The 56,685-nt window shown below is 57.2% G+C and carries 54 protein-coding genes and 1 tRNA gene (2 of these 55 running past the window's edge); 25 read left to right on the plus strand and 30 right to left on the minus strand.

What is annotated here, in order from left to right:
- From ET418_RS09230 to ET418_RS09240, 3 genes are all read left to right on the plus strand, one after another.
- On the plus strand, positions 1 to 194 hold the final stretch of the coding sequence (locus tag ET418_RS09230) for a LysR family transcriptional regulator (RefSeq protein ID WP_149307322.1). 697 nt of this gene lie to the left of the window's left edge; 194 of the gene's 891 nt are visible here — the last part of the coding sequence; its start codon lies off the left edge, out of view; it ends in the stop codon at positions 192 to 194.
- 109 nt (positions 195 to 303) lie between these two features.
- Positions 304 to 1,587, plus strand: a complete 1,284-nt coding sequence (locus ET418_RS09235; protein WP_149307323.1) for a 3-isopropylmalate dehydratase large subunit — start codon at positions 304 to 306, stop codon at positions 1,585 to 1,587.
- Between the two features lie 165 nt (positions 1,588 to 1,752).
- Positions 1,753 to 2,280, plus strand: coding sequence for a 3-isopropylmalate dehydratase small subunit (locus ET418_RS09240; protein ID WP_149307324.1), 528 nt, complete (start codon positions 1,753 to 1,755; stop codon positions 2,278 to 2,280).
- Between the two features lie 226 nt (positions 2,281 to 2,506).
- Here ET418_RS09240 and ET418_RS09245 read toward each other — a convergent pair whose 3' ends face one another.
- Complete coding sequence (locus ET418_RS09245; protein WP_149307325.1) at positions 2,507 to 3,514, minus strand: DUF3187 family protein; 1,008 nt, start codon at positions 3,512 to 3,514, stop codon at positions 2,507 to 2,509.
- Entirely contained in the window at positions 3,507 to 5,210 is a 1,704-nt protein-coding gene (locus tag ET418_RS09250) for a methyl-accepting chemotaxis protein (RefSeq protein WP_188055451.1), read from the minus strand. Before ET418_RS09250 ends, ET418_RS09245 begins: the two co-directional genes overlap by 8 nt.
- A gap of 235 nt (positions 5,211 to 5,445) precedes the next feature.
- Here ET418_RS09250 and ET418_RS09255 point away from each other — a divergent pair, with 235 nt between their 5' ends.
- On the plus strand, positions 5,446 to 5,637 hold the full coding sequence (locus ET418_RS09255) for a twin-arginine translocase TatA/TatE family subunit (RefSeq protein WP_149307327.1): 192 nt from the start codon (positions 5,446 to 5,448) through the stop codon (positions 5,635 to 5,637).
- Positions 5,638 to 5,725: 88 nt separating this feature from the next.
- Here the strand turns inward: ET418_RS09255 and ET418_RS09260 are convergent, their stop codons facing one another.
- From ET418_RS09260 to ET418_RS09305, 10 genes are all read right to left on the minus strand, one after another.
- Positions 5,726 to 7,030: a pyridoxal phosphate-dependent aminotransferase gene (locus ET418_RS09260; protein ID WP_149307328.1), complete on the minus strand. Its 1,305-nt coding sequence runs from the start codon at positions 7,028 to 7,030 to the stop codon at positions 5,726 to 5,728.
- A 278-nt stretch (positions 7,031 to 7,308) separates the two neighbouring features.
- Positions 7,309 to 7,926, minus strand: a complete 618-nt coding sequence (locus ET418_RS09265) for a hypothetical protein (protein WP_149307329.1) — start codon at positions 7,924 to 7,926, stop codon at positions 7,309 to 7,311.
- Between the two features lie 7 nt (positions 7,927 to 7,933).
- The gene (locus ET418_RS09270; protein ID WP_149307330.1) at positions 7,934 to 8,404 is read right to left on the minus strand and encodes a WbuC family cupin fold metalloprotein; all 471 of its coding nucleotides are present in this window, start codon (positions 8,402 to 8,404) and stop codon (positions 7,934 to 7,936) included.
- 184 nt (positions 8,405 to 8,588) lie between these two features.
- A complete protein-coding gene (locus ET418_RS09275) occupies positions 8,589 to 8,942 on the minus strand; it encodes a VOC family protein (RefSeq protein ID WP_149307331.1) in 354 nt (117 codons plus the stop codon).
- Positions 8,943 to 9,113: 171 nt separating this feature from the next.
- A complete protein-coding gene (hemE, locus tag ET418_RS09280) occupies positions 9,114 to 10,142 on the minus strand; it encodes a uroporphyrinogen decarboxylase (RefSeq protein WP_149307332.1) in 1,029 nt (342 codons plus the stop codon).
- 127 nt (positions 10,143 to 10,269) lie between these two features.
- Positions 10,270 to 10,473, minus strand: a complete 204-nt coding sequence (locus ET418_RS09285) for an RNA-binding S4 domain-containing protein (RefSeq protein ID WP_149307333.1) — start codon at positions 10,471 to 10,473, stop codon at positions 10,270 to 10,272.
- A gap of 267 nt (positions 10,474 to 10,740) precedes the next feature.
- Positions 10,741 to 11,064 carry a hypothetical protein gene (locus tag ET418_RS09290; protein ID WP_149307334.1) on the minus strand — a complete coding sequence of 108 codons (324 nt, stop codon included), beginning with the start codon at positions 11,062 to 11,064 and terminating at the stop codon, positions 10,741 to 10,743.
- 549 nt (positions 11,065 to 11,613) lie between these two features.
- Entirely contained in the window at positions 11,614 to 11,850 is a 237-nt protein-coding gene (locus ET418_RS09295) for a hypothetical protein (protein WP_149307335.1), read from the minus strand.
- 349 nt (positions 11,851 to 12,199) lie between these two features.
- On the minus strand, positions 12,200 to 12,523 hold the full coding sequence (locus ET418_RS09300) for a hypothetical protein (RefSeq protein WP_149307336.1): 324 nt from the start codon (positions 12,521 to 12,523) through the stop codon (positions 12,200 to 12,202).
- A 157-nt stretch (positions 12,524 to 12,680) separates the two neighbouring features.
- Positions 12,681 to 14,363 carry a DUF3373 domain-containing protein gene (locus ET418_RS09305; RefSeq protein WP_149307577.1) on the minus strand — a complete coding sequence of 561 codons (1,683 nt, stop codon included), beginning with the start codon at positions 14,361 to 14,363 and terminating at the stop codon, positions 12,681 to 12,683.
- A gap of 413 nt (positions 14,364 to 14,776) precedes the next feature.
- On the opposite strand from ET418_RS09305, the gene ET418_RS09310 reads away from it, so the two are divergent.
- The 5 genes from ET418_RS09310 (at position 14,777) to ET418_RS09325 (ending at position 21,632) form a co-directional block, all read left to right on the plus strand.
- Complete coding sequence (locus ET418_RS09310) at positions 14,777 to 16,531, plus strand: cytochrome c3 family protein (protein ID WP_149307337.1); 1,755 nt, start codon at positions 14,777 to 14,779, stop codon at positions 16,529 to 16,531.
- A 77-nt stretch (positions 16,532 to 16,608) separates the two neighbouring features.
- Complete coding sequence (locus ET418_RS09315; protein ID WP_149307338.1) at positions 16,609 to 17,982, plus strand: cytochrome C; 1,374 nt, start codon at positions 16,609 to 16,611, stop codon at positions 17,980 to 17,982.
- A 419-nt stretch (positions 17,983 to 18,401) separates the two neighbouring features.
- A complete protein-coding gene (locus tag ET418_RS18135; protein WP_218043385.1) occupies positions 18,402 to 18,662 on the plus strand; it encodes a hypothetical protein in 261 nt (86 codons plus the stop codon).
- A gap of 662 nt (positions 18,663 to 19,324) precedes the next feature.
- Positions 19,325 to 20,887 carry an acetyl-CoA hydrolase/transferase C-terminal domain-containing protein gene (locus tag ET418_RS09320; RefSeq protein ID WP_149307339.1) on the plus strand — a complete coding sequence of 521 codons (1,563 nt, stop codon included), beginning with the start codon at positions 19,325 to 19,327 and terminating at the stop codon, positions 20,885 to 20,887.
- Between the two features lie 148 nt (positions 20,888 to 21,035).
- Positions 21,036 to 21,632 (plus strand): TetR/AcrR family transcriptional regulator, encoded by a 597-nt coding sequence (locus tag ET418_RS09325; protein ID WP_149307340.1) that lies wholly within the window; start codon positions 21,036 to 21,038, stop codon positions 21,630 to 21,632.
- Between the two features lie 575 nt (positions 21,633 to 22,207).
- Here the strand turns inward: ET418_RS09325 and ET418_RS09330 are convergent.
- Positions 22,208 to 22,483 (minus strand): hypothetical protein, encoded by a 276-nt coding sequence (locus ET418_RS09330; protein ID WP_149307341.1) that lies wholly within the window; start codon positions 22,481 to 22,483, stop codon positions 22,208 to 22,210.
- Positions 22,484 to 22,840: 357 nt separating this feature from the next.
- Here ET418_RS09330 and ET418_RS09335 point away from each other — a divergent pair, with 357 nt between their 5' ends.
- From ET418_RS09335 to ET418_RS09345, 3 genes are all read left to right on the plus strand, one after another.
- Positions 22,841 to 23,110 carry a hypothetical protein gene (locus tag ET418_RS09335; protein WP_149307342.1) on the plus strand — a complete coding sequence of 90 codons (270 nt, stop codon included), beginning with the start codon at positions 22,841 to 22,843 and terminating at the stop codon, positions 23,108 to 23,110.
- A 14-nt stretch (positions 23,111 to 23,124) separates the two neighbouring features.
- The gene (locus ET418_RS09340; protein WP_188055456.1) at positions 23,125 to 23,499 is read left to right on the plus strand and encodes a DUF1376 domain-containing protein; all 375 of its coding nucleotides are present in this window, start codon (positions 23,125 to 23,127) and stop codon (positions 23,497 to 23,499) included.
- Between the two features lie 179 nt (positions 23,500 to 23,678).
- Positions 23,679 to 24,161, plus strand: coding sequence for a hypothetical protein (locus tag ET418_RS09345; protein WP_149307344.1), 483 nt, complete (start codon positions 23,679 to 23,681; stop codon positions 24,159 to 24,161).
- Between the two features lie 320 nt (positions 24,162 to 24,481).
- On the opposite strand, the gene ET418_RS09350 is transcribed toward ET418_RS09345, so the two are convergent.
- The 4 genes from ET418_RS09350 to serS all read right to left on the minus strand — a co-directional run bounded on the left by ET418_RS09350 (position 24,482) and on the right by serS (position 28,097).
- Entirely contained in the window at positions 24,482 to 25,324 is an 843-nt protein-coding gene (locus tag ET418_RS09350) for a hypothetical protein (RefSeq protein ID WP_149307345.1), read from the minus strand.
- Between the two features lie 20 nt (positions 25,325 to 25,344).
- Positions 25,345 to 26,601, minus strand: a complete 1,257-nt coding sequence (locus tag ET418_RS09355; RefSeq protein WP_149307346.1) for a site-specific integrase — start codon at positions 26,599 to 26,601, stop codon at positions 25,345 to 25,347.
- Positions 26,602 to 26,687: 86 nt separating this feature from the next.
- A tRNA-Ser gene (locus tag ET418_RS09360) sits at positions 26,688 to 26,775 on the minus strand.
- Between the two features lie 53 nt (positions 26,776 to 26,828).
- Positions 26,829 to 28,097: a serine--tRNA ligase gene (serS, locus tag ET418_RS09365; RefSeq protein ID WP_149307347.1), complete on the minus strand. Its 1,269-nt coding sequence runs from the start codon at positions 28,095 to 28,097 to the stop codon at positions 26,829 to 26,831.
- Positions 28,098 to 28,176: 79 nt separating this feature from the next.
- Here serS and ET418_RS09370 point away from each other — a divergent pair, with 79 nt between their 5' ends.
- The 4 genes from ET418_RS09370 to ET418_RS09385 all read left to right on the plus strand — a co-directional run bounded on the left by ET418_RS09370 (position 28,177) and on the right by ET418_RS09385 (position 32,711).
- Complete coding sequence (locus tag ET418_RS09370) at positions 28,177 to 29,199, plus strand: CapA family protein (protein ID WP_149307348.1); 1,023 nt, start codon at positions 28,177 to 28,179, stop codon at positions 29,197 to 29,199.
- A 1-nt stretch (position 29,200) separates the two neighbouring features.
- Positions 29,201 to 30,907, plus strand: a complete 1,707-nt coding sequence (locus tag ET418_RS09375) for a B12-binding domain-containing radical SAM protein (RefSeq protein ID WP_149307349.1) — start codon at positions 29,201 to 29,203, stop codon at positions 30,905 to 30,907.
- A gap of 138 nt (positions 30,908 to 31,045) precedes the next feature.
- Positions 31,046 to 32,014 (plus strand): HipA domain-containing protein, encoded by a 969-nt coding sequence (locus ET418_RS09380; RefSeq protein ID WP_149307350.1) that lies wholly within the window; start codon positions 31,046 to 31,048, stop codon positions 32,012 to 32,014.
- Between the two features lies 1 nt (position 32,015).
- Complete coding sequence (locus ET418_RS09385; protein ID WP_149307351.1) at positions 32,016 to 32,711, plus strand: HIRAN domain-containing protein; 696 nt, start codon at positions 32,016 to 32,018, stop codon at positions 32,709 to 32,711.
- A gap of 131 nt (positions 32,712 to 32,842) precedes the next feature.
- Here ET418_RS09385 and ET418_RS09390 read toward each other — a convergent pair whose 3' ends face one another.
- From ET418_RS09390 to ET418_RS09400, 3 genes are read right to left on the minus strand one after another with little or no spacing between them, the layout of a single operon-like run.
- On the minus strand, positions 32,843 to 34,087 hold the full coding sequence (locus ET418_RS09390) for an exo-beta-N-acetylmuramidase NamZ family protein (protein ID WP_246153020.1): 1,245 nt from the start codon (positions 34,085 to 34,087) through the stop codon (positions 32,843 to 32,845).
- A 1-nt stretch (position 34,088) separates the two neighbouring features.
- Entirely contained in the window at positions 34,089 to 34,373 is a 285-nt protein-coding gene (locus ET418_RS09395) for a DUF4911 domain-containing protein (RefSeq protein WP_246153022.1), read from the minus strand.
- Positions 34,373 to 35,275, minus strand: coding sequence for a 4-deoxy-4-formamido-L-arabinose-phosphoundecaprenol deformylase (locus tag ET418_RS09400; RefSeq protein ID WP_149307354.1), 903 nt, complete (start codon positions 35,273 to 35,275; stop codon positions 34,373 to 34,375). The genes ET418_RS09395 and ET418_RS09400 overlap by 1 nt, the downstream gene beginning before the upstream one ends.
- A gap of 254 nt (positions 35,276 to 35,529) precedes the next feature.
- Between ET418_RS09400 and ET418_RS09405 the strand changes: the two genes are divergently transcribed.
- The 6 genes from ET418_RS09405 (at position 35,530) to ET418_RS09430 (ending at position 44,493) form a co-directional block, all read left to right on the plus strand.
- Positions 35,530 to 37,512 (plus strand): APC family permease, encoded by a 1,983-nt coding sequence (locus ET418_RS09405; protein WP_149307355.1) that lies wholly within the window; start codon positions 35,530 to 35,532, stop codon positions 37,510 to 37,512.
- Between the two features lie 107 nt (positions 37,513 to 37,619).
- Positions 37,620 to 37,868 (plus strand): hypothetical protein, encoded by a 249-nt coding sequence (locus ET418_RS09410; protein ID WP_149307356.1) that lies wholly within the window; start codon positions 37,620 to 37,622, stop codon positions 37,866 to 37,868.
- 37 nt (positions 37,869 to 37,905) lie between these two features.
- Positions 37,906 to 40,602, plus strand: a complete 2,697-nt coding sequence (locus ET418_RS09415) for a sensor histidine kinase (RefSeq protein WP_149307357.1) — start codon at positions 37,906 to 37,908, stop codon at positions 40,600 to 40,602.
- 106 nt (positions 40,603 to 40,708) lie between these two features.
- Positions 40,709 to 41,413 carry a response regulator gene (locus ET418_RS09420; RefSeq protein WP_149307358.1) on the plus strand — a complete coding sequence of 235 codons (705 nt, stop codon included), beginning with the start codon at positions 40,709 to 40,711 and terminating at the stop codon, positions 41,411 to 41,413.
- A 240-nt stretch (positions 41,414 to 41,653) separates the two neighbouring features.
- Positions 41,654 to 43,423: a KUP/HAK/KT family potassium transporter gene (locus tag ET418_RS09425; RefSeq protein WP_149307578.1), complete on the plus strand. Its 1,770-nt coding sequence runs from the start codon at positions 41,654 to 41,656 to the stop codon at positions 43,421 to 43,423.
- A gap of 59 nt (positions 43,424 to 43,482) precedes the next feature.
- Entirely contained in the window at positions 43,483 to 44,493 is a 1,011-nt protein-coding gene (locus ET418_RS09430) for a sodium:calcium antiporter (RefSeq protein WP_149307359.1), read from the plus strand.
- On the opposite strand, the gene mnmL is transcribed toward ET418_RS09430, so the two are convergent.
- The 9 genes from mnmL to ET418_RS09475 all read right to left on the minus strand — a co-directional run bounded on the left by mnmL (position 44,462) and on the right by ET418_RS09475 (position 50,407).
- Positions 44,462 to 45,397 carry a tRNA modification radical SAM protein MnmL/YtqA gene (gene mnmL, locus ET418_RS09435; protein ID WP_149307360.1) on the minus strand — a complete coding sequence of 312 codons (936 nt, stop codon included), beginning with the start codon at positions 45,395 to 45,397 and terminating at the stop codon, positions 44,462 to 44,464. The two genes, ET418_RS09430 and mnmL, sit on opposite strands and share 32 nt — an antisense overlap.
- A gap of 205 nt (positions 45,398 to 45,602) precedes the next feature.
- Positions 45,603 to 46,109, minus strand: coding sequence for a hypothetical protein (locus ET418_RS09440; protein WP_149307361.1), 507 nt, complete (start codon positions 46,107 to 46,109; stop codon positions 45,603 to 45,605).
- A 21-nt stretch (positions 46,110 to 46,130) separates the two neighbouring features.
- Positions 46,131 to 46,661: a nitroreductase family protein gene (locus tag ET418_RS09445; RefSeq protein WP_275937949.1), complete on the minus strand. Its 531-nt coding sequence runs from the start codon at positions 46,659 to 46,661 to the stop codon at positions 46,131 to 46,133.
- Positions 46,662 to 46,905: 244 nt separating this feature from the next.
- Positions 46,906 to 47,298 carry an FxsA family protein gene (locus tag ET418_RS09450; RefSeq protein WP_149307362.1) on the minus strand — a complete coding sequence of 131 codons (393 nt, stop codon included), beginning with the start codon at positions 47,296 to 47,298 and terminating at the stop codon, positions 46,906 to 46,908.
- Positions 47,299 to 47,422: 124 nt separating this feature from the next.
- Positions 47,423 to 47,671 (minus strand): YheU family protein, encoded by a 249-nt coding sequence (locus ET418_RS09455; RefSeq protein ID WP_149307363.1) that lies wholly within the window; start codon positions 47,669 to 47,671, stop codon positions 47,423 to 47,425.
- 21 nt (positions 47,672 to 47,692) lie between these two features.
- Positions 47,693 to 48,349 (minus strand): methyltransferase, encoded by a 657-nt coding sequence (locus ET418_RS09460; RefSeq protein ID WP_149307364.1) that lies wholly within the window; start codon positions 48,347 to 48,349, stop codon positions 47,693 to 47,695.
- A gap of 77 nt (positions 48,350 to 48,426) precedes the next feature.
- A complete protein-coding gene (locus ET418_RS09465; RefSeq protein ID WP_149307365.1) occupies positions 48,427 to 48,762 on the minus strand; it encodes a type II toxin-antitoxin system RelE family toxin in 336 nt (111 codons plus the stop codon).
- Between the two features lie 71 nt (positions 48,763 to 48,833).
- Positions 48,834 to 49,178, minus strand: coding sequence for an HIT domain-containing protein (locus ET418_RS09470; protein ID WP_149307366.1), 345 nt, complete (start codon positions 49,176 to 49,178; stop codon positions 48,834 to 48,836).
- Positions 49,179 to 49,696: 518 nt separating this feature from the next.
- Positions 49,697 to 50,407, minus strand: coding sequence for an RluA family pseudouridine synthase (locus ET418_RS09475; RefSeq protein WP_149307367.1), 711 nt, complete (start codon positions 50,405 to 50,407; stop codon positions 49,697 to 49,699).
- A 220-nt stretch (positions 50,408 to 50,627) separates the two neighbouring features.
- Between ET418_RS09475 and ET418_RS09480 the strand changes: the two genes are divergently transcribed.
- Entirely contained in the window at positions 50,628 to 51,053 is a 426-nt protein-coding gene (locus ET418_RS09480; protein WP_149307368.1) for a hotdog fold thioesterase, read from the plus strand.
- Positions 51,054 to 51,276: 223 nt separating this feature from the next.
- Here the strand turns inward: ET418_RS09480 and ET418_RS09485 are convergent, their stop codons facing one another.
- Complete coding sequence (locus ET418_RS09485; RefSeq protein WP_149307369.1) at positions 51,277 to 52,305, minus strand: transglutaminase family protein; 1,029 nt, start codon at positions 52,303 to 52,305, stop codon at positions 51,277 to 51,279.
- A 345-nt stretch (positions 52,306 to 52,650) separates the two neighbouring features.
- On the opposite strand from ET418_RS09485, the gene ET418_RS09490 reads away from it, so the two are divergent.
- Positions 52,651 to 53,280, plus strand: a complete 630-nt coding sequence (locus ET418_RS09490) for a nitroreductase family protein (protein WP_149307370.1) — start codon at positions 52,651 to 52,653, stop codon at positions 53,278 to 53,280.
- Positions 53,281 to 53,732: 452 nt separating this feature from the next.
- A protein-coding gene (fdnG, locus tag ET418_RS09495) for a formate dehydrogenase-N subunit alpha (RefSeq protein ID WP_149307371.1) crosses the window boundary here: on the plus strand, positions 53,733 to 56,685 show its 5' portion. The gene runs 80 nt beyond the window's last position; 2,953 of the gene's 3,033 nt are visible here — the first part of the coding sequence; the start codon lies at positions 53,733 to 53,735; the stop codon falls past the right edge of the window.

Genomic DNA, 56,685 nt, shown 5'->3' on the forward strand with positions numbered 1-56,685 from the left:
TGGAGGCCGGCTTGGGCATCGGGATCGTCCCCAAGGGTGCCGCCAAGCCCTATTTCAAAGGACTGCGCATCCGCCCGGTGGCCCTGGACGAACCCTGGGCCCGCCGGGAGTTGAAGCTCTGCGTCCGCTCCTGCGATGCCCTGCACGCCGCCGCCCGGCTCCTCGTCGATCATCTCAGACAACCGGAAACATAGGGGGTTGCCATCGCCGTTCACGATGGCAACGTCACCATATACTGCTTTTATTGGCGAAAAGAATAAGGTATACAGGGAACCATTACAGATTGAAGCGAGGTATGAACCCATGGGTAAAACCACAGCGGAAAAGATCTTTGAGGCGCACCTGGTCGAGGAGCCCTTCCCCGGCACCAAGGTGCTGAAACTGGACGTGGTGCTGTGCCACGAAATCACCACCCCCATCGCCATCGACGACCTGATACGGCGCGGCAAGGACCGGGTCTTCGACCCGTCCAGGATCAAGGCCGTCATCGACCACGTCACCCCCAGCAAGGACAGCAAGACCGCCACCCAGGCCAAGATCCTGCGCGACTGGGCCCGTCGCCACGCTATCCGCGACTTCTTCGATATCGGCGCAAACGGCGTCTGCCATGCCCTGTTCCCGGAAAAAGGCTTTATCCGCCCCGGCAACACGGTCATCATGGGCGACTCCCATACCTGCACCCACGGCGCGTTCGGCGCCTTTGCCGCGGGCATCGGCACCACCGACCTGGAGGTCGGCATCCTGAAAGGGGTCTGCGCCTTCCGCCAGCCCAAGACCATCAAGTTCAACGTCACCGGCACCCTGCCCAAGGGGGTCTACGCCAAGGACGTCATCCTGCACATCATCGGGAAGATCGGCGTCAACGGCGCCACGGACCGGGTGATGGAATTCCACGGCGACACCATCAGTGCCATGACCATGGAGTCCCGCATGACCCTGTGCAACATGGCCATCGAGGCGGGCGGCACCTCCGGCATCTGCCAGCCCGATGCGACCACCGTGGAGTTCCTCTGGCCCTTCATTCAGGAAGAATTCGCCTCCAAGGAGGCCGCGCTGGCCGAATATTCCAAGTGGGCCGCCGATGCCGACGCAGAGTACGACCAGGTGATCGAAATCGACGTCGCCACGCTCCAGCCGATCTCCACCTTCGGCTATAAACCGGATCAGGTCAAGTTCGTGGCCGACCTGCCGGACACGCCGCTCGACCAGGTCTACCTCGGTTCCTGCACCAACGGCCGCCTGGAAGACCTGCGCATCGCGGCACACGTGCTGAAGGGGAAACGGATCGCCCCCACGGTGCGCGGCATCCTCTCCCCCGCCACGCCGAAGATCTATCAGGAGGCCCTGCACGAAGGGCTGATCGACATCTTCATGGAGGCCGGGTTCTGCATCACCAACCCCACCTGCGGCGCCTGCCTCGGGATGAGCAACGGCGTCCTGGCCGAGGGCGAGGTCTGCGCCTCCACCACCAACCGTAACTTCATGGGGCGCATGGGCAAGGGGGGCATGGTGCACCTCATGTCGCCGGCCACCGCGGCGGCCTCGGCCATCGAAGGCAAGATCGCCGACCCGAGGAAGTACCTGTAAGGGCACAGAAGAAAACCTGCCACAGAGACACGAAGAAAAAAGAAACCGTGAATAGGTGAAAGGTGAATAGTGAAAGGTACAAACCACGAAGCCGCCAACTGCTCACTTTTCACTGCTCACTATTCACTATTCACCTTTCACGTTATGTTAAAAGGAGTTGACCATATGAAGACATTCGGAGGCCCGGCCCTCTTCCTCGACCGTTCCGACATCAATACCGACGAGATCATCCCGGCCAAGTACCTGACCGAGATCACCAAGGAAGACCTGAAACCCTACATACTTGAAGACCTGAAGCTGCCCGGCTTCGACCCCAAGGGGCCGCGAACGAAATCGGCCCGGGTGGTCGTCTCCCGCGCCAATTTCGGCTGCGGCTCGTCCCGGGAGCATGCCCCCTGGGTGTTCGAGGTCAACGGCATCACCGCCGTGATCGCCGAGTCCTTTGCCCGCATCTTCCGCCAAAACATGTTCAATTGCGGCATGGCCGCCATCGAGCTGCCCAAGGCGGAACTGGACCAGGTCTTCTCCCACGCCAACGACGCTGACGCCGCCATCAGCATCGACATCGAGGCCCAGAGCCTGACCATGAGCGGCGGCGGCAAGCAGAAGACCTTCAGTTTCAGCCTGTCACCGTTCGACAAGGCCCTGGTGCTGGCCGGCGGCTGGGTCGATTACGCCGACAAGAACTACTGATCCAGCGCCACAATGTTCCCCACAACGCAAAAAGCCCCGCCGAAAGCGGGGCTTTTTTACGACAGAAACGCAGAACGCCCTGTTAACAGGCTGTTGAAAAACTCAGGTTGTTCAAAAATAGTCAGATCGCCGCACCCGCAGAAAGCCCCGCGGAGGCGTAGCAGCGCTACGCCGCACAAAAGGGCTTTCGAGGACGGCGGCGAGATGGCTGTTTTTCAACAACCTCTTAGAACTGCTTGCTCACCCCCAGGTGAAAGGCCACATCCGGTGCGGTGGCAACCGCCACATCCTCGGAAACGCCGATGTCGAGCCGGTAATCGCCGGGGAGCTTGATCGCCCCGCCCGAAACCAGCATCAAAGACGGCTTGGAGAGTTCGTCCAGGGAACTTCCCCGGTAGAAGGCCGTATGGGCGTTGAGCTGGAACTTGAAGGATACCCGCGACCATGGTCCCCACCCCAGGCCGACGGTGCCAAAGCCGACCAGGTGCTGCTGCTGGTCGCGCAGCACATCCCCATCGCTCATGGCCATCCCCCCCAGGGAGCCGAAGACGCCCAGGGCCCCCCATTCGGTGAAGTTGTTCATGCTGCCGCACAGGGCCAGGGTGGCATCGGTGCTGCCGCTGCCCCGCAGGGAATTGCTGTCGCCGCTGGGCAGCTTGAGGGAGGCCCGCAGGGCCAGGCTGTCGTGGGACTCGCCATCCCGGGCCTCGTAGAGTTGCATCCCACCCGTCAGGCTGATATCGCCGAGGCCGGAATCGGCGTGGTCCATCTTGAGCTTCTGTACGCCGTCCTTGGTATAGCTGAAGAGCAGGCGGCCCTTCGGGGCGCTGTCCCGCCCCCCCTGGGGCAGGCCGAAAAACTTGTGCCATTCGACGATGAAGCTGTCCAGAAAGCCGCCGCCGTAGAGCACATAGGGGATCTCAAGGCCCGCATCGAAACGTCCGCCGAAACCATGGCGGGCCGCCAGGGTCCACCGGTAGGATTCGCCGTCCAGATGGATCTGCTCCCGGGACGTGGAACTGACGGTGTAGTCGCTGGCGACATCCTGCACAAGGCTGACAACGGTCTTCCCGGAAGGGGCGACCGTAGCCTCCGACTGTGCGGGAAGTCCGAAGATCTGTACCAGCGGGCTCTGGTTGACGGTGCGGAAGGGGGTGATCTCCATATCTTCTGCCGCCGCCGGACCGGCCATGGCGAGCAGGAGGAGCAGGGATACCGGCAGCATCCTATTCATAGCGGACCGCCTCCTCAGCTTCACCTGCTTCGGCGCCCGCCTCGCCGCGGTGCAGGTCGATCACGCGCGTCAAAACAGTGACAGCCCCCAGGATCTTCCGGGTTTCTACGGTATTGGCCGAGATCATGTCGTCCACCTTGCACACGGCTTCTACCGCCTTTTCCGCGACGACCAACTGGCGGTAAACGTTTTCCTTCAGCCCCTTGGTCCGCTCGTTGTGCTCGATGACGCCCTGCAGATACAGGCGGTTCTCCTTGGCCTGCTCCTGGGCCGTCATATTGATGCGATGGGCCAGATCCCGCATGTGCTCCAGATTTCTGACGATCAGGTTGGCCCCATCCTGTTGGTTCTCCGTGCTCAGGGTGATCTGCTGGACCCGTTCGAGGTTCTTCTCGGCCTCTTCGGTGATGCGCTGGATGCCGACCGTCTGCTCCGCCGCTTCGGCGGCAATCCGTGCCACCATGTGGGAGGCCTCGTCGGCGCTCTTCTCGATCTTCACCAGTGCTTCGTTGGCCAGAGAGGATATCTTCACCCCCTCCTTGACCTTGTCTTTTCCCTGGGTCACCGATCGCTGCACCGCGGCGGTTTCCTTCTGGATATTGCGCACCAACTCCTCGATTTCGCGCGTGGAGGCCGATGTGCGGGAGGCAAGGGAACGGACCTCCTCGGCGACAACGGCAAACGCCCGCCCCCGCACGCCGGCCTGGGCGGCAATGATCGAGGCGTTCAGGGAGAGGAGCTTGGTCTGCTCCACCACCTCCTGGATGACGTTGAGGAACTCGCCCACACGGGCCGAATGCCGTGAGAGTCGGTTGATGGCATCGAAGGACTCCACGTTGCTCTTTTCAATCTCCTGCATTGCCCGCAGCGTGGCGGCCATGTTCCGCAAGCCGCTCTGGGCCTGCTCGCGGACGTTTTCGGACGCCAGGGCGCCGCGCTCGGCATTGTTGCGCACCTTGGCCTGGGAAACGCTGATCTGGTTGATGGAGGACACGGTTTCTTCGGTCGAGGCGGACAGGCCACGGATGTTGTCGGCGATCTCCCTGATGGCGCGGACCATCTGCTCGATGGAGCTGGAGGTTTCGATGACAAAACTGGAGTACTGATTGATATTGTCGGCAATACCGTCGGTGGTCGTACTCATCTTGGTTGACAGGGTTTCCTGCTCGGCGCTGCGCCCCGACAGTTCGTCGATATCGCCGATAACCGTGGCAAAGGCGCCGTCCATGCTCTCCATGGCGGCCACGGCATCGCGCACCTGGACAAGCTCCTTCTCGTCGCTGATCGACAGGCTATGCATGACGACCTTGAGGTTTTCCTCCGCCGCAACGATCTGGGCCAGAAGCTGCCGATGCTCGCGCAGCCGTGCGTCCAGCACCTCCATGATAAAGCCGCTACGGGACAGAAGGGATCTCAGGTCGTCGTTTTCTTCCACATAGCCGGATAACTCACCGGACAAACCGAGCTTTTCCACCATGGCGAGTTGTTCGAGACGGGCGGCGGCAACGCCCCTGACAAAGATCCTGGCACACGCCAGCGAACTAAAGAGCGCCGTCACAACGACAGCGGCACTGGCCGGGATACCGCCGCCTCCGGCCACCATCAGGCCGCCCGCCGCCACGATCGCTATAACCAGCGAAACGGCCACCATCTTGCTGTTGAGTGCCGACAAGCTTGCCTGCCGTTCGTTTGCCATACATGACCACCCTTGCGAAACGATGTGAAGTTCACCGTTTTTATCATGCCGACCACGGGCTGTCAACGAATGAGGGGCAAACAATATCTTTAATTTCAAAGACATGGAATAAAATCAACTCCGTGCGCCCGCACTGCCGGACAAGCCGGCGGGGAGACATCAGCAATGCTTGATTTTTTTGCTCGCCAGTGCGATACTGACAAAATTATTTACCGAAATGTTTTAGGAGGATCACATGTTTGGATTTGGCATGCCCGAACTGATAATCATATTAGTCATCGTTCTGGTCGTATTCGGTGCAGGGAAACTTCCTGAAATCGGGGGCGCACTGGGCAAGAGCATCCGCAATTTCAAAAAAGCGTCCGAAGGGAAGGACGAGATCGAGATCAAGCCCAAGAAGGACGGCGAGGACGACAAAAAAGCCTGATTGGGTTTTGTCAATCCAGGATGAATTACCAAGGGGGAAAGGCGCGATGCCTTTCCCCCTTTTTTTCACTCCCCATGGGGAGACAGGGCTACGACGCCAGGTATTCGCTGATCTTCTCCGCCAGCGTGCTGTAGATCCGGCGGCACTCGTTCTCGTCCTTCTCCAGCAGTGTGACGCGGAAGCCCTGCAACGGGGTGGAGAACGAGGAGAGCGGCACGACGCAGATACCGGTTGCCGCGAGGATGTGGTAGACGAAACGCTTGTCCGGGGAGACGCCGGGCTGGTTGACCAGGCCGTTCACCAAGTCGCGCACCTCGCTGTTGGCGATGGGGATCGACTGGCGGTTGGTCAAGAGCCCCGCCTTGAACGCCACGGCCATGTAGAATGCGCCGTTGGTGCGGTTGACCTGGAGTTGAGGTACCTCTTTGAGAAAATCGTAGGTGATGTTGCTCATCTTCTCGTAGCTGGCGATGCGCTCCGCCAGGTATCCGGCGTAGCCGGGATGCTGCATGATGGCGGGAATGACGGTCTGGGGCAGGGTCGTGGAGCAGACCTCGTTCATCTTGCTGGTCAGGATCAGGTTGACGTACTTCTGGAACTGCGGGTCGTCGTGACCGTTATACACCTCGATCCAGCCGCAACGCGAACCTGGCCAGGGGAATTCCTTGGAGATTCCCCGCAACGAGATGGCCGGGACGTCGCCGATCACATCGCTGATGGGAACGGCGGTTTCGCCGTTATACACGATGTTCGTGTAGACCTCGTCGGCAATGATGAACAGGTTGTGCTCTTTGGCCACCGCCACGATCTCGCGCAGCGTCTTCTCGGTATAGACCATGCCGGTGGGATTGTCGGGGTTGATGATCATGATGGCGCAGATATTGGGATTATACTTGATATGGTTGCGCAGGTCATCCAGGTCGGGGTACCAATTCTCCTCGGGTTTGAGTCGGAAAAGGGCCGGGGCGGCATGGGCATGGCCGATCTCCCCCAGGGTATGGGTCGTGTAGGAGGGGGACGGCATCAGCACGCGGGCCTCGGGGCGCAGACAGCCATAGATCTTGGCAATGGCATCCCCCAGGCCGTTGAAGAAGATGATGTCCTCCGGGGTGATCTGGGCCCCCCCGCGACGGTTGGTCATGTCGCAGATGAACTCGCGGGTTTCCAGTACGCCGCGGGTGTGGCAATACCCCCAGGTGGCGTCGTCCGCGGCCGCATTGGCCACGATCTCCTTCATCCAGCCAGGGATGACCTCCCCTTTGACGATCGGATCGCCGATATTCTCCCAGTTGATCTTCACGCCGTACTTTTGCAGTTTTTCAGCCACGTTGACAATATTGCGGATCTCGTAGGTCAACTCCCCCGTTCCGGGGCTTACCAGATCGATACGCATAGCCGTCTCCTCTCACTATATAGATGCATGCACCCTATCTTTTCCGCTATTCCCCCGCCGGACCGGAAACGGAGCGGCGAGAGCGGCGTAAAAACAAAAAAGCCGCGGGCTTCTCTGCCCACGGCTGGTAAAGGTATTCTGATCATACAATGATCACCGGGCAGAACTCACTCCAGCGGCGTCGTTCGCCGCGGCGCTGATAGCTCGTGCTGCTGCAATGGCGGTAATCATCGTAGTAAACATAGGTTTTTTTCTATACCACATCCGGCATGTCGGCGTCAATGTTTTTGTGAGCCGGGGTCCATCCCCACGGAGATCAGCAGCCGGCCATCCTCGTCTCGCCAGCGCAGCCAGCCGAGCGTACTCTGGTCCGGCATGGCCAGCGCCCAGTCGCCGTCCAGCTTGACAACCCTGAACGACTGCTTCGCCAATGCCGGCAGCGCCAAGGGCATCTTGCCCGGCTGCCGGAATATCTGGTAATACTGCTTACGCAGGCCGGGCAGCAACCGGCACGGCTTCCCTTTCAGCAAGGTGTTCCACGGCTGAACCTCACCCCGGTGCCGCGGTTCCAGCCACCCCAGGCGGCCCGCATCGTCATAGGCCACCCGCAGCCACTCCCCCTTACGGGCCGTCACGATCAGCGGCACCCCGGAAGTGTTTCCCGTGAAGAGCCACTCGTAGGGGGGCGTCCGGCCGCTGTCCAGGACCCCGATACGCTGGACGGCCGGTTCCTCGTACAGGTAAAGCGGCTCCTGCTGAACGCTGCTCTCGCCATGTTCCACCGTCAGGAGCAGAACGCCGATGCCGCTGTACGGGCGCATCGGCTGCTGGGAAACCGCCGGTGCGGCCATCAGGAACAGCAGGGTGATCGCCAGTGCGTAAATCTTCATCGCCATGACCGCCTCACCCCTGAAAGAGTTCTCTCAGCCGCTCCAGGTACGCCGTTGCTCCGGGCTCATCATCGCCAGGCGCCCACGCCGCCTTCTCGCCATCGCCGAGCGGCAGGTAGGGCCCTGCCTTGGCCTCGTAGAAGACCGTTCCCGGCTCGAGGCTCACCGCCGTATGATAGGTGCCGGAGGGGATGTCGGCGGCAAGGTTGCCCTGTTCCCGCGAGAGCAGAACCGTTTCCGCAACAGCCCCGTCGTCGGCAAACGTGACAATGCCCAGCTTGCCGTTCATCAGGATGAAGGCCTCATCCTTTTCCGGGTCCAGGTGACGGTGGGGGCGAATGTACGAGGCCGGTTCAACGGCATTCAGGAGGCGATGGCAACGAGATTCGTCGCAGTGATGGATGTTGTGATTCTTGCGCAGACGGGGGGAGGTGCAGGCTTGTTCGGAAAGCTGGCGCAACAGGTCGGTGGTTACTATCTTCATCTATCCCATTCTCCATGATTTACAAGGCGGGCAATCCGCCGCAGCGACGGGGGCGACGAAGAAGCCGGTCAACAGGAATGAAGGGGATAAACGGGATAAAGAAATCACCCGGCTTATCCCCTCAACCTTGTTGCATGCCGCGTTTTTTATCTTGCGCCTCAGCGACGGTTTTAAGAACGATGGATCAGCGATCCACCAGGGCCAACTGGTTTCCGTCAAAATCGGCGACCACCGCCATCTTGCCCCACGGGCTCGACTCCAGCGGTTCCACGAAGGTAACGCCGCCGACCCGCAGGGATTCGCACAGCGCCTCGATCCCCTCAACCCGCAGGGTGATGCCGGTATGGCGTCCCACCAGCCTGCGGGCATCTTCGTGAAGCGCCAACGATACGCCGAGGGTGGTCGGCGTGCCGGGAAAGAACTCCATCACCATCTCGCTCTGCCCGGCAACCGGCAGGCCGAGCAGTTCGGCATAGAACCTCTTGGCCTTGGCCAGGTCGGTGACGAAGATAACCACGTTTTTCATCGATACGGTCATGAAAACTCCTGAAGAAGATCGTGAATGGTGAATAGTGAAATGTTAAATATGAAAAGCGAATAGTGAGGGGTTGGCGGCTTCGGGGTTTTCACTATTCACTATTCACTATTCACTTTTTTCTTCGTGTCTCTGTGGCTCAGTGGCACACGCTTTTTCCGGGATGAATGGCAACTAAGCCGCCTTTTGCGACAGCCGGTGTACGCACTCGACCATATGGATGGCGTTCTCGGGGGGGACCGTCGGCAGAATGCCGTGTCCCAGGTTGAAGATATGCCCCGACCGGCCGGCGTTTTCGTCCAGAACCCGCTTGACCTCCGCCTCGATGACCTCCTTCGGCGCGTAGAGCACGGTGGGGTCCAGGTTTCCCTGCACCGCCATCCCCTGGCCGAGCAGATCGCGCGCCGTGCCCAGATTGACGTGCCAATCCAGCCCCATCACGTCGCCGCCGGCCTTCTTGACCGAGTCCAGCATGGCGCCGGCACCCTTGACGAAGTGGATCACCGGCGTCTCCATCCGGTTGAGGCCGTTAATCAGCTTGGTGGTATAGGGGAGGACATAGGTCTCGTAATCCGACGGCGCCAGGATCCCGCCCCAGGTGTCGAAGATCTGGATGGCCTGGGCTCCGGCCTTGATCTGGGCGTTGAGATATTCCATGTCCATCATGGTGATCTTTTCCATGAGAGCGGCATAGACATCGGGCGCAGAGTACATCATGCGCTTGATCTGGGCGAAATCCTTGGAGCCTTTGCCTTCCACCATGTAGCAGGCCAGGGTAAAGGGAGCGCCGCCGAAACCGATCAACGGCACCTTGTTGGCCAGTTCACGACGGAGGATCTTGATGGTCTCCAGAACATAGGGCACGTCCTGCTCCATCTCCGGGATGCGGAGCTGGTCCACGTCGGCCATGCTTCTGATGGGGTGTTCGAAAACCGGTCCCGGCACGAAATCCAGCTTCATCCCCATCGGTTCCACAGGTGTGAGAATATCGGAAAACATGATGGCGGCGTCAACGCCCAGGATATCCACCGGTTGAATGCTCACCTCGGCCGCAAGCTCCGGGGTTTTGCACAACTCAAGGAAGGTGCATTTCGAGCGCACCGCCATGTATTCCGGCAGGTAGCGGCCCGCTTGGCGCATCAGCCAGACCGGCGTACGGTCCACCGGTTTACCCCAACAAGCATCGAGAAAACGTGTGTTCATATCATCTCCCAGGACGTGATAGCTGCATGTAAAATAGCAAAATAGAGGGGGATTTTAGTTCGACACCACCGGAAAAGTCAAATCAATTTGAGGTCCGGCCAACGCCGGGGCTCACCAAACGACGCCGTCACTCCACCAGAAAGGCATGGCCATCCAGTTCCACCCGGTCGCCGGGACGGAGCTTACGGCCCCGGCGCAATTCCACGGCACCGTTTACCCGCACATGCCCCTCCCCAATGATCAGCTTTGCCTCTCCGCCGGAACCTACGACATTGACCGCCTTGAGAAAACTGTCCAGCTTGATATGCTCGCTCGTAATCTGAAACGACATGTATCCCTTTCTTTCGCTTCGGGCCGGGCGCCCGGCAGACCCTCCGGCGAGAAACAGCCGAAACCCTCTTGGAGCACTTTCACGAAAACCTGCCGACAGGTATAATGTATCGGCGTTGTCGGCGCACGACATACCATACCGTGGTTTTTGCAAAGAGTACAGTATCAATCGCCCTGCCCGGGACGTAAAAAGGCTGCGCGGCATTTCGCCGCACAGCCTTTCTTTTCGCGCTACATCCGGGTTGCAGACATCCTGCCACTACCCCTTTTAACCGCCGCTGTTTTCAATGATCAGTTCGAATTGCCTGTTGTAATCATTTACCTGATCTTGAAGCTTTTTCAACTCTTCCGGCGTGTACACATCCGTTCCCCGGCCGATTTCAGCATTCAGTCGATCAATCCGTTCCTGAATAGAGTCAACGTCTTTCCCACAGTTCATTGCGACCAGCAGACATTCATCCTTCGTCCCTTCCTGCGCCTGCGGAACCTGCGACTCCATTGATCCCATATTTCCTTCATCGGCAAGGATCGGCACAGCCGAAAAGAGCATAGATGCCGCGATTACCGTCATCGTTCTTGCTATGCTGTTCATGGCTTACCTCCTCTGAATTTTTGGTACTACTTTATGGTTGTATAGTACCCAATCCAATTTTAAATGTAAATGATTTTGATTATTATTTTCAATTAACCCAATCAAAACCACCTACTGACTAACGTGCCGCCCCTCCCCTACCGCTTGCTGCCATTGCAGTAGAAGCATTGACGCCCCACGAACATCCGCCAGTGGAGCCCTCGCCAATTATTCAGTATACTCTTACTAATTATTTAAAAATAGACTATTATTTAAACTTATTAATGTTATAGTAATATTAGCAGCAAAGCAGTACAAACCAGGCAAAGGAGGCTTACTAATCTATGAAAGACACTCCGCCGTGCTGGTTCCCGAAATAGAAGGCGCACGTGGCCCGATGGCAGTACGCATCGGGAAACCGCTTGAAAAGCAAACAAAGAGACACAAAAGAAAAGAAGCCCACCGAACGACTTGGTGGGCTTTTCATATGCACGAGAACTGCCCGCGCAAAAACAGAGAGAGCCACGTCACGTGACATGGCTCTCTCTATTTGAACTGCTGAAAAGTGAATTACTTGGCAGCAGGAGCAGCTTCAACAGCAGGAGCGGCTTCTTTCTTTTCGGCTTTCTTTGCTTTTTTGGCTTTCTTTGCTTTTTTGGCTTTTTTCACTTCTTTTTTGGCAGCAGGAGCGGCTTTTTCAGCAGGAGCAGCAGGAGCGGCCGGAGCAGCAGCGTCAGCAGCGAAAACAACAGCAGAGAAAGACAGGGCAACGATTGCGGCTACGATAGTGGAAAGAACTTTTTTCATTTTGAATCTCCTTGGTCGAAGGTGTGTTGATGCGATGCCAAGTACAATGCAGAACTGGTGCCAATATAAATATTTTTACATATTGCTGTAATTACATGGTATTTCCATTGAGCCACCAAACGCTCGACACAAATGCACCTCGTATAAGCCCGCCACTACCTTGAATGAGGTACTGGAAGGATGTGGTGGCTTCAGCCGTGTGGCACTTGGTGCAGATCTTTGCGATATGCCGGGGGACTTGTTGGCAACGGCAGGCGCCGAGGCCGCCAGGCTGATACCGACAGCCGTGGCGGCGACGAACGCACTGGGGAGAAGAGGCTTTGCAGTCATGTGACGCGAGGTGGTTAGTCTAACATCCTGCCGTTTTCTTGAAGATCTTGCTGCTATTCTTGCCGCCTGCCTTCTCGAACTTGCAGCGGATCTCATCACCCTCGACGATGCGTTTGTCCTTGAACTTGTCGAGGGTCAGGTCGTCGGTAATGATGATGGTCACGCTTTCCCCGCTTTTGCCGTCCTTGAGGGTTGCCGTAGCTGACTTGCCGTCTGCTGCCATTTCGATCTTGGAGATGACGCCGACCATCTTGACCTCTTCCGCGCTGGCGGTTGTAACGACTGCCAGGGAGGTGAACACCAACAAGGCCGCCATAACGACGGCAGAGAGAATCTTTTTCATGTGCTTGCTCCTTTTTTACGGTGTAAGTGTATTTTTTCTCCGCCCCCCGGCGGGAGGCGGAGAGGATTCAAACCGGTAAAAAACCGGAGGAGCGGGAGGCACGGTTCCACTCCCCCGGCGTACTGCCCGCATCACGAAAGCGGACACTTGAAACCTGCTAGAAATGCACCTCGAAGGTCGCATACACGTTGTGCGCGTATTCCAGCGGGGTGGTGGTCATCATCTGCCCCTTTACCTCGGAGATCTTGACCGGTGCGCCGACCCAGTTGTTGCTGCCAGTGTATTCGAAGTCATAGAACTGGTAGCCGAGGCGGAAGAAGGTCTTGCTGAAGTAGGAAGAGATCGGTTTCAGGTTCAACTCCTGGATGACGTACCCTTCATACACGTTGCCGCGGGTTCCGACCTTTGAGGTCCACATGTCGTCGGCGGCAGGGGCAAAGGTAATCCAGTCCTTGGAGCCGTGGTTGTACTCGAAGCCCAGCTTGGTCTTGGACGGCAGGTCGTACCGGACGCCGGCGGATACGGCCCAGCCGGTCTTGCTGGTCGGAGCTTCCGGATTGAAGAAAGCGCCGGTCATGAGGCCCTGGAAGCCGAATTGAGAGGAAACATTGCTGTTGGGATGGGTTACGCTCAGGGCCGCGTCGGTGAAGAAGTTCAGATCGCCCGGGCCGACCTTCTTGAGCGTGCTCATGGCACCGGCGCCCCACCAGTCGATATCGCCCAGGTTGGTTTTCGGAGCGGTGTTACCGAAGTAGGTGTTGCTCATGCTCGGGGCGTCGAAAATATTGAAACCGCGGTTCCACTGCAGCCAGACGCGCAGCGGGTCGGTGTCGACCGGGATCACGGCGATGCCGAGCATATCGGTATCGGCGACGGAGTTGGTGGGGGTCGAACGGAAGCCGCTTTCAAAGCCGCGGCCATAGCACACCTTGGCATAGGCGCCGGGAAGCATTTCGATGTCCGGGGCATAGCCGAGGGTCATACCGTCAAAGGCGTAATCCACCAGGAGCGACGGGGTGCCGCCATTGCCGGGGCGTTCGTTGTTGAGGCGCAGGTTGCTGGGGGCGCCATTGGTGGAGGGACGACGGCCAACCGAAAACCAAAGCGGCTGATCGGCGATATTGCTCCAGGTGGCGTAGGCCCGGTCCACATCCAGGTAGCTGCTGGAGGGAACATGGCCGAGGGTGCCGTCGAACACGCCGACGCGGTCGGCAAAATAGGGGGCAGAGTTACCGTTGGTGATGGCTTGATCATCCTGGGCGCCGAATACCTTGTACATGACGAGTCGGGTATTGACGGTAACATCCTGGGTGGCCTTGGCATGGAGGTCCAGGCCGAGCCTGTTGGTGTAGAGGGTGGCGTTCTCCGGCTTATAGGAGGGGACCTGTACGGCAAAGTTTTGCAGGGAACCCAACAGGGCCTGATTAGCACCCAGAAACGCATTGGCCTGATTATACGTCTTTACCTGTGCCATCTGTTGTGAAAACGTCATCATCTGGGAAAGGGCCCCAGCCCACTGGGCTGCGGAATAACCATTAACAGGAGCCCCCGAAGCGCTTGCTGAGAAAAAGTTCGACTGCATCTGGTTTTGGGCGTTGCTGAAGGTGGCGTTCACATCGGTAAACGGTTTGGTGCGGCCACTCAGGTAATCGTACCTGAAACGGTAATCCCCGCCGATGGTCAGCCATCTGCCGATGGATTTGTCCTCCACCTTCTTGACCGAGCCCTTCAGGGTTTCAATCTCCTTGTACAGTTTGTCGACCTTTTGCAGCAGTTCCTCATCGGCGGCCTGCGCCGATAGGGGAAGACTCATCCCCGCAATCAACCCGACCAAAAGCATGGACAGTATTCTGTTCTTCACGGTCTCCTCCTTTTTTTGTTTATTCTGACGGCATGCGACCTGCCGCCGTTTTCCCGTTCCAATGTTGTTTTACGGCCAGTTTCGCCATTTCCTCCTTTCCGGACGTCTGACCACCTTGAATTTAATTTTTACCATACAACATCATATTATCGTAATAATAAAATATTTCTTTAAGTGTATATATAAAAAGTTGAATTAAGCAAGAAAAATGCCCATAATGTGGATGTGTTTTCAACATATCGTAACATGCTGATATTTGATATTAACTATGGCACAGCTTCTGCAGTCTGCATATCATTGCCGGGCAATGTCCCGTGAAAACACTGCGCGTTTTCCCCGGTTTCAGTGAAATCACCGGTGCCCTATCCATAACTTGTCGAGGGAGGTACGTAATGAGCACGTCGACAATCCGTTTGGTGTTTATGTTCTGCATCTGCATCCTTGCCCCCGTAATCGCTTGGCCGTTGGACAGTTGCCGGGAGTGCCACGAGGACGGCCAGACGATGAAGAAGCTGGGGTATCCCGGTTTTACGGTCACCCAGGGTGAGGTGGAAACACAAAGCGGCATGCCGGCCACCTGCAGCGATTGCCATCGGGGCAACCCGTCCGCCCGCGTGCCGGGCGAGGCCCATCGGGGCATGGGCCGCCTCATGCCGGTGGCTCGAAAAGGTTTCTCCGTCATGACCTCCCCCCGCAGCTACCCGTTGGAATTCGGCACCAATCCTGCTGTCCACCTGATCATCAGTACCGACAAAGAGGGAAAGAAGGTGAGGGATGCCTCGGTTACCGCGATCCTGTACCATGACAAGCGGGGTGACACCCTGTCGCAGAATTTCGCCATGATGGAGCAAACCTGCGGCGCCTGCCACAAAAGGGAATTTGCCGAGTTCAGCCGCAGCACCATGGCGCAGAACGGCAAACAGAGCCAGTACAAGGGGTGGCTTGACGAACAGCGCGGACCGCACAACTGCGGGCCGTGGTTTGAGGGGAACGTAACGGCGATGCGGGGCGCAACGGCCCAGCCATTCAGCGACCAAGCCGCTACTTTGGGACAGAAGAGTTGCAGCGTCTGCCATGTGGGGTGCCTTGACTGCCACTACGCCCCCCAGCTCAAAAGCGGGACCGATCCGACCAAAGGTATGCACACCTTTGTGAAGACCCCCTCGCCGGAGAGCTGTTACGGCAACGGCCGCAGTTCGGTCTGCCATGCCGGGCCCGAGGACCGGCGCCGCGGCGCGGGATATTTCGGCGGCAGCTTCTCCTTCCCCGAGGGGGGAACGCCGGATGTCCACGTGGCCGCCAAGGTCGGCTGTCTCGATTGCCACGAAAGCACCAAAAGCAACCCCGCCATCGGCCACGCCATGGTCAGGCGCCAGGCCCAGCACTCCTGCGCCCGCTGTCACGGGGAGATCGTCAGAAACCATGCCGCCTCCCTGCACAAAAACCTGACCTGCGAAGCCTGCCATATCCGCAACGTGGGGGGCTACCAGGGAACCTACTGGGGGCCGGGCAAACTGGCCGGCGCAGCAACCCCCTATTTCAAGTTCAAGGCCTACTACGGGACCATGGCCGAGCCTTTTTTGATCAAAGACCAGAAGGGACGCTGGATCCCGGTCAAACCGTTTCCCATGGCGGTCATGAACCAAACTTCGTCTCCCTTCAAGCCGGGGCTGCACTGGCGCTTCCCCGCCGACCTTCCCGACCTGAAACGCACAGATGACGCTTGGGCCTATGTGGGGCTCTTCGACAGCCTGCCGGAGAACAACAAAGCCCTGCTCTGGATCCAGTTGGACAAGATGTCCCACAAGTACGGCCCCGGCCGCGGCTGCGACTCCTGCCACGGCGACCCCCAGGGGGTGCAGCGGCAGCAGGTTGCCTGGGAGTACAACGACCCCGGCGCGCTGCCGTTCAACGGCAGCCATGAGGTGGTAGCCGACAAGAGCGGCCTGTTCATCCGCGCCATCCGCTCAGAAAAGATCGAACTTGAACCGGGCTACACCATGTCGGCCCTTGCCCCTTGGGTCTATCTGAAGGACGCGTGGCAGGTAAAGGGGGATTTTTCCCTCCCTCCCCTCAGGGACCGGAAGGGATATGCCGCGTTGAAGAGCGTTCCTATGGGCCCCGGAAAGCACCACATCATCCACTAGATAATTATATATAAATTTATATTGACATATATATTGTATTTTGTATATTTATAAAAATTTCTGTCTCGGAGGGGATCATGAATCTAAATTTGTTGGCAACGGCGGCATTACTGTGTGGGCTATCCGGCATCGTCCAGGCGGCGGAGCATCCCGGACGCGATTACATCGAGAAAAACGGATACAAAGGCCCGGGGACCTGTGAAGAGTGCCATCAGGGGACCGCACACAAGTTTCTTGAAACGGTCCACTGGAAACACGCTTCAAAGGTTGACAATGTGGACAATCTGGAAGCGGGCAAAGAATATGGGATGAAAAACCGCATCTACACCATGTGCAACGGTAACGACATCGTCAACAACCTGAAAGAGATCCCGATGAACGCCGCCGGCAAGACCAAGTATACGGGGTGTAACACCTGCCATCCGGGGAACCACGTGAGTGATGTCGGGAGCACGGGACCCGAGGCAGAGGCGGCCATCGACTGTCTGATCTGTCATTCGTCGGCCTACGACTTCAGCAACCGCAAGCCGTACAAGGATGACAAAGGGCGGATCGTCATGGGGCAGGACCGCAGCACCAAGGCGGCGCTGGCCATTGCCAAGCCCAAGGTCAAAAACTGCATGGTCTGCCACGAAGCGGCCGGCGGTGGCGTCTACATCAAGCGCGGCTTCGCCTTTAACGCGGCGAACGATGTGCACGCCGCAAAAAGGATGGAATGCTCGGACTGTCATAAGGCCAAGGACCACCGTTTCCCCACCGGCTACGACCCCAACAACTGGGCCAATGACGGTACCCGGTTGACCTGCACCACCTCCGGCTGCCACCCGGAGCGCCCCCACAAGGATGACGCCTACAACCGCCATACGGCGCGGATCGCCTGCCAGACCTGCCACATCCCCAGGACCGGCGGGGCGAGTGCCAAGGACTTTACCAAGTGGGAAAAGCAGGCCAACGGGTTCTACGAGCCCTCAACCTTGAAGAAGGAGGCCAACGAAACGATCCCGGTGTACGCGTGGTACAACAGGACCGTCCGGAACGAGCCCCATTTCATCGGCCCCAAGGGGAGTCGGGGGGACGCGGCCAGCAAGATCTACCCCTTCAAGATCTTCCAGGGTAAGGCCTATTACGACAAATTGACCGGCAAACTGCTTGCCATGGACTTTGCCCAGCCCATGGCCAACGGCGATACCCTGGCCGGGGTAGCCTCGGCGGCCAAGACCCTGGGGATAAAGAAGTACCAGGCGGAGCCGGGCTGGCAAACCATCTACTTCTCCAGCAGTCACCTCGTGACGAAGACAAAGGCCCTCAGTTGCGAGAATTGCCATATCGTCAACGGCGTGTTGAACTTCCGTGCCCTCGGTTACAACGAGGCGGAAGTTGCGAAGCTCACCTCACCGGAATTGTATCTGGAAAAGATGCTCAAAAAACAACGCGAGAGTGATGATTTTTAGGACGGAACGGTATCCCGTGAAACATGCGGAGGAGACGTTGTAACAGGGGTAGGCGGGGCGTGGTGCGCCCCGCTGATCCCATGGTTCACCACCGTTTTCCCGGAGAAGGCCCTGAGCCCCCGTGCGACGCACCAATGCGCAGGGGAATCAGGGCTTTTTTTTATTCGGCCACAACATCGGGCAGAGGTGGAGACCCAATTTTTTAGCCGGTTCATTCGAAAACGGTTTGGCATGGGGCTCAAGGCGGCAAAAATGGGGAAACATTGTGCAAATCCTTGTTGCGGTTGACTTCTGCCGCGCCCAGTGTCATGTTTTGCCATCCTTCATTTGTGTGATGCACCGGACCCCCCAGGCGATGAGGCTGCTTGGGGGGTTTCCTATTGTGGGAAAGACTCTGATCGTAGCGAGGCCGCATCTCTGTGACCATTACTCAACTTGTAGAACTGATCCGGCATATAGAGGAAGAACACAACTTTTTCAATCGAAAGCCTGGGCAGCGGGTGGTGAAACAGATAACCCCGCACATCAATACGCGTGGCGCCGGCAGGGTGATTGCGGTGGATTTACAGGGTTACGGCTGGGACAAGGTCTTTGCTCCCGGGAAAGGCCATAAGGAGTTGCCCGTTTCGATGTACCATTCGATCATGGATTTTCTGGACACCCCCGTGGAGGACCGCTGAAATTTCAGCTTCTGAAATGCGGGATGACCAAGCGCGGCAACCACTCATTGACGATATAGGATACTGTGCTCAAAACGCTGCTTCGTTATTCTCATGCATGTCCTGTGGCATGTTTCATCTCTCTTCCTTCACTTGTGTTTGGATGCACCAGCCCCCAGGGGGATACCCGTCCCGAGGGGCCGTCTCTTTTCTGCTGAAAGCAGGCACCTGCAGGCCGTTCCCTTGCCCCGCTCGCGGTAACTCCCCATGACACCCTCCCCGCCTTACGACGTCCAACACGACGGCCATTCCCTCGCCACGACAGGTGAGCTTTGTGGAAAAGACCGGATCGATGACTTCCAATAGAGAGCGTTATCCACCCCATACCGCAGCCAGTATCCGCAACTACCGGCTAGATATATGAACCGCCAACGAAGCCTTCGTCCAGCCAGCTGCGAGATAACCTGGTTTACTCTCTTCAAAAACGGCACATTAGCCCACAAACCCAATGGTGGAGCGAGTGCGACAAAATAACTCTTGCAGACAAAACTGTGTATTGTTATTGTGTATTCAAACGAACGTTCGATGCACAGACATATCACACGAGTCCGCGACCCTTGTGGGAACGGGCCATCATTGAGCCGTAGAAAGCAACCATTACACCATAAGGAGAATGAAGGAAGATGTCAGAATTGCTCAAGAGAATCAGAAAAACCAATCTCCACTCCCGGATCAAAAAGGTCGAGGATGTTATTCCCCTGTTCAAAACCGGCATGAACATTGGCTGGTCCGGTTTTACCCCCGCCGGCTACCCCAAGATGGTGCCGATCGCCCTGGCAGATCATGTGGAGAAAAACGGGTTGCAGGGCAAACTGAAATTCAACCTGTTCATCGGCGCCTCGGTCGGCACCGAGACGGAGGACCGCTGGGCCTCCCTGGACATGATCGACCGCCGCTGGCCCTACCAGACCGGCAAGAATATCCAGGCCGGCATCAATGAAGGGCGCATCCGCATGGGGGACAAACATCTCTCCATGTTTGCCCAGGACCTGGGGTATGGCTTCTACACCAAGGATAACGGCGGGCGCCTGGATATCGCCGTCATCGAGTGCTCCGCCATCACGGAAAACGGCGGGCTGGTGCTGACCGCCTCCTGCGGCGCCGTGCCGGAGATCGTGCAGATCGCCGACAAGATCATCATAGAGATCAACACCTCCATACCGAGCTTTGAAGGACTGCACGATATCATCGAGCCGGTGAACCCGCCCCACCGGCAACCGTATCTCATCAGCCGGGTCGATGACCGGGCCGGTTCCCCGTACGTGCGGGTGGATACGGACCGGATCGTGGCCATCATCGAATCGGATCGCCCCGACAACGGCCGTTCCTTCAGCGAGCAGGACGAGACCTCGGAGGCCATCGCGGCCCACATCATCGACTTCTTCTCCCATGAGGTGAAGATGGGGCGCCTGCCCAAGAACCTGCTGCCGCTCCAGTCCGGGGTCGGCTCCATCGCCAATGCGGTTATCGGCGGACTCGCGAAAGGACCATTCACCGGTTTGAATGTCTGGACCGAGGTGTTGCAGGACACCATGCTCGACCTCTTTGATTCAGGGAAACTGGATTTCGCCTCGACGGTTTCACTTTCCTATTCGGTTGACGGTTTCAAACGTTTTTACGAGAACTGGGACAAGTACAGCAACAAGGTACTGATGCGTCCCCTTTCCATTGCCAACCATCCCGAGCCGATCCGCCGTCTGGGGTGCATTGCCATGAATACCCCGGTCGAGTTCGACATCTATGCCCATGCAAACTCCACCCTCGTGGGGGGCTCCAGGATGATCAACGGTATCGGCGGTTCCGGAGATTTCCTCCGCAACGCCTACCTCTCCATCATGCACACGCCGTCGGCAAGGCCGACCAAGACCGACCGGACCGGCATCACCTGCGTTGTGCCCCATGTGCCCCATGTGGACCATACGGAGCACGACCTGGATGTGCTGGTGACAGAGCAGGGGCTGGCCGACCTGCGTGGTCTGGACCCGAAAAGCAGGGCACAGCTCATCATCGACAAATGCGCCCATCCCGATTACAAGCCTCTGCTCCAGGAATATTTTGACGTGGCAAAGAAAGAGTGCCTGGCACGCAAGACGGGCCACGAACCGCAGATGCTCGATCGGGTTTTCAAGATGCAGGTCAATCTGGCAAAAAATGGTACCATGAAGATCGACAACTGGGATATCTGAACCCGGCCACACGACAGAAGCCCCATGGCGCGGTAAAAAGGCCACGTGGGCTGGAAAAACCATGGAATTCCGCTTTACGTACCTCATGGGCCGGTAGCTACAGGATCGGGCTACCGGCCCGACATATCTCGAGCAGATTGGAATTGCCATGGTAAAAGCGGACTGCCGCCGCAGACTGATGGAGGTGGGAACACGACTGTTTGCAGAGCGCGGTTTGCACGGCGTTAGCGTCAGGGAATTGTCTCGGGCAGCAGGGGCGAGCATTTCCATGATCTCGTACTACTTTGGCAGTAAAGAAGGCTTATACAGTTCGGTGTTACAGGAGCAGTTTGCCTGTTTCGACCAGATTGGCGATATCCGGCAGCAAGGGGCCAGCCCTCTGGCAGTGCTAGAGGGCTACCTTCGCTGGACCATCCAGCGGCACCGCAGCAACCCGTACCTCCTGCGGTTCTACACCAGCGAGCTCACCAATCCCACGGCTTACTTTGCGACGCTTGTCGCGCCCCCCATCGGCAATGTGATAAAAATCCTTGCGGATGTGATTGAAGAAGGGAGGCAACAAGGGCAATTCCGGCCGGGCATCAATGCCGTGAACGCCGCACTTGCCCTTGCCGGCATGATCAATTATTTTTTCCTCAGCACCCTGGCCACCGAGTCCCTGACCAATCATTCACCCGCTCAGGACGAGCAGTTGGTCGGCCAGTATGCGGCCATCTTTACCCAGGGCATTATTGCCGCTCCGTAAAAACTCCCATCGACCACTTCGGTATAACGGACGCACCTGCCGAATAAATGAAAGTCATGTAGCGCAACAGTCATATTCGGCAAAACGACTTACTGCCCGGTCAGTACCTAATTAAAATACATCTGCATCCGTTACCAATAAGGGCCACCGGCGATAGCCGGTGGCCCTTATAAAAAACCAAATGGTTTTAAATGGTTATGGCGGAAGAGGTGAGATTCGAATGAGAATCAAACTGAAGGAATTAATGCTAATTAAACCCTCACTCTATAAACCCACCAATAATTCTATGTCCCCTATCACACACTGATATTGTGTCATTTTTTGTACCACTCTTAGGCCCAAAAATCAATCAAAAAGCTCTATACCATGAAGATATTATATCAATATCCCCCCCTTTTGAGCCAAAATAATAAACGAGTAGCTTTCAAGTTGTCGAGCAATTCATATTAAAAAGATGTCTTGCGTATAGCATGTATGGGTGGCATACCAAGAGCATGGGAGCTATCTATTAAATGTACCTACACATCATGCACAATATTATTAAGATTGCTTTGAAAATATACTGGAAATGATGGTCACTTCTTGAACTTGAAGACTTCATCAAAACCGTGATTTTTGCTATCAAAAGCCCTTTTAAGGTCATCAACGTACATATCAACTGCACTCATGATTTGATTCACCTGGTCTACGGTGTATGAGTAATTGTTTTTGTTGGAAAGATTCTTCAGCATCCTGATAGCCTCTTTTAGCCCTTCAACCCTCTTCTCTGCTAAACGTTCAAATCTCTGAGGTTTACCTTCGCGTTTTCCAGCTGCATTGACTTTTTTCAGGTCATTGCTATCAATGTCCATAATAGCATCCTTATTACTATATTTACCATATGTATCACTATATTGTTGACAGGTGTAAGAATATATGATATAATATAAGGCATAAATAATACATTTGCAATATGTATTTTTAGAGGGGGTGTCAACACACCTGATATAAAACTCTGATGCGATGGTATAGTGGATATAGCCTCATAATCTAATTATGCTGATTTAAAGGCTATATTGCATATATGTAGTTAAGTCATTTCGCTCTTTGATAACTGAATATTGGGTACTAAATTACCATAAAAAAGGGGGGAGATTGCAAAGAAGAATGTAGATTAATTTTGAAATACCAGATTTAATCAACATTGTGAAATGTAAAGGAGAAATATTATGAGTAGTTTATCAAACAAGGAATCGAGATATTTAGAAGATTCCTATATGTTGGCAGCTTTGCAAACATTGTATAGTGATACCCGATTCAAGCCAGTAATAGACGATAAAGGGTGGGTCGGATTTAAAGTATTTATTCCAAATATAGATGATAAAATCGAAATAGTGGCTTGTGGTGAAGAAGCTCCACTTATGGATTATATTGGAAAGCTTAAAAGCCTTAAGAGCCTAATTCATACTTTGAAATTTGGAAGGCGGGGCAATCGATGAGGGCGTTGCCATATATGCCAATGTATTTTAGTGAGATATTTGCAGACGTAAGAATGAATTGGCTGACAACTGAAGAGCAAGGAGTTTTCCTAATACTATTGGGGCGAATGTGGTCAAATGAAAATGAGCTTCCAAATGATGATGACCTGATTGCAAAGTTGATGAATATGTCAAAAAGGAAATGGCTGGGACTGAAAGAAAAATATTTAAAATTGAAATTGTTGCATGACGATTTTTCATATTTACGGAACAATCGACTAACAAGAACATATGAGGAATCAAGGATAAAATCAAATAGATTCAAGGAAATGGCTGAAGCAAAATGGGCAAAAGCGAAAGAAAAGCAAAGTAGCAAACCTAGTGCTTTTGGACCATTTGGCGAAGAGTGATAATCTAAAGGGTATGCCTACGCATAAGCTTAAGCATATGCAATATAGTATAATATAAAATAAAAAATATAGTAAATAGCAGGTAAAAGCATATGTAATATAAAAGGAGATATTACAAAAACTGAAGATAATGCTTACTTAATATCGCATGCCTTTGATTGGCATGCATAAGGATGTACATGGCTAACAAAGTTAATTATAACGAAGGAGAATTCAGCTATCTAACAACTTCAGAAAGACTAACAATCGGTGATAAGCCGACTATGGAGGCAGCTAACAAGTATTTTAGTAAAAGGGAAATTCCTTTCAGGAGATATGGGTTTGATAACTCGACTGAAAGACCATGGGAATTCCCGAATGTCCTCAGGCATGGGCCTGACTTAACAATTTCTATTGAAGGCAAAGATTTTTTTTGCGAAGGAAAGGGGGTTGGTTCAGATAACATCCTTAAAGTTCGTGCTGATAAGATTGAGAGTTATAAAAAGTGGGAGCATCTGCTTCCTCTAAAGATGTTTATATATAACTCCTCAAGTGGCCTTTGCGCTTTTATTGACTTTACTGATTTTCTCAGAACTCTAAAAGGGCTGAAGGTTACAAAGCACGAAAAAATGGGACGTATCTTTGAAATCCCCTGTTCGCGCTTCAATTGGGAAAAAATATAATCTGATGTAGGTTAAGATGAGCCCCGTCAAAACATCACATGGCGGGGCTATTTTTTTAGCAATTTAGATTCAATTTTAACATACCCTTAGCGTAGCATGCCTGTTGTTGTTTTAACGCTTTGTAGGACAAATTTGGAAGCCAGATGTTATGCGTTAATTAAATAACTGGTAACTACTTTTGGAACAGACATTAGTTCTATCTACCATATTTATGCATATAAAAAAAACCATTATAATAACTAAATACAATTAATTTAGAATCTCATCTTATGCACTGATACATATTACCAATAATAAATTAAAACATATCATCGTTAATATCAGTAACCATAGTCTAATTTATTTTTTATATCGTTTAGTTTGTGATTAATTCTTGCATTATTGAAGTCATTTTCACTTTGTCTGAGCTGTTGGCGTATTTCAACTTTTTTTCGCTCTGCCTCTTCTTTCTGCATGCACTTCGCATCAAACAAAGTCATTAAGCAAACTCTCCCCTCCCCGCATTCTCCAGGTATTCCTGTGCAATTTATTTTAGCAAGTTTTTGGTTCTCTACAAGTTGCTCTCTTATTAGCTTTTGCTTGTATTCATCCGCGGCTTTAACTTCAGCTTCTTTTTTGAATCTCTCGTTTGCGGCATTAGCCCGTTGATTTTCCATTGCTTTTTGTTCTGGTGTAGACTTTCCAAACTTACGTTCAAGATATTTATCATCAAATTTCAAGGTTGGTCTATTGTCTACCTTTTCATCACTGTATGTATCATTAGCAATATATTTAACATTATCTATTATTTGTTTTTCAATTTTAACTGATTTATCTTTTTCAAGTGCAGCCCTGTCGATTGTCAGAGTTTTTTTCTCGTTTTTACTAAATACTAATACTGTCAAAATATCAGTTTTAAATTGATACAACTCTGAAGAACTTCTTATATTTTTATTGTTAATAGAAATAATGATATCTCCGCGTCTAAATCCAAGATTTGTTGTGTCGGCTTCATAAAAGCCACTTTTAACAGTCGGATGATATCCATAGACACCATATTTCATAAAGCTTGAAGGAGTATCACTATCAACAACTTCAATTCCATAAAAATCAATTGAATGTGCAATCAATGGATTTACGCTAATAACAAATACTGATACCAAATAAGCTGTTAAATATTTCATAGCAAAACCTCCTAGAAATATTAATTAAACGATAATTTCTGAAGTGTTTTAACAAGCATTTTTATCTCGTATTTCTTCCCATACCTGCCCATAGTGATTGAATGATTCTTGTGGCCCATCAATTCAGCAATGAGTGATTCTGAAACCCCCTGCTGCTTCAGCTTGTTGGCAAACGAATGTCGAAATGAGTGAAACACTTTGCGCTTGTCTTGAGTGATATATTTCCTGTTGAATCTCTGAAACCATTTACCATATAAATTTGAATATCCATTTATTTTTGAAAACGTCAGTTGAGGCCAAAGGCGCTCGCACTCTTCACCTCTAATATTATCGATGTACGTTAAAAGCCCTAATTTCAAAAGGGAAAGGTGTATGGGGACGATACGCCTGCTTGAAATATTTTTCAACTTTTTATCTTTTTCATCATTAATATTAAAACACCATACATCATTGATTTTTTGAATGTCTTCAAAATAGAGCTGGCATATCTCATCCTGCCTCATTCCAGAAAATATTCCAATAAGAGCAATCCATTTCCTTTCATCCTTCAAACTTGAATTACAATTTGTCAGTAGTGTTATAACCTTGCAAATCTCCTCATCGGAGTATGCGCATCTCTCCTCATCACTACTTTTCTTGACAGGTATCATCAATGATTCAGCAACATTTCGATATAACAATCCTTCCCTTACTGCATACCTTAAAACTGCCCCCATTCTCATGATATGTTTATTAACTGAGGTCAGGCTCATGGGGACAATATCTGAAAGACTTAAAATTTCATTGATGCTTTGCTGTGGGAACTTCTTGTAAAGGTTAGGTGGTAATTTTTCTAATGTAGCTCGAAGTTCGAGCATTAAAGGTCGAGTTATTGCAATGATTCTTCTATTTCCAACAATGTCGAGTAACAGTCTACATTCACTTATTACTTCCATCTTTGATTTCGGAACCCATTCCTTTTCATGGTGCTGAATATATTTGCTTATTAAATCCGATAGGTTCAATTGTGCTGTGGAATGGCGTGTTACCTTTTGAATTATTGAGCTGATTAATTGAGAGAGTGTGTCTTGCGAAAAAACACCACTTCTAAGGATTGAAAATGCTTGCTGAACTTTACTCTCGATACCGAAAGCATGGCATTCAGCAATTTTTCTATCTTTTGTTCCGAGAGATTGTTTAATTTCCCTGAGTGGGAAGAGCTGTTTTAGGTCATTAGGGATGACAACACGATAGTAAAAAAAGCCATTTCGAAGCAGAATATGCTTGTTTATAAACATAAACCCCCACCTCCATTTTTGTACCAAAATTGTACCAATGGAGATAGGGGTTTGTTTTATGTAGCAATGTTAGCTACTTATAGTACTGGCGGAAGAGGTGAGATTCGAACTCACGGAGGCTTGCACCTCGGCGGTTTTCAAGACCGCTGCCTTAAACCACTCGGCCACCCTTCCAGACACTCAAGTTCAATTTCTATAGCATACTCTCCCCCGAAATTCAAAGGGTATCAGGCGATCCGCTCCAGCCCGCCCATGTAGGGGCGCAGCACGGCAGGGACGAGCACCGAGCCGTCCGCCTGCTGGTAGTTCTCCAGCACGGCCACCACGGTCCGGCCCACGGCCAGGCCCGAGCCGTTCAAGGTGTGGACGAACTCCGGCTTGGCCTTTTCGTCCTCGCGGAAACGGATGCCGGCCCGCCGCGCCTGGAAATCGCCGAAGGTGCTGCACGAGGAGATCTCGCGGTAGCAGCTCTGCCCCGGCAGCCAGACCTCCAGGTCATAGGTCTTGGCGGCGGAAAAGCCGATGTCGCCGCTGCACAGGGCCATCACCCGGTAGGGGAGCCCCAGCAGTTGCAGGACCTCTTCCGCATTGGCCGTCAGCTTTTCCAACTCGGCCGCCGACTCGGAGGGGTGGGTGAACTTGACCAGCTCCACCTTGTTGAACTGGTGCTGCCGGATCAGCCCGCGGGTATCCTTGCCGTAGGAACCGGCCTCGCGCCGGAAACAGGGGGTGTAGGCGGTGTAGCAGATCGGCAGGTCGGAACGTTTGAGGATCTCGCCCCGGTGGATATTGGTCACCGGCACCTCGGCCGTGGGGATGAGAAAGTATTCCGGGTCCGCCAACTTGAACAGGTCTTCCTCGAACTTGGGAAGCTGACCGGTGGCGGTCATGGAGTCGCGGTTGACCATGAAGGGGGGCAGCACCTCCGTATAACCGTGCTGTTCCGTATGCAGGTCGAGCATGAAGCTGGTCAGGGCGCGTTCCAGACGCGCTCCGGCGCCCCGGTAGAGGGTGAAGCGTGCGCCGGTGATCTTGGCGGCCCGCTCGAAATCCAGGATGCCCAGCCCCTCGCCGATCTCCCAATGGGGCTTGGCCGGAAAATCAAGAGGCTTCGGCTCGCCCCAACTTCTGACCACCACGTTGTCGTTTTCCGATCTCCCCAGCGGCGTGGAGGGATCGGGCAGGTTGGGCACGGTCATGAGGACGCCGCTCAATTCGTCATCCACCTGTTTGAGTTCCTCATCCAGCGCCTTGATCCTGCCGGACACCTCGCGCATCTCCAGGATCTTGTCCTGAACCAGGCTCTTGTCCTTGACCTTGCCGATCTCCTCGGAGACGCTGTTCTTGACGGCCTTGAGCGATTCGCCCTCCCGAAGCAGCGCGAGGCGGCGTTCATCCAGATTACGGAACCGTTCCAGGTAGGGAGCGCCCCCGCGGGTAGCCAGACGGCGTTCGGCCTCGTCCAGGTTTTCACGGATAAATTTCATGTCAAGCATCTGAAACACCTTTATTTTTAGGGATTAAAAGTGTATTTTTTAGCACCTGCACCGCCCTACGTCAATGTAAAAGAGCCCCATGAAACGGATACCATCCCTGATCATAATCGCCGCCCTGCTCCTGGCCATGCCGTTGTGGGCCCATGGCCAGGAGATCGTCATCGGCGCGGTCGGCGACATCATGCTGGCCGGCCGGTGGGCACCGTTCCTGAAGAGCAAGGGGTACGGCCACCCCTTTGCCGGGGTGACATCGGCATTGGCTATGAGCGACATCAACCTGGCCAACCTGGAATCACCCATCGCGAACCGGGGGAGGGAATACACCACCAAAAAATTCCGCTTCCGGGCCGAGCCGGAGGTGGCCAGGGCCGTGCGCACGGCGGGCTTCAACCTGGTCACCCTGGCGAACAACCACAGCATGGATTTCGGCGCCGCGGCTTTGACCGAGACCATGGCCAACCTGGAGACGGCCGGCATCACCTGGATCGGCGCCGGCGAAAACCTGGCCGAGGCGCGCAGGATGGCGATCTTTACCGTCAAGGGGAAGAAGATCGCCTTTCTGGGCTATTCCCTGACCCAGCCGGTGGAGTTTTTCGCCGCGCGGCAGCGCCCCGGGACCGCCCCGGGCTATGAAACCATCTTTACGCCCGATATCGCCAGGGCGCGCAAGGAGGCGGATTACGTGATCGTCTCCTTCCATTGGGGCAAGGAGGGGCGCGCCATGCCGACCCCCTTTCAACGCAGCATCGCCCATAAGGCCATCGACGCGGGCGCGGACGTGATCATCGGGCACCACCCCCATGTCTTGCAAGGCATCGAGCGCTACAAAAAGGGCATCATCTTCTACAGCCTGGGCAACTTCACCTTTGCCAGCAAGAGCGCGGCAGCCGACCAGAGTGTCATCATCCGCCTGCGCCTGGACGACACGCGGCGCGAGGCGGAAATACTGCCGCTGGACGTGCTCTACCGGCGGGTAGGGTTTCAGCCCCGGCTTTTGTCGGGAAGACCGGCTGCGGGCGTTATAGAACGATTGAATTCCCTGTCGAAAGCGCTTACAACAGAGATCAAATCCCACGATAATTCATACTTTGTGAGTTTCTGACATGAAAATTCTCTTTACCACGCTCCACGCCAAATACTCCCACGCCTCCCTGGCGCTCCCCTGCCTGGCGGCATACTGCCGCACCATCCCCGACGTAACGGTTGTCATCCGGGAGTGGACCACCAACGAGCCGCGCGAACAACTCTTGCGCCATATCATGTCAGAACAGGCGGACATGGTGGCCTTTTCCTGCTACATCTGGAATATCGAAAAGACCCTGCGCATCGCCTCCGACATCAAAAAGATCGCCCCGGATACGCGCATCGTCCTGGGCGGCCCGGAGGCATCCTTCAACATCTTCGAGTTGATGCACGACAATCCGGCCGTGGACTTCGTGGTCAAGGGCGAGGGGGAGCGGGTCTTCCACCAGCTGACCACAACCCTCATGGAGCACGGCGGCAGCAATCTGCTGGAGCGTTCCCTGGGGGAGATCGACAACCTGTATTTCCGCGACGGCGACGACATCACCTCCGGCCCGCTCGGCAAACATTTTCTGGAACTGGATACGGTCCCCTCCCCCTTCGAGGCGGGGTTGGTGGACCTGAAAAAGCCGCTGATCTACTACGAGACCTCCCGCGGCTGCCCCTTTGCCTGCGCCTTCTGCCTCTCGGCCGCCGAGGGTCACGTCCGCTCCTTCGGCATGGAACGCATCAAAAGCGACCTGACCCTCCTCATGGGGCACAAGGTGGCCAATATCAAGCTGGTGGACCGCACGTTCAACTTCGACGCCCAGCGGGCCAACCAGATCTGGGAATTCATCCTGGAGCACAACCGGGGCAGCCACTTCCATTTCGAGATCTCCGCCGACCTTTTGACCGATGCGAACCTGGACCTGCTGAAGCGCGTCCCCCCCGACACGTTCCGCTTCGAGATCGGCGTCCAGTCGGCCTCGGAAACCACCCTGCTGCGGGTCGGCCGCAAAACGGACCTGGGCCGCATCTTCGACGCCGTCCGCCGCCTGCGGGCCGAGACCAACATCGAACTGCACCTGGACCTGATCGCCGGGCTGCCGGGCGAGGACTTCACCGGCTTTCTCGCCTCCCTGCGCGCCGTGGCCGACCTGAACCCGCACATGATCCAGATCGAACCGCTCAAGGTGCTCAAGGGCTCTGCCATGCGGGAGATCGCCAGCCGGGACGACTACCATTTTTCCGGGTTCCCCCCCTACACGATCCTGCGCAACCCGTGGCTCGCCTTTGCGGATATCAGCCGCATCGAAACCATCGGGCGCCTGCTGGACCTGTTTTACAACCATGACGGCTTTGCCGCGACGCTGGCGCTGCTGCGGCGCACCATCGACACCGCCTCCCTCTTCGACCGCATGGCGCGCCAAGCGGGCAACGACAACCTCTCCGGCCTCTCCACCCGCCGCGTGTACGAACTGTTCGCCCGCCTGGCGGAGCCGCTGGTGGACGACGCAACACGCCGTCTGCTGCACGATGCGCTCTTCTTCGACTATTGCCGGCACGAGATGCCGCTCATGGGCAAGCTCCCCTCCTTTGCCGCCGAACACCAGGCCGAATGCACCTGGCCGGCCTTGCGCGACCTGCCCAATCCCCCGGACCTGCCGCCGGACAGCCGGGTGAAGGCTTTCCGCTGCACCTTTTTAAGGGATTACCGCAACGAGGAGTGGAAAAACGGGACGGTGGGGATTACCTTCGTGTACGCCTCCGGGGCGGGGCGGGGGTTGCAGGTGTTGGTGGTGTAAAATAGGAAGTGTCCTATTTATCCCCAAATTTTGCCCCCAATATGCTATAGGACTTATTGTGTCACTATTGTAGTGCAGACTATGGGTCAAGGATGAGAAGGTAATGAACACATTCCTAAGCGTATCAACAGATTGCCAATGAAAATTCAGAATCCTGACCAACTTGTCTATTTGAATGATTACGTTGACGATGAGTATTCATATGAAGGTCTGTACCCGAAAGGTGCCAGAGAAAAAAAGAGCTTAACAGCACCGCCTAATGTACCCTATGACTTTTTAATTAATAGACACCGATATCTTTTTAAAAAATCATTCAGACGTTATCCCCACCAATTTTGGATTGAAATAGCAGCATATCGTATTGGTTGCCTAATGGGGGTTAGTGTCCCCCCTGCTTTTGTAGCCTATGATTCTTATGACGCTGAGTTTGGGGCACTAATTGAATGGTTTTATGACTATCCAAATAGTGACAAACAGGCGTATCATGATGGTGGCGTCTACATGATGCAGCTTATTGATGATTATGATATGAAAGCCGGTGCCCAACATAACTTTGTAACCATTTCAACACTCATGAGAGCGCTACATAAGATAAAAGTCATGAGCGAAAATTGGGCAGAGTCTTGGGCTAAAATTTTCACCTTTGATACAATTATTGGCAATACAGACCGGCATCATGATAACTGGGGAATCATCTGGAATTCTAATAACTCTATATCTGGTGAAATATCTGCTGTAATAGCTCCTGCATTTGATAATGGTACGAGCCTTGGTCATGAAATAATAGATAGCAATCTTGCTAAATTTGAAAACCTTGACATGCTTAATAGTTATATAAACAGAGGCAAGCATCATGCTCGTTGGCAAAAGGATGATATTGACAGGATAACACATATTGAATTCATGAAGAGATATGCCAATAAGTTTCCTGATACACGTCAAACGATACTAAACTGTTTGAGTTTTGATTCAACCAGACTAATAGAAGTTATTTACCAGTTAACACATTTTGATGTATTAGTACCACTCACAGAACCTCGTGCAAAATTTATGGTTAACCTTGTTGAAACTCGGAGGCGGAACCTGCTTCGAGAATTAGGTGCATAGTATGACAGTAATTTCAAACATCATAGAGCCAAACCGCCTTCTACTTTCTTGGCAACCAATGAGTGACGACCAAAACAGAACTCGTTGCGTTGTAGGTGAGATATTGCGGCAAGATGATAATTACATCCTTAGATACCTTGTTGATTCAAACGACTTCAGGCTGGCTTTAGAGTCAAATTTCACCTTCTATCCAGCCTTTAGGGATACTGCCAAAGATCACACAAGCGGCGTTTTAGAAACGTTTATGCTAAGACTGCCCCCTAGAAAAAGGGAGGATTTCAGAAACTTCCTTCAATCTTTACGCCTTCCTCCCGATGCAACCATTTCTGATTTCGCCTTATTGGGGTACTCTGAAGCAAGGCTGCCGGGTGATGGTTTCTCGATTATCAATCCATTCGATAATGCACCAGCTCCATGTCAATTTTTGAGCGAAGTTGCAGGGTATCGGTATTACCCTGGCCCTAGCATGAACATTCAAATAGGTGAGCCTGTAACGTTTGAAGCTGATCCTGAAAACAAGTATGACCCGATGGCAATAAAAATAATGTTACGAGGGGAACTCATTGGCTATGTTAATAGGTGTCAAACTGCTCCTTTCCATCAATGGATGCTCAACAACAACTTACACGCAGCTATTGAAAAAATAAACGGGACTCCTACAAAGCCACGACTCCTCTTGTTTGTAGAGGTTTCTTAGACTGTGAGCGATGCTCGCTCAGGTAAAACAGGGGCACTCTCTGCTCTAAGCGAGGGTGCCCCATTTCTGAGCCTTTATCGACTGATCCAACCGAAATTCCAGCACAAAGCTTATTGAAGTCCCGCCCCACCTCAATACAACAAATACCTCCCCCGCACCTTCCTGAACCGTTCCAGATCCTCATCCCACCGCCTGACCACATCAAGGGGCGTAACCCCCTTCTGCTTCAGCAGACGCCACGCCTCCCGATCCCCCACCTCGGTGCCGAACCCCTCAGATACCTTGAACTGCCGGGGATGGGTCTCGTAGAAGGCCTGGGCCAGGTGCAAACCGGCCAGGACTGGATCGAGCCGATCCCGGTCCAGGGCGGCGACGCAGACGCCGGAGCAGCGTTTGCCCCGATAGGGGTGCCCGGCCGCGGTCGGCACAAAGCTGCACGGGGTAAAGCTTATGCCGGGGATAGAGCGCCCCGCCAGGTTGCGCGCCACTGCCGCGCCATCCGCCCAGGGGGCGCCGTAGGCCAGGAAGGGACGCTCCGTGCCGCGCCCCACCGAGAGGTCGGCCGTTTCCAGCGTTCCCAGGCCGGGGTAGAGGATGGCGGCCGGGAGGCTTTTCATGTTGGGCGAGGGGTTGATCCAGGTCAGGCCGGTTGCGTCGAAATACATGGAGCGCCGCCATCCCTGCATGGGGACGACGGTCAGGCGGCAGCCGATGCCGAACTCCGTGTTGAAGAGCCGCGCCAGCTCCCCCATGGTCATGCCGTGGCGGGTGGGGATGGGATGGATGCTGGTGATGGCGCCGCAGCCGCTCGCCCGCTCGGGCAGGGCCGTGGTGGGGATGGCCCCCTCTACCCGTTCTCCCCCCAGGGGGTTGGGGCGGTCCAGGACCACGAAGGGGATACCGGCGTCACGGGCCGCGCGCATGGCGAGGGAGAGGGTGCCGATGTAGGTGTAGAAGCGGGTGCCGATATCCTGGATATCGAAGACCAGTATATCCACCCCGTGCAGCATGTCCGGCGTGGGGCGGCAGGTGGCGCCGTAGAGGCTGTGTACCGGCAGGCCGCTGGCCCGGTCCGTGGCCGACGCGACCTTTTCGTCCGCCTCGCCCCGGATGCCGTGCTCGGGGCTGAACAGGGCGGTCAGGCGGCAGCCGGGGGCCCGGTTGATGATGTCGATGGTGCTGCGGCCGTCCCGGGAACGGCCGGTGTGGTTGGTGATCAGGCCGACCCGCTTCCCTTGCAGGAGGTCGAAACCGCGTTGTTCCAGCACGTCGATGCCGGGCAGGACCGGGCCGTCGGCGGCAAAGAGCTGCGACGGGAGGCACGGGATAAATAGGAGGAACAGGAGTACTCGGATGACGGCCACGCGGCCGATCATGTCACTCACCGCTCTGATCCTCCCAGGCAACCGGTTCCATGGTCACCCTGGCGCCCAGTTCGGCCAACAGTTCATCCATCTCCTCCACGAAACCGGGCATGATGGCAATGCGGATGATGCCTGCCACATTATCCACGGTGCTCATGGTGTTCATCCCCTCATAGGCCTCCAGGATGAACTTGAGGTAGACCATATCCCGGTGTTTGACCCGGAAATAACGGCAGACGGCATCGGACAGGGGGACTTCGGGGGAAAACAGGCTGGGAGGAGGAGGTTGAAAACGCATCACGGGGCCTCTTCCCCCTGGATGGCCACCCGACCCGCCCGTCCGGGAATCTCGCCCATGAAGAGCCGGCACGCCGGCACGTTGGCAACCTGGCGCGCCGCCTCGCCCAGGGTGATGCAGCGGATGCCCTCTGCCGCGAAACGCTCCAGCAGGCGGACAAACGAGGCGCGGATGGCGCCCCCCTCCAGTTCGGCGTGTATGGTCAGCACATTGAGCCCGTCCTGCAATTGGGCCAGGTAGTAGTCGTGGATGTTTTCGGGGGTGACGCCGTTCTCGCCCAGGATCTCGTCGGCGGTCGGCAGGGTGGTGGGGATCTGGAGGGTGCGGAAACGGCGGCCGTCCATGACCGGGTAGAAGGGGTGGGTGCCGCGCCCGTCGCTGCAATAGCTCAACCCCATGGCGTCCTGCACCTCCAGGGAATCGGGCGACACGGTCCAGCCGGGGGCTGCCGTGGTTACGGCGCGATGGCCCAGGATCTCCTCGAACTGGGCGCCGGCCAGGCCCAACTCCATGGCGGTCACGCGCTTGGGAAACCAGGGGAGGTAATCGTGCCATTTGACATGGTCCCAGCAGTGGATGCCGACCTCGTGGCCGCGCTGTTCCGTGGCCCGCAGCACGCCGGGAAAGGCCGCCCCAATCATGGGCGCCGGCAACAGCGTGCCGTAGAGCATGGTTTTGATGCCGTAGGCCGCCGGCGCCTTGGTGCGCAGCATCTTCTTGAGGAACCCCTTGCGGGTGAAGATACGCCGGATGGCCTTGCCCGAATTGTCCGGCCCCAGGGAAAAATAGAAGGTGGCCGAAACCCCGAAGCGGGCCATATCCTCCAGCAGCGCCGGTACGCCGTCGCGCGTCCCGGCATAGGTATCCACATCCACCTTCAATGCAACGATTTTGTCAGCCATGAAGCGTCCGTCCCCTGCTCTTCGTTTGCGATAGAGCCCGGAGTTTATCAAGGTTTGCCCGTCGTGTACAACCCAAATATGGTTTTGCCGCCACGGCAGCGACCGTCTTGATGTTTTCTTGATACCGCTGCCGGTCATCTTGATACTTTATTGATGGTGGTGATGGTAGATTGAAACGATTGCATCGCAAGGGACACAAGACTTGAGCTGTCGTAGTGCAGCCGTGGCGTTGACCGCCATACGGGGAGAAACAGATGGAGCCGGAAAACGATCCCGCCGCCAGTAGCATTTTCCAGAAGATCGCCCAAGCGGTATTTGGAAGCCCAAAACTCATCAAGGACCCCCACCTCTTTCACAAGATGTCCCTCATTCCCATACTGGCCTGGGTCGGCCTGGGGGCCGACGGCCTTTCCTCCTCGGCCTACGGTCCCGAAGAGGCCTTCCGCGCCCTGGGGCAGCACACCTACCTGGCCATCCTCCTGGGCCTGGCCACGGCCGTCACCGTTTTCATCATCTCCTACGCCTACTCGCGGATCATAGAGCACTTTCCCCACGGCGGCGGGGGCTACATCGTGGCGACCCACATGCTGGGGGAAAAGGCGGGGGTGGTCTCTGGCAGCGCCCTGCTGGTGGACTACGTCCTGACCATCACCGTTTCCATAGCGGCCTGCGTGGATGCCATGTTCAGCTATATCCCCCACCAGTTCCACCAGTACAAGGTCCCCTTCACCTGCTTCCTGGCAGTGGTCCTCATTGTTCTGAACATCCGCGGGGTCAAGGAATCCATTTCCATACTGGCGCCCATCTTCGCCATCTTTGTCGTTACCCACATCCTGATGCTCCTGGATGGCATCTTCACCCATACCGACCGCTTCGCGCCACTCGCCAGGGATTTCCAGAGCGGGCTCCACCATGATCTCTCCACCATCGGCTTCTTCGGCATCCTGCTCTTGTTCATGCGGGCCTACTCTCTGGGCGGCGGTACCTATACCGGCATCGAGGCGGTATCCAACGGCCTGCAGATCATGCGCGAACCGCGGGTGCAGACCGGCAAACGGACCATGGTCTACATGGCCACCTCCCTGGCCTTCACCGCCGGGGTACTTTTCCTCTGCTACTCGTTGATCGGCATCAGGCCGGTGGAGGGCAAAACACTCAACGCCGTACTGGCCGACGGCCTGTTCAGCGACTGGCCCATGGGGCACGCGATAGCTTTCATCACCATCTTCTCGGAAGGCGCCCTGCTCCTGGTGGCCGCCCAGACCGGCTTCGTAGACGGGCCGAGGGTCATGGCCAACATGGCGGTGGATTCCTGGTTCCCCCACCGCTTTGCGGCCCTCTCCGTCCGGCTGACCATGCGCAACGGCATCATGCTGATGGGCACGGCGGCCATCGCACTGCTGCTCTATACCAGGGGATCGGTCGATGCGCTCATCGTCATGTACTCCATCAACGTCTTCGTAACCTTCTCCCTCTCCCAGTTGGGCATGTCGCGCTTTTTCATCCAACGCCGCAGGGAAGACCCGAAATGGCTCCAACACCTGAGCGTGCACCTGGTCGGCCTGGTGATCTGCGCCACCATCCTGGTCATCACCACGGTGGAGAAGTTCGCCGAGGGGGGGTGGCTGACCCTGCTGATCACCTCGGTGGTCATCGCCCTCTGCTACCTGATCAAGGGGCATTACACCAGGGTGCGCCAGGGGATCGCCCAACTGGACGAAACTTTATTGGACTTTCCCATCACCCGCCCCTATAACGACGCCCCCCTGAACCGCAACGATACCACCGCCATCCAACTGGTCTCCGGCTACAGCGGCTTTGGCGTGCATACCCTGCTCTCGATCCTGACCACTTTTCCCAAAACCTACAAAAACGTCGTGTTCGTCTCCGTGGCGGTGGTCGATTCAGGCTCTTTCAAGGGGGCCGAAGAGGTTGAGGCCCTGGAGGCCTCGGTCAAGGCCGGACTGGAGAAATACGTCGACCTGGCGCGGCGGCTCGGCTTCGCCGCAGACTATCGCATGGAGGTGGCCACCGACGTGGTGGAAACCGTCACCGGTATCTGCAAACAGGTACACGAAGAGTACCCACGGTCGGTGGTCTTCACCGGCCAGCTCACCTTCAGGCTGGAGAAGTTCTACCACCGGATGCTGCACAACGAGACCGCATTCGCCATCCAGCGCCGTCTGCAGTGGGACGGCCTCACCACGGTTATCCTGCCCATACGGATGAGGAGTTGAAACGGTCTTGATGCCTTCTTGACGCGCACGCCCCCCATTTTGACACACACCTTATGAGGCCCCTGGTATCCTGTAATCGTAGCAGGAAGGCGTACAGGAGGCGGGCCATGAAAGTCTATCAGTTCAACCCGGAAAACGGTTTCTATGCAGGCGAGTTGTTCGAAGATGATGAGATGCTGGAATACGTGGAAGGCATCACCACCATCGCACCGCCAGCCTATGGGCCGGGACAGGTCCCGGTCTTCGACCCGGACAAGCGGGCCTGGGACATCATGCCTGTCATGCTGCCCCGCCGGAAGGTCCCCCATGTTGCTCATAGAATCCCAAGGTGGACACCCCCGGACAATCGGCTATAATGGAACCATCCCATCCTCCCACAACGAGGCTTACCCCATGCCCGCTAACGGCGACGACAACCGCCCCTCCCCCGAAACCCTCCTGAAGCTTGCCCAGGCGGAGGAAGCCGCGGCGGAACAAGGACAACCGGGAAAACTGAAGATCTTCCTCGGCTATGCCGCCGGGGTCGGCAAGACCTTTGCCATGCTGGAAGCCGCCCGTCAACGCCGGGGCGAGGGGCGCGACGTGGTGGCGGGGTACGTGGAGTCCCACGGCCGCTCCGAGACCGACGCCCTGCTGGAGGGCCTGGAAGTCCTCCCCCGGAAGGAGTTCATCCATCAGGGGGTGCGACTCCCCGAGATGGACCTGGACGCATTGCTGGCCCGCAAGCCACAGATCGCCCTGGTCGATGAGCTGGCCCACAGCAACGCCCCCGGAGCACGCCACGACAAGCGCTGGCAGGACGTGGAGGAACTCCTGGCCGCCGGCATTGACGTCTTCACCACGGTCAACATTCAGCACTTCGAAAGCCTGAACGACGTGGTGGCCCAGATCACCGGCGTGGTCGTGCGGGAGACCCTCCCCGACCACCTGCTGGACACCGCCTTCGAGATCAGGCTGGTGGACATCCCCCCCGAAGACCTGCTGCAACGCCTCCACGAGGGAAAGGTCTACATCGCCGACCAGGCGGCCAAGGCCATGGAGAAATTTTTCAGGCCGGGCAACCTGATGGCGTTGCGGGAGCTGTCCCTGCGCCGCACCGCCGCCCGGGTGGACGACCAGATGCGGGCCTATATGGAGACCCAGGCCATTACCGGCCCCTGGGCCACCACGGAGCGGCTCCTGGTCTGCGTCAGCGGCAGCCCGTACAGCGAAAAGCTGATCCGCGCCACCTGCCGCCTGGCGGAAGAGTTGAAGGCCCAATGGTATACCGTCTATATCGAAACCCCGGGCAGCGGCAAGCACGTCAGGGAAAACCGGGAGCATGTGTGGCGCGACCTGCGCCTGGCCGAGAGCCTGGGCTCCCAGGTCGCCTCCGTCACCGCAACAACGGTTACCGATGCGCTCTTGGAGTATGCCGCGCGGCACAATGTCACCAAGATCGTGATGGGCAAACCGACCAAGCCGCGCTGGCGCGAACTGGTGGTCCCGCCTGTCGTGGATCAGGTCATCCGCCACAGCGGGGCCATCGACGTGGTGGTGGTCAGCTTCGAAACGGTGGAAAAACCTGCCCCCCATGCGGCTCAAGCGGCCCAGAGCCCGTTCGGGTTCCGCGGATACGCGGCGAGTCTCATGCTCGTCATCGCGGTTTCGGCGGTGTGCGAGTTTTTCAGGCCCTTTCTGGACCCGACCAATATGGTCATGTTCTATCTCCTGGCGGTGGTGGTCGCGGCGGTGCGGCTCGACCGGAAACAGGCCGTGGTCACCTCACTTCTGGGGGTATTGGCCTTCGATTTCTTCTTCGTCCCCCCCCGCCTCACCTTTGCCGTGGCCGACACCCAGTACCTGATCACCTTCATTGCCCTGTTCATCGTGGGCGTGGTCATCAGCACGCTGGTGGCCCGGTCACGGGAGCGGGCCGAGGCGATGCGGGCCCGTGAGGTGCAGACCGCAAGCCTCTACTACCTGAGCCGCGACCTCGCCGCAGCCGTGGATATCGGCGCCGTCATGAAGGCGCTGATCAGAAATGTGGAGGAGGCCCTGAACGCGCATGTGGCCCTGTTTTTGCCCGAGGGGGAACGGCTCGACGTCATGGCGGTAAGCCGCGGCCTCGGCATCGACGCCAAGGAACAGGCCGTGGCCGACTGGGCCTTCCGCAACCGCCATCCGGCCGGACGCGGGACCGACACCCTCGTCTCCGCCGACCTGCTCTACCTCCCCCTGCAGACCCCGGCCAGCGTGCTGGCCGTCATGGGGGTACGCCTGGAAAACGACGTGGAGTACCGCTCCACCGAGAGCCGGCGGCTCTTGGACGCCTTTGCCACCCAAGCCGCCATGGCCATGGAACGGGTGCAGTTCTCGCGGCAGGCAGAGCAGGCCCAGATACTCCAGGCCAGGGAAAACCTGGAACGCGCCCTGCTCAACTCCATCTCCCACGACCTGCGCACCCCCTTGGCATCGGTTACCGGCGTCCTCACCAGCCTCAGGGACGAAGGGGCGCACCTGAGCGACCCGGCGCGCCGCGAACTTCTGGATACCGCCTGCGGCGAAGCCGAGCGTCTGAACCGTTTTGTCGGCAACCTGCTGGACATGACCCGCATCGAGGCCGGCGCGGTCAGGCTCAACCTGGAACCGTGCGACGTGCAGGACCTGGTGGGATGCGCCCTGGCGGTCCTGGAGCCGCGCATCGAAAACCGGGAGATCTCGTTCAGGATGCTCCCGGCCATGCCGCTGGTGCCCATGGACCTGGTTCTGATGACTCAGGTCCTGGTCAATCTCCTGGAGAACAGCCTGAAATACTCGCCCCCCACGACGCCGATCGAGATTGCCGCCCGTACCGACGCTTCCTGGCTCATCATCGAGATAACCGACCACGGCCCCGGCGTTCCCGAAAAGGATCTCCAGCGCGTCTTCGACAAGTTCTACCGCATCCCGGTCCCCGAGGGCGCCGGGGGAACCGGCCTGGGGCTCTCCATCTGCAAGGGGATCGTGGAGGCGCACGGCGGCACGATCAGGGCGGAGAACCGTCCGGGCGGAGGGCTCGGGATCGTGCTGCACCTGCCGCTCGATCCGGGCAGCCTGCCGGGCTTGTAGGGTATGAACAGAGTATCCGGGAGTAGTTGCCCGGTCACATCCTCCGGGAGGATGTCCCCTATGCGGCGTTCAAGAAAGAGCACGACTGACGGAAAGGGCGCGCGACATGGCCGATGAAAAGAGTTCCCTCTTGCCCCGCATTCTGGTAATCGACGACGAACTGGCGATACGCCGTTTTCTCCATACCATTCTGTCCAACGAGGAGTTTTCCCTGCACGAGGCGGAAGGCGGCCACAGCGGGCTGGCGGCGGCAGCCGCATTCCGGCCGGATGTGATCCTGCTCGACCTGGGGCTGCCGGACCTGGACGGGATCGAGGTCATCAGGCGCATCCGCGAATGGTCCCAGGTCCCGATCATCGTGCTCTCGGTGCGGGAGCGGGAGGACGACAAAGTCGCCGCCCTGGATGCCGGCGCCGACGACTACCTCACCAAGCCGTTCGGCGTGGGCGAACTGCTGGCCCGCATCCGGGCCTCACTGCGCCGCACGCTCCAGCAGGCCGCGGAACCGGTTTTTACCAGCGGCGGCCTCACCCTCGACCTGAACCTCCGCCAGGCAACCGTCAACGGCGTCGAAATCCCCTTGACTCCCACCGAGTACGACCTGCTCAGGCTGCTGGTCACCCATGCCGGCAAGGTACTGACCCACAGCCAGATACTCAAGCAGATCTGGGGCATCGCCTACCAGGAACAGCCCCACGTACTGCGGGTGAACATCAGCAACCTGCGCCGCAAGATCGAGGCGGACCCTTCACGTCCGCGTTACATCGTTACCGAACCGGGCGTGGGATATCGGCTCAAGATTATCGAATAACGCGGTGGGGCGCTGCCATGAAGATTGACCTCTTTGACGCGGGACTCGGCCCCTATCCCGGAGGCGGCCCCGACCAGGTGGTCGTGATGAACCGGCAAACCATGCAAGGGGCATAAAATGGGCATCCAGAAAAAACATTGAGCGCATACGCCTCCGGTGGTATAAGTTGTAATTTTTCGGAGGCATTGCGTGGTAAAACATGTGGAGGCCGACTCCTACTGGGGCGGCATCATCAAATCAATGGGGCTGGTGTTCGGCGACATCGGTACCAGCCCCATTTATACCCTGACCGTCATCATCGCCTTCACCAAGCCGACCCAGGAGAATGTCTTCGGCATCATCTCCCTGATCGTCTGGACCCTGATGATCCTGGTCAACATCGAGTACGCCCTCCTGGCCATGAGCCTCTCCCGCAAAGGCGAGGGGGGGACCATCGTGCTGCGCGAGATCCTGGTGCGCATGATCAAGCCGGGCCGCCAGATGGTCTTCGTGACCTTTCTCTCCTATCTGGGCGTGGCCCTGCTCCTGGGGGACGGTGTCATCACACCGGCCATCAGTATCCTCTCGGCCGTGGAAGGGGCTCTGCTGATCCCCGCCCTGAGCGGTCTCTCCCAAGGTGCCATCATATTTGCCGCCGCCGTCATCGCCATAATCCTGTTCATCTTCCAGTTCAAGGGAACCGACAAGGTGGCCAAGGCCTTCGGGCCGATCATGCTGGTCTGGTTCGCCTCCCTGACCCTTTCAGGCACCCTCTCCCTGACCTCCTTTCCCGGTATCATCGCCGCCATTAGCCCCCACTACGCCATCGCGTTCCTGGCCAAGAACGGCCTGGCCGGTTTCTTTGTCCTGTCGGAGGTCATCCTCTGCGCCACCGGCGGCGAGGCGCTCTATGCCGACATGGGGCACCTGGGGCGCAAGCCGGTCAAGCGGGCCTGGTATCTGGTCTTTGTCGCCCTGGTGATCAATTACCTGGGACAGGGCGCCTTCATCATCACCCATCCCGATGCCAAGAACATCCTGTTCGGCATGGTCCAGTCCCAGTCGGCGCTGCTGTATGTCCCCTTTCTGGTACTGACCATCATGGCCACGGTGATCGCCTCCCAGGCCTTGATCAGCGGGGTATTCTCCATCGTCTACCAGGGTATCACCACCCGTATCCTGCCGTTGCTGAAGGTGGATTACACCTCCCATTACCTCAAATCGCAGATCTACATCGGCGCCGTCAACTGGCTCTTGCTGGCCTTGGTGATCATGATCATGCTGATCTTCAAGAAGTCCGACAACCTGGCGGCGGCTTACGGCCTGGCGGTGACCGGCACCATGACCATCACCGGCATCATGATGGTCATGATCTTCTCCCGCACCAAGAAGAAGTGGAAGGTGCCGGTGGCCCTGTTCGTGACCCTGATCGACGCCGCCTTCCTGACGTCGAATCTCCACAAACTCCCTGCCGGCGGCTACTGGTCGCTGATTCTGGCATCCATCCCCCTGGGGGCCATCCTCATCTGGACCAAGGGACAGCGAGCCCTGTACCGCGCCCTGAAGCCGCTGGACCTGGAAACCTACCTGATGAGTTACGAGCAGATCTACCACAAGGGGCACATAGCCGGAACCGGCCTGTTCTTCGTCAAGGAGTACAACACCATCCCGCCGTACCTCGTGCACTGCACCATCCGCAGCAATATCATCTACGAGCGCAATGTACTGATCTCCATCATTCGCACGGATGAACCCTATGGCCTGAAAAGCAACCTGACCACCGGCCTGGGAACCGGCCTGGACGCCTTTGAAGTCATCGCCGGCTACATGGAGATGTTCGACATCGAACAGTTGCTCAAGGATAAGGGCATCCTGGAAAAGGTCATCTTCTACGGCATTGAGGACATCGCCACCGCCAACCCGGTCTGGAAGATCTTCTCCGCCATCAAGAAGCTGACCCCAAACTTCGTGCAGTTCAACAAACTCCCCGCAGCAAAGCTGCAAGGGGTCATTACCCGTGTTGAGATGTAGACGTATGAAAGCCTAGCTTTTATTGACCCATTTCAACGCAGAAAGAACGTCATCAAATCATGATCAACTGGTTATTGCTGCTGGTCGCCCTGGGCATCATCCTGCTGGGGGCGACCGTTTTTACGAACGGACTGGAGTGGTTCGGCAAGAAGATGAACCTGTCGGACGGCGCCGTGGGGAGTATCTTTGCCGCCATCGGCACGGCCCTGCCCGAGACCCTGGTGCCGATCATCGCCATCCTGTTCGGTTCCAAAGCCGCCGGCCACCAGATCGGCGTGGGGGCCATCATCGGCGCCCCCTTCATGCTGGGGACCCTGGCCTTCTGCATCAGCGGGATCGCGGTCATGGTCAACCGCAGCAAGAGGGACGACTACCCGGTCATGCGGGTGGACACCATCGTCATGCGCCGCGACATGGAATACTTCATGGCACTCTACGCCCTGGCCATCGCCGCCTCGTTCCTGGGCGGACACCCGGTGATCAAGACCTTCATCGCCCTGGCGCTGCTCCTGGTCTACGGCGGTTACGTGCTCAGGACCCTGCGGGGGGGCAACGGCAATCACGAGGTCGAGGAGGCCGACCTGGACCCGTGCTACTTTGCGCCAAAATCCCATGACCCCCACATGAGCATCATCACGTTCCAAGTGCTTGGGTCACTGCTCCTGATTGTATGGGGTTCGTATATCTTTGTGGAAAAGGTCCAGGTCATCTCGGGCCAGATGGGGATTTCGCCGTTCGTGCTGGCCATGATCATCGCCCCGATCGCAACCGAGCTGCCGGAGAAGTTCAACAGCGTCATCTGGATCAGCAAGGGGAAGGATACCCTGGCGATCGGCAACATCACCGGCGCCATGGTCTTTCAGGGGGCGGTCATCACGGCCATCGGCATCCTGATGACCGAATGGCGATTGGAGGCCACGGCCTTGACCACCGTGGGCATCACCTTCGCTTCGGTGGGAATGGCCTACTGCCAGATCCGCTGGAAACGGCACCTGACACCGGGGACGTTGTTGGTGGGGGGGATTTTCTACCTGGCGTTCATCGGTTTTGTCGTGGTGGGGAAAATCTGATCCCCTGCCGGCTGTTGCGCCGCTCCAGTTCGGCATCGATCAGGTTGAGCACCTCGAACTTGTTCAGCGACCAGAGGGGCGCCACCAGGTTGTCCCGCCCCCCGTCGCCGGTCAGGCGGTGGATCAGGACCGCCGGATCGAGCAGTTCCAGGAAATCGCACACCAGTCCGGCGTAGCCGTCCCGGTCCAGCAGTTCCACCTCGCCCCGCCCGTACATCTCCGCCAGGCGGGTTCCCTTCATCACATGCAGCAGGTGCAGCTTGACGCCGTCCACGCCGAGGCGGTTCAGTTCGCCCGCCATGGCCAGCATCTCCTCCCGCGATTCTCCGGGCACCCCCAGGATCACATGGGCGCAGACGCGTATCCCGCGGGCCTTGGCTCGCTCAAGGGCATCTACGAAACAGGCGTAGTCGTGGCGGCGGTTGATGAGCGCCAGGCTCTTGTCGTGGATGGATTGCAGCCCCAATTCCAACCAGAAATAGGTCTGCTCCCCCAGGTGGGCCAGGTAATCGAGCACCGGGTCGGGCAGACAGTCGGGGCGGGTGGCGACGATGATGCCGACCACGCCGGGAACCGAGAGCGCCTCGTCGAACAGCGCCCTCAGATGTTCCACCGGTGCGTAGGTATTGGAATAGGCCTGGAAATAGGCGATGAATTTTTCCGCCCGGTACTTGCGGCGCATGACCTCCTTGCCGTCCTCCACCTGGGCGGCCACGGAGAGTTCGGGGCGGATGCTGTAGGCGCCGGAACCGGCCCCGCCGCAGAAAATGCACCCCTCCCGGTCCAGGGTCCCGTCCCGGTTGGGACAGGTAAAGCCGGCATCCACGGAGATGCGTTGCACCTTGCAGCCGAAGAGCCGCTTCAATTCGTCGGAAAAGGTATTGTACCGCTTGGGTCGGGACACTTGTAGGTCTCTGAAAACTCAGGTTGTTCAAAAATAGTCAGATCGTCGCACCCGCAGGAAGCACCGCGGAGGCGTAGCAGCGCTACGCCGCACAATTCAGCTTGCTAAATTGGACCGCGAAGGCGCCCGAAGGGTGAGGCCAAAGGCCTCAGTCACAAAAGGGCTTTCGAGGACGGCGGTGAGATGGCTGTTTTTCAACAACCTGTTAGTGCTTCTTCTCCGGCCGCTCCACCCAGCACTGTTCCACGGCCAGGGATTTGAGGAACTCTCCGGCGAAGAGGAACTTGCCCAGGGGGACCGGCACACTGATGAAATCCTTGCCGCGACCCACCGTAAGCGCATAGCCGCTCTTTCCGCCACGTTCCCATTTTTCCACGGCCAGGGTGGTCACCGTCTCCGCCGCCTGCTCGCTGCCCGGGAACTTGTGAGGGGCGAGCTTTTCCTTGCACGGGGCCGAGGAGGCCGCCACCTGGGCGATCATCACCCCCAAGGCAAAGGCCTCGTCCGGTTCGCAGATGAAGCGGATCTGGGTCACCTCGTCCGGGTTGGTCTTGGGGGTCAGCTTGAAGAAACGCAACTGCACCCTGCCGGCGCGCTCCGTGACCTGTCCTCCCTCCTCGTGGGCCTTGAACGCCTCACGGAGCTCCACCCCGGTGGACTGGGAAAAGATCTCGGAGCAGCGGTACCGTTTCAGGTCGTTGGACTGTGGCATGACATCCTCCTTTACGTGACACTAGGCATAACGGTTGCGCTTCACCTTGTCGTACTGCAGCTTATCGGCCGGCACCGGCGTTTTGACCTCGCCCGGATGGCCGATACCGATGACGCACACCACCCCAAGCCGTTCCGGCAGGCCGAGGAGCTTGCGGATATACTCCTCCGCCGAGCGGTCGGCGTCGTGGTTGCGGTTGCGCATCTGGGCCCAGCAGCTCCCCAGCCCCAGGGAGAGGGCGGCCATCTGCACGATGATGGCGGCGATGGAGCAATCCTCGACCCACACGTCCGATAAGGTCGTGTCGGCGCAGACCACGATGGCCAGCGGCGCCTTTTTGATGAATTGGGAACCATGCTCCTTGGAACGGGAGAGTTGTTCCAGCAACTCCTTGTCATCCACCACCACGAATTCCCACGGATTCTTGCCACGGGACGAGGGGGCCCGGAGCAGCGCCTCCACCAGCAGGTCCACGGTTTCCGGGGCCACCGGCTCCGGGGTGAAGGCGCGGATGCTGCGGCGCTTCCTCAACAGTTCCATCATGTCGCTCATACGGTCTCCTTCCGATGCCTTGGTAGTGCCCTTAGTGCTGTTGCCGAATCATTCAACCTATAAAAAGTCAGTTCACCACAAAGACACAAAGAACACAAAGCCGAACAAAGTATTATTTCAGCTAGTTACATGACAATTTCATAATGGGCTGGACTCACCTTTCGGGTAAATACCTTTCGCCCCTAACTCTTTGAATCCTTTGTGCTCTTTGTGCCTTTGTGGTGAATAACTGCCGTCTTTGGGTTCAAAAGTGGCGGACCACAAAACTGCCCTGGCGCAGCCGCCGTTCCAGCCAGATCCCCAGCCACCTCTTCAGGAGCATGCGGGTGACGGGGATGAGGAAGAACAGGCCGATGAAGTCGGTGAAGAAACCGGGGATCAGAAGGAAAATCCCCCCCGTCAGGATGAGGGCGCCGTCCAGAATATGGGCCCCGGGCATGCGCCCCGCCGCCAGTTCGTCCCGGATGGCGACGATGACCCGGAACCCCTGGGACCGGGCCAGCCAGGCCCCGGCCAGGGAGATGGCCAGCAGGGTCGCCACGGTCGGGAGCGCGCCGATAACCCGGCCGATCTTGATCAACAGCCAGACCTCGATGATCGGGACGATGGTAAACAGGAGGAAGAGGCGCAAGAGCATGGGTCACTCCCTGCCCGGTGCGCGGCTGGCGCGGCCCGATACGGTGTCTATGGGATGCATAGCGAGGCAGGGTTGTCGCGTGGCGGATATCATGGCGTAGTGAACCATGGGAATGCTCCCCCTGTCAAGAGTGACACGGAACGATGTTGCAACTTTCCGACGTGGCGTCGAACACCACCCGGGCCTTCCCCTCCCGCAACTGCCGGAGGACCTGCTCGATCTTCTGATCGAGGGTATAGCTGGTTGCGCCCGACTCCTCCCACTCCCTGGTCACGAACTCGCTGATCAGGTTGCGCAGCGTGTCGGGGTTGAGCTGGTCGTAGGGGACTTCCACCCCCTCTTCCTGGTGATCGGTCTGCTCTGATGACGTCATGTTGTGCTTCGCTCCTCTTTCCTATTCCGGCTCCGCCAAAAGCAGCCGGTTCTTGGGGGTGATATCTCCCGGAATCCGCTGGGTAAATACCCGGTACCCCAGGGAGCGGAGCCGGGCCACCCGGGCCGCATCCATGGCCAACGGGCCGTCCAGCCATCCCTCCAGGCCGCCCAGATCGGCCCCTTTCAGGTCGTGACAACAGGGCAATACCGCCACCCTGGCCCGCGCCTCCACCGCCCTGTCCAGGACCAGATCCGTGAGCCCGCCGCAGGCGTGGGCCGAGACCACCACATCGTCCCGGTGCAACGCTACCGTTTCCAGCTCGGCCTCCACAAACCGGGTACGCCCGTGCAGGCGCGGCCAAGCCGCGTCCATGGCCGCCGCCAGGGTCGCGGCGCTCTTGGGTATCCGGCGATCAACGGCCAGGGCCAGGGGCGAACTGTCGTCCAGCAGGAGCAGAAGTTGGGCCAGCAGCCCATGGCCGCAGGCCAGGTCCACGATCCGTCCGCCCCGGAAACGGCGGCGCACCCGGCGGGCCACCTCCCACGCCTCGTACAGCTCCTTGCGCGGCAGGCAGCCGGCAGCGCACACCGCCCGGCCCACGGCGTCGAACAGGGTGTCACCGCCGAATTGGGGGAGGAGCTTTTCCGTAAGCCTATTGCGCGAGGAGCGGTCCATGGTTCTCTACTTTCGTGGTTCCCGGTATGTACAAGTCCCCTCCCCCAGCGGGGGAGTGCTCGGGAGGGGGCTTGTGCTTAAACCCGGCTCGCCTCGTTCTTGTGGTAGACGTTGAAGAAGATCACGCTGTTGTCCCCCACCTCGCGGCAGAAGCCGCACTTCTCTTCCAGGGTCTTGGCCTGTTTGCGGCAGGCCTCGCACCAGTTGTAGATGAGGCGGTACTCGCTCCGGCCCACGTACTTTTTGAGGCGGCCGTGATGTTCGCCGTGCATCCAGCCGTCGGCGTCGCCGGGGTTGTTGAGGATGCGGTCGATCACGTCCAAGATGCGGGTATGGCCCGGCGGGTCGTGTTTCTCGATCTTTGCCAGCTTGGCGGCGAAATCCGGGGTGGGGAAGTAGGTGAAGAGGGGCATGGTTCACTCCTTAGCGGCGTGAGGGTAAAAACCAGAGATATTACCGAATACGCACAGGTTTATCGGTTTTGTCAATAGGACCGCAACTGCGCGCCGCAGCCGATGTGCCAGTGCAGGTGCTTGGAGGACTGGTAGTCACCCAGATTGGTGTACACCCGGCACGCCCCGAAGCGCTCCATGAAGTCGCGGGCGATCATCTTGGCCGTGCGCAGCAGTTCAAGGAGCAGGTCGTTGTCCGCCTCTTCCAGGGTGATGAGGGATTCGATGTGGCGCTTGGGGAGCAGCACCACATGGTGTTCCCAGAGCGGGTTGGTGTGGTGAAAGGCAAAGACGTGTTCGTTCTCCAGGTACACCGGCACGTCGATGAGGCCTTTCAGGATCTTGTCGCAGTAGAAGTCACAGGTGGATGTGGTCATGGTGGCACCCTCATGGAAAACTTTACATTATCCCGCCAGCCCCCACCTGTCAACGTTACAGAGCATCCTCCCCTGGCTCAAAAGCCTCGCCACTCCTCCGCCAAAATCCGCCCTCGCCCAAACCCGGCACCTCCAACCGCCCGGCACAGGAAAAGCCCACCAAGAGATTCGGTGGGCTTCTGTAATTTTTCGTTTCTTTGTTCCTTTTGCAAGGATATATCCGATTCATCCTGCCATCGGACTATGTTTTTCAGCTATGACTTCGCGATCCGGTCGGGTGGAGTGTCTTCCATAATTATTAAAACCTCCTCGCTACAGTTTGTACCTCTTTGTTGCTGATTTGACTATACCACCGGATCGGATAATTTACAGTCTGTTAAAAAAAATATCTTCCGGGTATACTCGTTCATTGTGGACAAATCGCCATCGCCGCCCCGCTCCGCTCAACGGCCTTTCCTGCCCCCCATATATCCTACCCCGCAGCGCAGAACTATCTTACGTGACGGCACAGTCAAACATCAGGCCGCCGTTGTGTCTATCCGCCCCATCAGGCGGGTAAAGAATTCAGGGATCGCAGTTTCGAAGAAAAGCCTCCTGCCGTTCACCGGATGGGTGAAGGAGATGGAACGGGCATGGAGCGCCAGGGTGGCGTAGCCGTCGTTTTTGCCGTATTTCCGGTCCCCCGCCACCGGGTGCCCCTGCTCCGAGAGGTGTACCCTGATCTGGTGCTTGCGGCCGGTGAGCAGGTGGATCTCCAGCAGGCTGAGCCCTTTGGCCTCCTTCAGGACCGTGTACTCGGTGTGGGCCAGCTTGCCCAGCGCCGGGTCCGGGGTGGAGTAGACGTTCAGGGCGCTGTTCTCGGCCAGGTAGCTGGTGATCGTCCCGCTCTTCGGGGTGAGCGTGCCATGGACGATGGCGAGGTAGCGCTTGTCGGTCTCCTCCCAGTGCCCCTGGAGGAAGATCTTGGCCGCTTCGCTCTTGGCGAAGATGAGGATGCCGGAGGTGTCCCGGTCCAGGCGGTGGACGATGTAGACCCGGTTCCGGGAGCGGGGGTCCCCCTTGCGCACGTAGTCGTTGAGGATGGTGTGGGCCGTCCGCGACTTGTCCCGGTCCGTCCCCATGGTCAGGAGGCCGCACGGTTTCTCCACCACGATGATTGCACTATCCTCGTACAGGACCGGGAGGCCTTTGGGCTGGTATTTCCCCGAGGGGCGTTTGGCAGGAGCCATGGCATCTTTCGCACAAAAAGAAGGGTCACACGCGAGGCCGCGGTGTTTGAGACGCGAGAGACGGACAATCCCTCGGCTCCAGGTGAGGCTATCATATCTTGAAGCGCGGGAACAGCATTATGCCGGCCCGGTTCCCGGCGAGCTTGACACGCCAGGCCACTCTGCTACCCTCCCTACAAGACAAGAAGTGCCCGTGCGACGCCAGAGAAAGGAAACCACCATGCCCATCTGGAAATCCCCGGCAACCCTGGAGCAGATCACGGAGAGATCGAGAAACACCCTGATGGAGCACCTGGGGATCGAGTACCTGGAGATCGGCGACGACTATCTGAAGGCGCGGATGCCGGTGGACGAGCGGACCCGGCAGACGGCCGGCATCCTCCACGGTGGGGCCTCGGCGGCCCTGGCCGAGACCCTGGGGAGCATCGCAGCCGGGTTGTGCGTGGACCGGGAGCGGCAGCGGATCGTGGGGCTGGAGATCAATGCGAACCACATCCGCCCGGTGACGGAGGGGTGGGTGACCGGTATCGCAAAGCCGATCCACGTGGGCAAGACGACCCAGATCTGGGAGATCAGAATCCACGACGAGCGGGACAAACTGGTCTGCATCTCCCGGCTGACCGTGGCCAACATCGCCAAAACCTAAAACATCTGTCCACGAAAAGCACGAACGGCACGAACACAAACAGATGACCGCAAAAAACGGCTACACCGTGCGGTTCACATACCTTTAGCGGTATCGGCCCGACGTTTTGTGCTTTTCGCGTCTTTCGTGGACCAGAAGGCCTTCCATGAGTGGGGATGCACAAAAAGGGCGTGGGATAGTTCCCCACACCCTTTTCCGTTTGCAAGCCGTGCGCTGTAATGCCCTAGCGCGCCGTGTAGATGATGGAATACTTGAAGGTTGCCGGATCGAGGGAATCGATGACCTTGTCCCCCACCCGGGCAAAGGGGTACATGAGGTAGTTGACCGGGCCGCCCGGCTGAGGCGGGTTGAGGGTCAGGTCCCGGCCGGCGGAGAGCTTGACCCGGTAGGCGTCGATGGCGCCCCAGAAGTAGGTACGGTATTCCCTGGTCTTGGCGTCCTCCAGCTTGAGGTTTTCCACCAGCATGGCCTTGCGCACATCGGCCGGATCAACCGGCACCCAGCCGTAGCCGGGGAGATAGAACTCGGCCCAGCAATGCTGCCAGGTGGACACATCTTCGGTCTCCTTCTTCCCCATGCGAATGCCGAACGCCTCCCGTGCGGGGACGCCGGCCGCCCGGGCCAGGGCGATGAATACGGAATGGATGTCGGCGCACTTGCCCCCCGGCTGTTTGAGCAGGGCGCACACGTCACCGGCGCCGCAGCCCCGGGTCTTGGGATCGCGGTAGGTGTTCTCGCAGGTCCAGTCGTAGATCGCCTTGGCCTTCTCCAGCACCGTGGTCTTGCCGGCGGTAATGGTCTTGGCCAGCTTGCCCACCTCACCATCCAGCGGCCCCAAGCTGGTGGCGGCCAGATATTGGGCGAAATCGGCCCGGTTCCAGGCCCCCTCCACGGCGGGGAAGTCCCGGCGGATGACCTCGCTGCGCTCGGCCTTGAACGAGAAGGTCAGCTTGCGGCTCGTGGCCCCCTTGTTCCAGCGGGCGTACAGCATGGGGGTGCTGAAAGTGGCATCGGCGTACACAGCCGAGGCGGCGAAGTCGCCTTTGACCGTGACGTCGGTGATCTTCTGGTCCCGGTCCGAGACCGGATAGGGGAGCCACAGCTCCGCTTCCCCGGCCGGGTCGTAGGCGGACAGGTCCACGGTGGTGGTGATGGTGCCGGAATGCTTTTTAGGGGCCGCCCACGAGGCCGGGGCAAGGGCAAGGACCGCGAGCAGCGCCGTTGCCGTGGCCAGAAAGCTACTGGTTTTCATGTACTTCTCCTTTGTGGTTCAGTCAACAAATGCGGACACACTTATAGCGTGACGCCCCGGCCAGGTCAAATTGGTAGTTTCAATCGATACCGCTGCTATGTAGTCATAAAATAGATACGTCACCCGGCCACGGCAGGCAAGACTGCCGGAGGTGCAGCAAGGAAACGGGATCCCTGCCCTGCAGGGCAGGTCCAAGGGAAATCACTTTCAAGAGGCGGGAAATTGTGCTAATGAGGGAATGGCGCGTCGGGCATCTGCGGTGCCGGTCCAGCCCTCACCTGTGCCCCGGCACATTTGTGGCAATCCGCCACCGTTGCTCTCCCCCATATTTCAATCGAGGTAATCATGCACCAAGAAGAAGTTATCTTTTCCACAAACGAAACCCTGAAAACCATAAAGGAACGGCGGAGCATCAGGACCTTTGCCAAGGAGGAGGCGGTCTCCGATGAACAAATCCATATACTCCTTCGAGCGGCAAACGAGGCCCCTTCCGCCCACAATCAACAGTCATGGCGGTTTATCGTCCTCAAGGGGCAAAAGAAGCATGAGCTTGCCGAGCTGGTGTCTGAAGGCGCTTCCCGCTTCTCCAAGCCGGCCCAGGCACTCCTGCGCATGTCGGCACGGAGCATCGCCAGTGCGCCGGTCGTGATCGCCGTTGCGAACACAGGTGATCTGATCGACCACGGCACGGAACTCTTCAAGATGGAGAAGGAGATGGCCTACGACTGCTTCAGGACCATGGAGATCCAAAGTTCCGCGGCGGCCGTTGAGAATATGCTGCTTGCGGCGACATCCCTGGGGCTTGCGGCGGTCTGGCTTGGCATCATGTTCCTGATGAAGGACGAGGTGCTGGCATTCCTGGGGGAACCTGCGGGGGAGTTCATGGCGCTGGTCCCCGTGGGGTATGCCTCCAGGGAGGGAGGGAGCGGGCCCAAGAAAGAGCCATTCGAGATGAAGGTGAGATACCTGGATTGACCCGCACTCGGCGCATGAAATAGGGAGCGAAAACGGGACGGGCCACGGTATCTGCGCGTAATGATTAAGAACCAGCCTGTACCGTTTCCCCTCCTGAGTCCACTTCACCCTCCAGCCACAAGACCCTATCCCCCCATGACCACGTCGCCGCCCTAACGCGGCCTTTCAAACATCCCCACCAGGCTCCCAACCGCCATTGAAGACCCATTTCATCCGATTGACAAAAGGGTACACCACCAGGTCAAAAGGGATCACCTCGCCATACCTTTCCCAATGTCACCCCCAAGACGCCTCCCGCTAAATATAAAATGATTACGAATGCTTATCAAATACGTCCGCCATTTTTCTCGTTGGGCATACCATTTGCTGTATACGCGTGACCTCAAAGGCGCCGGGTAGCCATCTGTCCTCTGCTACCCGGACAATTATTCATAGTGAAGGGAGTTAGCTGTATGGGAATGTCACGAAGAGACTTCCTGCGGGGAGGAGCGCTGGCGGCAGCCGGCGTGGCCCTTACCGGCAGGCCGGGCGAGGCGAGCGCCGATGCCCCGCAGACGAGGATCAAGGGACTTAAGAGTTCTACCACCATCTGCCCCTATTGCGCGGTCGGCTGCGGCCTGCTCGTCCACACCAAGGACGGCAAGATCGTCAACATCGAGGGTGACCCCCAACATCCGATCAACCATGGCTCGCTCTGTTCCAAGGGGAGTTCGCTCTTCCAGGTTGCAGTCAACGAAAACCGGTTGCAGAAGGTCATGTACCGGGCACCGGGTTCGGACAAGTTCGAGGAAAAATCGTGGGACTGGGCCATGGACCGCATCGCCCTGCGCATGAAGGAGACCCGCGACAAGAACTTCAAGGCCAAAGAGATCAATAAGAAGGACAACAAGGAATACGTGGTGAACCGCACCGAAGGCATGGCGTTTTTCGGCGGGGCCGGACTGGACAACGAGGAATGTTACCTCTGGTCCAAGTTCTCCCGCGCCATGGGCGTCGGGATGCTGGAACACCAGGCCCGACTTTGACACTCCGCTACAGTCGCCGGTCTGGCGGCTTCATTCGGTCGTGGTGCCATGACCAACCATTGGATTGACCTGAAAAACAGCGATGCCATCTTCATCATCGGCTGCAACCCGGCCGAGAATCACCCGATCTCCTTCAAGTGGATCGAAAAGGCCATGGACGACGGCGGAAAGCTCATTGTCGCCGATCCCCGCTACACCAGGAGCGCCTCCAAGGCGGATATCTACGCCCAACTCCGTCCGGGGACCGATATCGCCTTTTTGGGGGGTATGATCAATTACGCCCTGCAAAACAACATGATCCACGAGGAGTATGTTCGGGAGTACACGAACGCCGCCTTCATCATCAACGAGAAGTTCAGTTTCCAGGACGGCCTGTTCTGCTCTTTCGACGATCAGGAGAAGAGCTACGACCTGAAATCCTGGGCCTACGAGAACGACGCGGCCGGCAACCCCAAGCGGGACATGTCCATGAAAGACCCGCGCTGCGTCTATCAGTTGCTCAAAAAGCATTATAGCCGTTACGACGCAGACATGGTCTGCTCCATCACCGGCACCAAGAAAGAGGATTTCCTCAAGGTGGCCAAGACCTTCTGCGCCACGGGCCGCGCCGACAAAGCCGGCACGATCCTCTACGCCATGGGCATCACCCAATCGACCCACGGCACCCAGAACGTGCGCGCCGTTGCCATGCTCCAGATGCTGCTGGGCAACATCGGCATCGCCGGCGGCGGGGTCAACGCCCTGCGCGGCGAGTCCAACGTCCAGGGTTCCACCGACTACGGCCTGCTCTTCAACAGCTTGCCCGGTTACCTCAAGCTGCCCGAGTTTGCCAACACGGACTTCAAGGCCTACATCGAGAAGTACACCCCCAAGACCAAGGACGCCAAAAGCGCCAACTGGTGGGGCAACACCCCAAAATACATCACCAGCCTGCTCAAGGCGTGGTACGGCGACAACGCCACACCGGAAAACGACTTCTGCTACAACTACCTGCCCAAGTGGAGCAGCAACTATTCCTACTCCAAGATCATCGAGCGGATGGGCAAAGGCGAGGTGGAAGGACTGGTCTGCATGGGCATGAACCCGGCCATGGGCGGTCCCGACTCAAACAGCGCCCGGGGTGCCCTGGATAAACTGAAGTGGCTGGTGACGGTGGACCTGTGGCAGACCGAGACCTCCATCTTCTGGAAACGCCCCGGCGTCAACCCGAAGGATATCCATACCGAGGTATTCATGCTGCCGGCCGCCTCTTCCGTGGAGAAGGAAGGTTCCATCTCCAACTCGGGGCGCTGGGCCCAGTGGCGCTACAAGGCGGTGGAACCGATGGGCGAATCCAAGAGCGATCTCTGGATCATCAACCAGTTTTTCAAACGCGTGCAAGCTCTCTACACCAAGGACAAGGGGGTATTCCCCGAGCCGATCACCAAACTTGCCTGGAATTACGGCGACGGGCACGAGCCCGACGTCCACTTGGTAGCCAAGGAGATCAACGGTTACTTCACCAAGGACACGACCATCGTGGACAAGGACAAGACCCTGGAATTCAAGAAGGGGGACCAGGTCCCGATGTTCAAGTACCTGCAGGCCGACGGTTCCACCACCAGCGGCTGTTGGATCTACTGCGGCTCCTATACCAAGGAAGGAAACCAGATGGCACGACGCGACGCGTCCGACCCCACCGGCCTGGGACTGTTCCCCAAATGGTCCTGGTGCTGGCCGCTCAACCGCCGCATCATCTACAACCGGGCATCGGTCACGCCGGACGGCGCGCCGTTCAACCCCAAGCGGCCGGTCATCGCCTGGGACGCCCTTGAGAAGAAGTGGAAGGGCGATGTGCCGGACGGCCCCTGGCCCCCCATGAAGGACGCAAAGGAAGGCAAGTACCCCTTCATCATGCTGGCCGAGGGGCATGGCCGGCTGTACGCCCTGGATATGAAGGACGGCCCCTTCCCCGAGCACTACGAGCCGATGGAAAGCCCGGCCCGGAATCAGCTCTCCAAGGTGCAGAACAACCCGCTGGTGAAGATCCCGGCCAACATCAGCAGCGACCTCGTCAAGTTCCCGCTCATCGGCACAACCTACCGCATGACCGAGCACTGGCAGACCGGCGGCATGACCCGCAGCCTCCCCTGGCTGGTGGAACTGGTACCGGACATGTTCGTGGAGATCAGCGAATCCCTGGCAAAGCAGAAGGGGATCAAAAAAGGGGACAAGGTCAAGGTAACCACCGAGCGTGGCGCCATCGAGGCGGTGGCTCTGGTCACCTCCCGCCTGAAGCCTTTCAACGTGGACGGTAAGTCGGTGGAGCAGGTCGGCATGCCGTGGCACTTCGGCTACTCCGGCCTGGCCAAGGGGGACAGCGCCAACCTGCTGACCCCGA

The sequence above is a fragment of the Oryzomonas rubra genome (assembly GCF_008369015.1).
In the GTDB taxonomy this organism is placed as follows: Bacteria; Desulfobacterota; Desulfuromonadia; order Geobacterales; family Pseudopelobacteraceae; genus Oryzomonas; species Oryzomonas japonica.

What these genes read in the sequence shown, in the direction of transcription:
- ET418_RS09420 (WP_149307358.1), top strand. Translation starts at nt 40,709, where the DNA reads ATGGCCGATGAAAAGAGTTCCCTCTTGCCCCGCATTCTGGTAATCGAC.
- ET418_RS09465 (WP_149307365.1), bottom strand. Translation starts at nt 48,762, where the DNA reads ATGCCCCTCTTCACCTACTTCCCCACCCCGGATTTCGCCGCCAAGCTG.
- ET418_RS09290 (WP_149307334.1), bottom strand. Translation starts at nt 11,064, where the DNA reads ATGAACAGCATAGCAAGAACGATGACGGTAATCGCGGCATCTATGCTC.
- ET418_RS09480 (WP_149307368.1), top strand. Translation starts at nt 50,628, where the DNA reads ATGCCCATCTGGAAATCCCCGGCAACCCTGGAGCAGATCACGGAGAGA.
- ET418_RS09255 (WP_149307327.1), top strand. Translation starts at nt 5,446, where the DNA reads ATGTTTGGATTTGGCATGCCCGAACTGATAATCATATTAGTCATCGTT.
- ET418_RS09485 (WP_149307369.1), bottom strand. Translation starts at nt 52,305, where the DNA reads ATGAAAACCAGTAGCTTTCTGGCCACGGCAACGGCGCTGCTCGCGGTC.
- ET418_RS09425 (WP_149307578.1), top strand. Translation starts at nt 41,654, where the DNA reads ATGGGGCTGGTGTTCGGCGACATCGGTACCAGCCCCATTTATACCCTG.
- ET418_RS09305 (WP_149307577.1), bottom strand. Translation starts at nt 14,363, where the DNA reads ATGCTTTTGGTCGGGTTGATTGCGGGGATGAGTCTTCCCCTATCGGCG.
- ET418_RS09285 (WP_149307333.1), bottom strand. Translation starts at nt 10,473, where the DNA reads ATGTCGTTTCAGATTACGAGCGAGCATATCAAGCTGGACAGTTTTCTC.
- ET418_RS09455 (WP_149307363.1), bottom strand. Translation starts at nt 47,671, where the DNA reads ATGACGTCATCAGAGCAGACCGATCACCAGGAAGAGGGGGTGGAAGTC.
- ET418_RS09270 (WP_149307330.1), bottom strand. Translation starts at nt 8,404, where the DNA reads ATGAAGATAGTAACCACCGACCTGTTGCGCCAGCTTTCCGAACAAGCC.
- ET418_RS09415 (WP_149307357.1), top strand. Translation starts at nt 37,906, where the DNA reads ATGCCCGCTAACGGCGACGACAACCGCCCCTCCCCCGAAACCCTCCTG.
- ET418_RS09410 (WP_149307356.1), top strand. Translation starts at nt 37,620, where the DNA reads ATGAAAGTCTATCAGTTCAACCCGGAAAACGGTTTCTATGCAGGCGAG.
- ET418_RS09440 (WP_149307361.1), bottom strand. Translation starts at nt 46,109, where the DNA reads ATGCCACAGTCCAACGACCTGAAACGGTACCGCTGCTCCGAGATCTTT.
- ET418_RS09355 (WP_149307346.1), bottom strand. Translation starts at nt 26,601, where the DNA reads ATGTTTATAAACAAGCATATTCTGCTTCGAAATGGCTTTTTTTACTAT.
- ET418_RS09450 (WP_149307362.1), bottom strand. Translation starts at nt 47,298, where the DNA reads ATGCTCTTGCGCCTCTTCCTCCTGTTTACCATCGTCCCGATCATCGAG.
- ET418_RS09260 (WP_149307328.1), bottom strand. Translation starts at nt 7,030, where the DNA reads ATGCGTATCGATCTGGTAAGCCCCGGAACGGGGGAGTTGACCTACGAG.
- ET418_RS09400 (WP_149307354.1), bottom strand. Translation starts at nt 35,275, where the DNA reads ATGGCTGACAAAATCGTTGCATTGAAGGTGGATGTGGATACCTATGCC.
- ET418_RS09385 (WP_149307351.1), top strand. Translation starts at nt 32,016, where the DNA reads ATGACAGTAATTTCAAACATCATAGAGCCAAACCGCCTTCTACTTTCT.
- ET418_RS09335 (WP_149307342.1), top strand. Translation starts at nt 22,841, where the DNA reads ATGAGTAGTTTATCAAACAAGGAATCGAGATATTTAGAAGATTCCTAT.
- ET418_RS09300 (WP_149307336.1), bottom strand. Translation starts at nt 12,523, where the DNA reads ATGAAAAAGATTCTCTCTGCCGTCGTTATGGCGGCCTTGTTGGTGTTC.
- ET418_RS09240 (WP_149307324.1), top strand. Translation starts at nt 1,753, where the DNA reads ATGAAGACATTCGGAGGCCCGGCCCTCTTCCTCGACCGTTCCGACATC.
- ET418_RS09245 (WP_149307325.1), bottom strand. Translation starts at nt 3,514, where the DNA reads ATGAATAGGATGCTGCCGGTATCCCTGCTCCTCCTGCTCGCCATGGCC.
- ET418_RS09275 (WP_149307331.1), bottom strand. Translation starts at nt 8,942, where the DNA reads ATGACCGTATCGATGAAAAACGTGGTTATCTTCGTCACCGACCTGGCC.
- serS (WP_149307347.1), bottom strand. Translation starts at nt 28,097, where the DNA reads ATGCTTGACATGAAATTTATCCGTGAAAACCTGGACGAGGCCGAACGC.
- ET418_RS09405 (WP_149307355.1), top strand. Translation starts at nt 35,530, where the DNA reads ATGGAGCCGGAAAACGATCCCGCCGCCAGTAGCATTTTCCAGAAGATC.
- ET418_RS09390 (WP_246153020.1), bottom strand. Translation starts at nt 34,087, where the DNA reads ATGATCGGCCGCGTGGCCGTCATCCGAGTACTCCTGTTCCTCCTATTT.
- ET418_RS09345 (WP_149307344.1), top strand. Translation starts at nt 23,679, where the DNA reads ATGGCTAACAAAGTTAATTATAACGAAGGAGAATTCAGCTATCTAACA.
- hemE (WP_149307332.1), bottom strand. Translation starts at nt 10,142, where the DNA reads ATGAACACACGTTTTCTCGATGCTTGTTGGGGTAAACCGGTGGACCGT.
- ET418_RS09395 (WP_246153022.1), bottom strand. Translation starts at nt 34,373, where the DNA reads ATGCGTTTTCAACCTCCTCCTCCCAGCCTGTTTTCCCCCGAAGTCCCC.
- ET418_RS09475 (WP_149307367.1), bottom strand. Translation starts at nt 50,407, where the DNA reads ATGGCTCCTGCCAAACGCCCCTCGGGGAAATACCAGCCCAAAGGCCTC.
- ET418_RS09490 (WP_149307370.1), top strand. Translation starts at nt 52,651, where the DNA reads ATGCACCAAGAAGAAGTTATCTTTTCCACAAACGAAACCCTGAAAACC.
- ET418_RS09250 (WP_188055451.1), bottom strand. Translation starts at nt 5,210, where the DNA reads ATGGCAAACGAACGGCAGGCAAGCTTGTCGGCACTCAACAGCAAGATG.
- ET418_RS09350 (WP_149307345.1), bottom strand. Translation starts at nt 25,324, where the DNA reads ATGAAATATTTAACAGCTTATTTGGTATCAGTATTTGTTATTAGCGTA.
- ET418_RS09310 (WP_149307337.1), top strand. Translation starts at nt 14,777, where the DNA reads ATGAGCACGTCGACAATCCGTTTGGTGTTTATGTTCTGCATCTGCATC.
- ET418_RS09235 (WP_149307323.1), top strand. Translation starts at nt 304, where the DNA reads ATGGGTAAAACCACAGCGGAAAAGATCTTTGAGGCGCACCTGGTCGAG.
- ET418_RS09375 (WP_149307349.1), top strand. Translation starts at nt 29,201, where the DNA reads ATGAAAATTCTCTTTACCACGCTCCACGCCAAATACTCCCACGCCTCC.
- ET418_RS09330 (WP_149307341.1), bottom strand. Translation starts at nt 22,483, where the DNA reads ATGGACATTGATAGCAATGACCTGAAAAAAGTCAATGCAGCTGGAAAA.
- ET418_RS09470 (WP_149307366.1), bottom strand. Translation starts at nt 49,178, where the DNA reads ATGACCACATCCACCTGTGACTTCTACTGCGACAAGATCCTGAAAGGC.
- ET418_RS09430 (WP_149307359.1), top strand. Translation starts at nt 43,483, where the DNA reads ATGATCAACTGGTTATTGCTGCTGGTCGCCCTGGGCATCATCCTGCTG.
- ET418_RS09445 (WP_275937949.1), bottom strand. Translation starts at nt 46,661, where the DNA reads ATGAGCGACATGATGGAACTGTTGAGGAAGCGCCGCAGCATCCGCGCC.
- ET418_RS09320 (WP_149307339.1), top strand. Translation starts at nt 19,325, where the DNA reads ATGTCAGAATTGCTCAAGAGAATCAGAAAAACCAATCTCCACTCCCGG.
- ET418_RS09460 (WP_149307364.1), bottom strand. Translation starts at nt 48,349, where the DNA reads ATGGACCGCTCCTCGCGCAATAGGCTTACGGAAAAGCTCCTCCCCCAA.
- ET418_RS09315 (WP_149307338.1), top strand. Translation starts at nt 16,609, where the DNA reads ATGAATCTAAATTTGTTGGCAACGGCGGCATTACTGTGTGGGCTATCC.
- ET418_RS09265 (WP_149307329.1), bottom strand. Translation starts at nt 7,926, where the DNA reads ATGGCGATGAAGATTTACGCACTGGCGATCACCCTGCTGTTCCTGATG.
- ET418_RS09370 (WP_149307348.1), top strand. Translation starts at nt 28,177, where the DNA reads ATGAAACGGATACCATCCCTGATCATAATCGCCGCCCTGCTCCTGGCC.
- ET418_RS09295 (WP_149307335.1), bottom strand. Translation starts at nt 11,850, where the DNA reads ATGAAAAAAGTTCTTTCCACTATCGTAGCCGCAATCGTTGCCCTGTCT.
- ET418_RS09325 (WP_149307340.1), top strand. Translation starts at nt 21,036, where the DNA reads ATGGTAAAAGCGGACTGCCGCCGCAGACTGATGGAGGTGGGAACACGA.
- ET418_RS09380 (WP_149307350.1), top strand. Translation starts at nt 31,046, where the DNA reads ATGAAAATTCAGAATCCTGACCAACTTGTCTATTTGAATGATTACGTT.
- ET418_RS09340 (WP_188055456.1), top strand. Translation starts at nt 23,125, where the DNA reads ATGCCAATGTATTTTAGTGAGATATTTGCAGACGTAAGAATGAATTGG.